Source organism: Gordonia sp. McavH-238-E (assembly GCF_022348225.1).
In the GTDB taxonomy this organism is placed as follows: Bacteria; Actinomycetota; Actinomycetes; order Mycobacteriales; family Mycobacteriaceae; genus Gordonia; species Gordonia terrae.
In genome coordinates this window covers 1-56321 of sequence record NZ_JAKRFE010000004.1, presented here as the reverse complement: position 1 = coordinate 56321, position 56321 = coordinate 1, and the positions used below count along the sequence as shown (strand labels likewise).

Here is a 56321-nt window from a genome sequence, read left to right as displayed (position 1 = left end):
TGCGTCGGAACGTTTCGGACGATCCGGAATGCGGTGGCGCGCGCCCTTTCCGAAGGCGTCGAAGACAGTGTGAGGGGGTGGCCGGTCGGCCGGTCTCGGTGAGTAGGATCACGACGTGAACTGCCCGTGGAAAACGGGTCGGCGTCGTCGGGGGCACCTGCGTCGAACCGTGTCCGTCGGGGGGTTTGTTCGCGCGATCTCCACCGCGATTGTGCGAGTCGCTGAGCACGCGCCGGACCGGCGCAGGCGTGAGAGAAAGAGAACACCACGATGTTCGACAAGGTTCTGGTCGCCAACCGCGGCGAGATCGCCATCCGCGCATTCCGCGCCGCCTACGAACTGGGGGCGCGCACAGTCGCGATCTTCCCGTACGAGGATCGCAACTCCGTGCACCGGTTGAAGGCCGACGAGTCCTATCAGATCGGGGTGCCGGGACATCCGGTGCGGGCCTACCTGTCGGTCGACGAGGTCGTCAGCGCAGCGGTTCGCTGTGGTGCCGACGCGATCTACCCCGGTTACGGATTCCTGTCGGAGAACCAGGGTCTGGCCGCGGCGTGCGCGGAGGCGGGCATCACCTTCGTGGGCCCGAGCGCCGACATCCTGGAGATGACGGGCAACAAGGCGACCGCGGTGGCCGCGGCGAAGGCGGCGGGCATCCCCGTTCTCGCGAGCTCGGAGCCGTCGTCGGATCTCGACGAACTGCTCGCCGCGGCGCAGGACATGCAGTTCCCGGTGTTCGTGAAGGCGGTCGCGGGTGGCGGCGGGCGCGGGATGCGCCGCGTCGACGAGCGTGCCGATCTCGCCGAGGCCATCGCCGCCGCGTCGCGCGAGGCCGAGGCCGCGTTCGGCGATGCGACGGTGTTCCTCGAGCAGGCGGTGGTCAACCCGCGCCACATCGAGGTCCAGATCCTCGCCGACACCCACGGCAACGTCATCCATCTCTACGAGCGCGACTGCAGCCTCCAGCGCCGGCACCAGAAGGTGATCGAGCTGGCTCCCGCCCCGAATCTCTCCGACGAGTTGCGCGAGAGGATCTGCGCCGATGCCGTCGCCTTCGCGCGCCACATCGGTTACTCCTGTGCGGGCACCGTCGAGTTCCTCCTCGACGAGCAGGGTCGGCACGTGTTCATCGAGATGAACCCGCGCATCCAGGTCGAACACACCGTCACCGAGGAGATCACCGACGTCGACCTCGTGAGTTCGCAGCTGCGGATCGCCGCGGGCGAGTCGCTCGCGGACCTCGGCCTGAGTCAGGACGTGATCCGCATCCGCGGAGCCGCCCTGCAGTGCCGCATCACCACCGAGGACCCGGCGAACGGGTTCCGGCCCGACGTCGGGCGCATCACCGCGTACCGCAGCCCGGGCGGCGCGGGGGTGCGGCTGGACGGCGGCGCCACCCTGGGTGCCGAGGTCAGTGGTCACTTCGACTCGATGCTGGTCAAACTCACCTGTCGCGGTAGGGATTTCCCGACCGCGATGCGTCGGGCGCGGCGCGCGGTCGCCGAGTTCCGCATCCGCGGCGTCGCGACGAACATCCCGTTCCTGCAGGCGGTCCTCGACGACCCGGACTTCCGCGCGGGACGCGTCACCACCTCGTTCATCGACGAGCGTCCCGAGCTGCTGACGTCGCGCTCGTCGGCCGACCGCGGTACCAAGATCCTCTCGTACCTGGCCGACGTCACGGTGAACAAGCCGCACGGCGAGCGGCCCACCACGGTGTACCCGCGCGACAAGCTGCCCACCGTCGAGCGCTCGGTGCTGGCTTCGCCCGCGAACGGCTCGCGGCAGCGACTGCTGGAACTCGGCCCCGAGGGCTTCGCGCGCGACCTGCGGGAGAACCCGCGCCTGGGCATCACCGACACGACGTTCCGCGACGCACACCAATCGCTGCTCGCGACGCGCGTGCGCACCAACGGGCTGCTCAACGTCGCACCGTACGTGGCGGCACTGACCCCCGAACTGCTCTCGGTCGAATGCTGGGGCGGTGCGACCTACGATGTGGCACTTCGCTTCCTGAAGGAAGACCCCTGGGATCGGCTGGCCCAGTTGCGGGAAGCCATCCCCAACATCTGCCTGCAGATGCTGCTCCGCGGGGCCAACACCGTCGGATACACCCCATACCCCACCAAGGTGACGACCGCGTTCGTCTCCGAGGCGACCGACGTCGGCATCGACATCTTCCGCATCTTCGACGCGCTCAACAACATCGACGCCATGCGACCCGCGATCGATGCGGTCCGCGAGACCGGTACGGCGGTCGCCGAAGTCGCGATGAGCTACACCGGCGACCTGTCCGACCCGGCCGAGGACCTGTACACGCTCGACTACTACCTGCGCCTGGCCGAGCAGATCGTGGCGGCGGGCGCCCACGTCCTGGCGATCAAGGACATGGCTGGTCTGCTCCGTGCTCCCGCCGCGACCACCCTGGTGACCGCGTTGCGACGCGAGTTCGACCTGCCGATCCACGTGCACACCCACGACACCCCCGGTGGGCAGCTCGCGACCTACATGGCCGCGTGGCAGGCGGGTGCCGACGCCGTCGACGGTGCGAGTGCCGCGCTGGCCGGGACCACGAGCCAGCCGCCGCTGTCGGCGATCGTCGCCGCGACCGCCCACACCGAGCGGGACAGCGGTCTCGACCTCGCGCGGGTGTGCGATCTCGAGCCGTACTGGGAGGCACTGCGAAAGGTGTACTCGCCGTTCGAGTCCGGCCTCCCGGCGCCGACCGGCCGCGTCTACTCGCACGAGATCCCCGGCGGGCAGCTGTCGAACCTGCGCCAGCAGGCCATCTCACTCGGCCTGGGCAACCGCTTCGAGGCGGTCGAGCAGGCCTATGCCGCAGCCGATTCGATGCTGGGCCGGCTGGTCAAGGTGACCCCGTCGTCGAAGGTCGTCGGCGATCTCGCGCTCGCCCTGGTCGGTCGCGGTATCACCGCCTCGGACTTCGCGGCCGACCCGGCGTCGTACGACATCCCGGATTCGGTCATCGGCTTCCTGCGCGGCGAACTGGGTGATCCGCCCGGTGGCTGGCCCGAGCCGCTGCGCACCCTGGCGCTGCAGGGCCGGGCGCCGGCGCCCGAGGTCACCGAACTCTCCGCGGACGACGAGGCCATCCTCGACAAGCCGGGACGCGACCGTCAGGTCCGGCTCAACCACTTGCTGTTCCCCGGCCCCGCACGCGAATTCGAGGAGCACTACGAGGCATACGGCAACACCTCGACGCTGTCGGCCAACCAGTTCTTCTACGGCCTGCGTTACGGCGAGGAACACCGCGTCGAACTCGAACCCGGCGTCGAACTGCTCATCGGACTCGAAGCGATCAGTGAGCCGGACGAGCAGGGCATGCGGACCGTCATGTGCGTCCTGAACGGCCAGTTGCGCCCGATCGCGGTGCGCGACCACGCCATCGACTCGGCGGTTGCGTCGGCGGAGAAGGCGGACCGGTCCGATCCGCACCACGTGGGTGCACCGTTCGCCGGTGTGGTGTCGCTGTCGGTGGACGTCGGCGACGAGGTGGCGGTCGGTGCGACGATCGGCACCATCGAGGCGATGAAGATGGAGGCGGCGATCACCGCACCGGTCGCGGGCAAGGTCGCCCGCCTGGCGATCGGGCAGGTCACCCAGGTCGCGCCGGGGGATCTGCTGATCGAGATCCGCTGAGGCTGCGGCGGCGGGGCGGGTGCCCCGCCGCCGGTCAGCTTCCCCGATAGGTCGAATAGGCGAAGGGGCTCAACAGGATCGGCACGTGATGGTGGCGCCCGGGGTCGTCGATCTCGAAACAGATGTCGATCTCGGGATAGAAACCCTTGATGTCGTTGTCGGCGAACCAGTTGCCGGTGTCGAAGACGAGGTGGTAGATCCCCGGGACGAGGGGTTCGGTGTTCACCGTCGTGATGCGACCGTCCGAATCGGTCGTACCCGTGGACAATTGGGTTCCCGACGCGTCCTGGAGCGACACCTCGATGCCGACCGCTGGTGCCCCGGACACCGCGTCGAGGACATGTGTGGACAGACCGGTCATCTCGGGATCCCTTCGTCGGCGGTGCGCTCGGTCGACAGCATACGGAGCAGGCGGGCGCGATTGATCTTCGCCAACTCCTCGCGCAGGACACGCCGTTCGGTGGCGGCGTCGTTGGTCATCCGCTGGTGGAGGAGGGCGAGCAGCTCGTCGGCGGGACGACCGTTCGCGAAGACCAGGTACACGTGCCCGAACCGCTCCTCGTAGGCCGCGTTGCCCTTCCTCAGGTCGGCGAGCACCGACGCCGCCGAACTCGCGACGCCGGCCTGCTCTCGCGCCGACGAGGCGTTGTCCGGCCGGTCCCCGATCCGGGGGTGCCCCGCGAGCGCCTCGTCGACGTCGTCTTCGGAGAGCTCCGCCAACGTGCGGTCGGCGGAGTCGAGCAGTGCGGGTACATCGTGAAACGGCCGCGCGCGCATCATGCGCTCGATCCAGGCCGTCGAGGCGCAGCACGACCGCAACGCCGCCCGGACCTCGGCATCGTCCATCTCGTCGAGAATCATGCTGCCCAGCCTAGGAGGAGCGCGCGTGGCCGTCGCGTGGAAGATGGAGCGATGACCGACGCCGCCGCGCCCCGACGAGCTCAGCGATCGCCGGGTCGGGTGCTCGGTGTGGTGCTCGCCGCCGGCGCGGGCACCCGGTACGGGATGCCGAAGATCCTGGCGGACGACGGTCGGTGGCTCGGACACGCGGTCGCGACGCTGCGCGACGGCGGATGCGCGGAGGTGGCGGTCGCCATGGGAGCGGCGGTCGTCGAACCGCCCCCGGGCGCCGGTGCGCTGGTCGTCGAGGACTGGGCCGACGGTGTCGGCGCCTCGGTGGCGGCGGCCCTGCGGTGGGCGATGGCACGACCGGATGCGGCGGGACTGGTGGTGCACGTGGTCGACACCCCGGACAGCGGCCCGGAGATCACCGCCCGGCTGCTCGATGCGGTCGGGGCTGATCGAGCCGCGTTGGCGCGAGCGGTCTTCGAGGGCCGGCCGGGACACCCGGTGTACATCGGTGCCGACCATTTCGGGCCCGCGTTGCGCGACATCGGTGGTGACGTCGGGGCGCAGGTCTACCTCCGCTCCCGGGCGGTCACACCCGTCGAATGTGGGGATCTGTCGACGGGCGAGGACATCGACGAGAGACGCTGACCTGCGGTGAGCGTGCCCATTTCGAGACCTTCTCGTCGCCGTTCCGGTGCACGGGGATCCCGCGTGGGACATGCGTCCATGTCTAGGGTGCAGACATAGCCGGGTAACGGACCGCACTCTCTCGAAGCGGGTGATCGCCGTGGCGCACGATCGTCGTCGACGCCTCACCGCGATCATCGCCGCGCTGGTCCTGGGAACGGGGCTCGCGGCGTGCGCGGCCGGTCCCGACGTCGCCGGCCCGGCGCCCCGGCCCGTCGAGGACGCGCATCTGCCGCCCGGTGTCGACACCACCTTCCGCTGGTCCGCCTCCGGCGTCCTCGACCCGCAATCAGCCGAAGGCACCTTCGTCCGAGCCTTCACCGAGTCCTTCGAACTCGCGAATGCCGGCGGGTCCGTGCGGTGGGGTTATCCCGGGTTCGTCGAGGCCGCCCCGTCGAACATCGATCAGATGGTCACGGCCTATCCCACCGATTCGTCGACGGGTCGCGAGGTCGGCACCGCCTTCTACAGCGCGCTGCGCCGGGTCGATGACAACGGATGGGTGCGAATCGTGCTGTGCCGCCACGGATACCGATCCGTGCAGCGCGCCGGTGGGTGGACCGTCGGCTTCGACACCCCGCGGCCGGTCGAGATCGACATCCGGCGGGTCGGGGACGATCCCGCGGCCGCGACACGCGGTGGTGAACGGACCCCGGGCGCCGATGTGTTCGGCGGGTGGTTCACCTCCCGCTACGACTTCGCGGCGCTGTATCCGACCCCGACAGCGGATCAGAAGTCCTGCGCGGCACTGACTCCGGCGGGGATGCCGCACTGGCTGCCGGCGGCCGCCACCGAACCGTGGCCGTCGCTGTCGCCGTCGCCGGGATGGTCGAGCTACCCCGGCGCAGCCTGATCCCGCACGGACTACTGGTCGGGCAACCCGTCGAGCAGGTCGTCGCAGTGCACCGGGAGATCGCGGACCCGCACCCCGGTGGCGTTGTGGATCGCGTTGACCACGGCCGCGGCGCTGCCCACGATGCCGATCTCGCCCGCACCGCGTGAACCCATCGGGGTGGCGTGCTCGTCGCGGTCGTCGAGACAGATCGCGTCGACGTCGGCGATGTCGGCGTGCACCGGGATGTGGTACTCGGCGAGGTCCTGGGTGACCACGTGCCCGAAGCGGTGATCGCGAACGCTCTCCTCGTGCAACGCCATCGAGATGCCGAAGGTCATCCCGCCGATGAGCTGCGAGCGGACGGTGCGGGGATTGATGGCACGCCCGATGGAGAACACCCCGAGCATGCGCGGGATCCGGATCTCGCCGGTGTCCGCGTCGACGCGGACCTCGACGAAGTGCGCTCCGAACGAGGCCACCGTGAACTTCTCGAGATCGGGGTTGTCGGCTGCCTCCGCGCTGAGCTCGGCGCCCTCGGGCGGATCGTCGCCGAATCGCGCGCGGAACTGATGCGCGGCGGTGACGATCGCCGATCCCCAGGACGAGGTGCCCGACGAGCCGCCGGCGACGGTCGCGCTCGGGAGAGCGCTGTCGCCGATCTCGATGTCGACGACGTCGGTGGGCACCCCGAGCGCGTCGGCGGCGATGAGCAGCAGCGTCGTCCACGCGCCGGTGCCGATGTCGGTGGCGGCGATCCGCACGGAGTAGCGGCCGGACCGGTGGGTTATCGACGCCTCGTTCCCGGGCTGCACCATGTGGGGATAGGTCGATGATGCGACACCCAGTCCGATGAGGTGCCGGCCGTCGCGTCGGGACCCGGGTTCGGTGGAACGCCGGTCCCAGCCGAATCGGTCGGCGCCCTCGCGGAGACAGTCCAGGAGCCGCCTCGACGACCACGGGTTGCCCGTCTCGGGGTCCTCGGGCGGTTCGTTGCGCACGCGCAGCTCGATGGGGTCGATCCCGATCGCGTGTGCGAGTTCGTCCATCGCCACCTCGCCGGCGAACATCCCCGGCGCCTCGCCGGGCGCGCGCATCCAGAAGGGGACCGGAACGTCGAGCGGGACGACGTGGTGGTCGGTCCGGCGGTTCTCGACGGCATACATCGACCGGGAGGTGACCGCGGCCTGCTCGGCGAATTCCTTGACGTGCGCGCTGTGCGTGTGTGCTTCGTGAACCAGGGCGGTGAGGTGGCCGTCGCGGTCGGCGGCGAGTCGCAGCCGCGATCGTGTGGGCGCGCGGTGTCCGACATAGGCGAACATGTGCTGCCGGGTCACGGCGAATTTCACCGCTCGCCCGGGCAGGCTCATCGCTGCGAATGCGGCCAGCACGTCGTGGGAATGCGGGGACCCCTTGGAGCCGAATCCGCCGCCCACGTGCGGCGCGACGACTCTCATCTGATCGGGTTCGAGTCCGAGCACCGGAGCCAGCGCGGACACCACGCCCTGCGTCGACTGGGTCGAGTCGTACAGCGTCAGCGTCGACTCGGCGGGCTGCCACGTCGCCACGACGGTGTGGGGCTCCATCGGGTTGTTGTGCTCTTCCGGCGTCGAGTACCACTCGTCGATCGTGACGACGCCGGACTCGCCACGTCCCCCGGTAGCCTCGTCGAGAACACGATCCGGGTCCCCGTCCAGCGAGGTCGGCTCGAACCCGCCGTTGACCTGCTCGGGCCGGTAGCTGTCGGGGTGGTCCACGCGGAACTCGGTGTCGTGTTCGTCGTCGTCGTCGTAGGTCACGATCACGGCCGCCGCGGCCTCCCGGGCAGTCTCGGGACTCTCCGCGACGACGGCGCCGATGAGCTGGCCGCGGTAGGCGATCTCCGGTGACTGCAGGATCGTCAGGTCACCGTTCGAGGTGTCTGCCAGCCGGGGTGCGTTCTCATGGGTGAGGATCAGGAGGACGCCGGACGTCGACTCGGCTGCGGCGGTGTCGAATCCGGTCACGCGGCCACGCGCGACGGCGGCGGTGATCGGCCACAGGTACACCGCGTCGGTGAGATGTTCGTACGCGTACGGCGCTGTGCCGCGGACCTTGTCGGCGCCGTCGATCCGGGCGTGTGAGGTGCCGATGGCGGTCATCGGGTGCTCAGTTCCCGCAGGGTGGCGACCAGGGTGCGTCGTGCGAGCGGCACCTTGAATTCGTTTCCGTGCAGACCGCGCGCGTCGCCGAGTTCGGCATCGGCTGCCGCGGCGAAGAGTTCGGTCGACGGACGCTGTCCGCGCACCACGGATTCGGCGCGTTCGGCGCGCCAGGGCTTGTGGGCGACACCGCCGAGTGCGATGCGTGCCTCACCGATCACGTCACCGTCCATGCGCAGCTCGGCGGCGACGGACACGAGCGCGAAGGCGTAGGAGGCGCGGTCACGGACCTTGCGATAGGTCGACGCCGAGTCGGGCGGCGGTGGCGGCACGTCGATGGCCACGATGACGTCGCGCGGTTCGAGGACCGTGTCCCGCTCCGGATGCTCCCCCGGAAGCCGGTACAGATCGAGGATGTCCACGACGCGCTCGCCGTCGGGACCCTGCACCACCACGCGGGCGTCGAGTGCGGTCAGGGCGACGGCCATGTCCGACGGGTGGGTCGCCACGCAGGCGTCGGACGCGCCCAGGATGGCGTGGTACCGGGTGTAGCCGCCGATGGCCGAGCAACCCGAGCCCGGCGTCCGCTTGTTGCACGGCGTCGTGACGTCCTGGAAGTACACGCACCGCGTGCGTTGCAGCAGGTTGCCCGCGTTGGTCGCGAGGTTGCGCAACTGTGGTGACGCCCCCGAGAGGAGCGCGCGCGCCAACACCGGGTAGCGGCGTCGGACCAGGGGGTGGGCGGCGGTGTCGGCGTTGCGCGCGGTGCCGCCCAGACGCAGCGAACCGTCCGGCCGCTCGGTGATGCCGTCGAGCGGGAGGCGCGAGATGTCGAGCAGGGCAGGCGGATCGGCGACACCGAGCTTCATGTGGTCGACGAGGTTGGTGCCGCCGGCGATCAGCTTCGCACCGTCGTGGTCGCGCAGGAATGCGACAGCGCCGGCCACATCGGTCGCGCGGTCGTAGGTGAACGGGATCATCGATCGGCCACCTGTCGGATCGCGGCGAGAATGTTGGGGTAGGCCGCGCAGCGGCAGAGGTTGCCGCTCATCCGTTCCCGGATCTCGTCGTCGGCCAGGCCGTTCGCGTCATCGGTGGCCGCGGGGTCGAGGTCCTCGGTGACGTGGCTCGGGTGGCCCTGTTTCGCCTCGTCGAGCATGCCGACCGCCGAGCACAGCTGGCCGGGGGTGCAGTAGCCGCACTGGAAGGCGTCCTCGTCGATGAACGCCTCCTGCATCTCGTGCAGGTCGTCGCCGTCACCGAGCCCCTCGGCGGTCACGATCTCGGTGCCCTCATAGGCCACCGCGAACGACAGGCAGCTGACGATCCGGCGACCGTCGACCAGCACGGTGCACGAGCCGCACTGCCCGTGGTCGCATCCCTTCTTGGGGGAGAAGATGCCCAGGCGGTCGCGGAGGCCGTCGAGCAGGGTCGTGCGCGTGTCCACTACGACGTCGCGGAGGGCACCGTTCACGGACAGCGAGATTTTGGCTTCCACATCGCGGGGCGTACCCGACGTCCCGGGCGGTAAACACCCGCCGCAGGCGCGGGAATGTCTGGAACAATCGGCCGGGTGGCCACCCCAAGACCCAGAGTTGTCGTCATCGGCGCCGGATTCGCGGGCATGCACTGTGTCCGCCGGCTCAAGAACGAGCCGGTCGACGTCACCGTCGTCGACCGCGGAACCAGTCACTTGTTCCAACCGCTGCTGTATCAGTGCGCCACCGGGCTGCTGTCGGAAGGCGCGATCTCCAGCCCGGTCCGTCATCTGACGCGCCGGCACAAGAACCTCGACGTGGTGCTCGGCGAGGCATCGGACATCGACGTCGACGCCCGCGAGCTGACGGTCGACCGCATCGACGGATCGTCCTTCCGCCTGTCGTACGACCATCTGGTGGTCGCGGCCGGGATGCGCACCGCCTACCGCGGCAACGAGGACTTCGCCGCCCATGCACCGGGAATGAAGACCCTCGACGACGCGCTGTCCATCCGGCGCAAGATCATGGCCGCGTTCGAGATGGCCGAGACGGTCACCGACCCGGAGGAGCAGCGATCCTGGCTCACCTTCGCGGTGGCCGGCGGCGGGCCGACCGGAGTCGAGCTCGCGGGGCAGATCCGGGAGGTCGCGACGCTCGCGCTCGAGCGCGAGTTCGATGCGATCGATCCGGCGCAAGCGCGGGTGCTGCTCCTGCACGGCGGTGATCGGGTGTTGCCGTCGTTCTCCACCAAGCTGTCGGCCAGGGCCCAGCGCACACTCGACGAACTCGGGGTCGAGACCCACCTCGGCGTACACGTGACCGGTGTGGGGGAGGACCACGTCGAGACGACCCGCAAGGCCGACGGCGACAAGCAGACGTACCCCGCGCGGACGACGCTGTGGACGACCGGTGTCGAGGCCGTCCCGTTCGCGACCACGCTCGCTCGGGCGCTGGGGGCCGACCAGGACCGCGGCGGCCGGATACCGGTGGAAGCCGACCTGTCGGTCCCGGGTCACCCCGACGTCTTCGTGTGCGGTGACATGAGCGCTTACCGCGACCTCCCAGGGGTCGCCGAGGTGGCCATGCAGGGCGGCCGGCACGTCGGCGCGGTGATCGCCGAAACCGTTGCGGGACAAGCGGACCGGTCCCCGTTCAAGTACCGCGACCTCGGCACGGCGGCCTACATCGCGCGCCGGCACGCGATCGTGCAGTCGGGACCCCTGCAACTGTCGGGCTTCCTGGGCTGGGTCGCGTGGGGTGTCATCCACATCGCGTTCCTGGCGGGTGTGCGCAATCGGATGGGCACCGTGATGACCTGGGGCGCAACGCTGCTCACCGACAGTCGGCGAGAGCGCGCGATCACCTACGGCGACCCGGAGACGGCGCGGCAACCCTACGGAAGGTGACGGGATCGATTCGGCCCGCTCGCTTCGCTCCCGGCGCCGGGTTGATTCGGCCCGCTCTCGCTTCGCTCCCGGCGCCGGGTTCATCCGGCCCGCTCGCTTCGCTCCCGGCGCCGGGGGTTGATGCGGCCCGGGTTCCCGTCGAACGCTTGTCCGTGACCCCCTGGCCTGGTATTCAGAGTAGAACACGTTCTAATTCTGACCGGCGAGGAGTCCTGCATGCACACCCCGATCTGTGATGAGCTCGGTATCGAGTTCCCGATCTTCGCGTTCACCCACTGCCGCGACGTGGTGGTCGCGGTGAGCAAGGCGGGCGGATTCGGGGTGCTCGGCGCGGTCGGGTTCACCCCGGAGGAACTCGAGATCGAGCTGAACTGGATCGACGAGCACATCGGCGACCGTCCCTACGGCGTCGACATCGTCATCCCGAACAAGTACGAGGGCATGGACTCGAACATGTCGGGTGACGAGCTCACCAAGATGCTGCAGTCGATGGTCCCGGCGGAGACCCTCGACTTCGGACGCAAGCTCCTGCGTGACCACGGTGTGCCGCTCAACGAGGACAGCGACAACTCCCTGCAGCTCCTGGGCTGGACCGAGGCGACGGCCACCCCGCAGGTCGAGATCGCGCTGCAGCATCCCAAGGTCACCCTGATCGCGAACGCGCTCGGGACGCCGCCCGCCGACATGATCGAGAAGATCCAGGCCGCGGGCCGCAAGGTGGCCGCGCTCTGCGGATCGCCGAAGCAGGCGCGCAAGCACGCCGACGCAGGCGTCGACATCATCATCGCCCAGGGTGGCGAAGGCGGCGGTCACTGCGGCGAGGTGGGTTCCATCGTGCTCTGGCCGCAGGTGGTCAAAGAGGTTGCGCCGGTGCCGGTTCTGGCTGCCGGGGGCATCGGCAGCGGTGAGCAGATCGCGGCGGCCCTCGCGCTCGGTGCGCAGGGCGCGTGGAGCGGTTCGCAGTGGCTGATGGTCGAAGAGGCGGAGAACACCCCGGTCCAGCAGCAGACCTACATCGACGCCTCCAGTCGCGACACGGTGCGCAGCCGGTCGTTCACCGGCAAGCCGTGCCGGATGCTGCGCAACGACTGGACCGAGGCCTGGGAGGACCCGAAAAATCCCGATCCGTTGGGAATGCCGTTGCAGTACATGGTCTCCGGCATGGCGGTCGCGGCGACCCACAAGCACCCCGACGAGAGCATCGACGTCGCCTTCAACCCCGTCGGGCAGGTCGTCGGGCAGTTCCGCAAGGTCGAGAAGACCTCCGCGGTGATCGAACGGTGGGTCACCGAGTACATCGACGCGACGAGCAGTCTCGAGTCGTTCGCCAACGCGAACGCCTGAGCCGTCGACGGTGGCGATCTCACTCGGTGAGGTCGCCGCCGGCCGCTCGCCAGCCGATGAGGCCGCCACTCATGTTGACGGCCTCGAATCCGTTCTCCACGAGGAGGTTTGCCGCACCGGCGGATCGGATTCCGCCGGTGCAGAACGCAATGAGCAGGGTGTCCTCGGGCAGTTCGAGGCACCGCGTCGGCAGCACCTCCAGGGGCATGTGGACCGCATCCGGGATGTGGACGCGGTTCCATTCGAACTCGCGGCGGACATCGACGACGACGGCGCCCTCGGCGACCAGGCGCAGCGCCTCGGCGGCGGGCACGGTCGGGGGTCGACGGAAATAGTGACGGACTTTCACGACCTTCAGTCTAACTGAAGGTGGCTCCGTACGGCACCGCGGCGGATCAGGACTCCGAGATGGCGCGTCTCATCACGTCGCGCAGTGCCTGGGCGAGTTCGGGATCACGCGAGGTGAACTCGGCGTCGAGCCGGGTGACCGCCTCGGTGGCGCGGGTGAGCGCCTCCTCGCCCGCCGGGGTGATCCGCAACGTCGACGCGGCCCCGGCGTGGGCGGTGGCGTCGTCGACGAGGCCGGCGTCGACGAAGCCCGAGACCGCGGCGTGTGCGCTCTGCACCGTGATGCGCGACCGGCGGGCCAGTTCGCTGAAGGAGATGTCCGGTGTGCCGCGGATGTGGCCGAGCAGACCGAACTTCCGCGTCGTCAGTCCGAGGGGCTTGAGCGCGGAGCCGAGCTCGGCCTCCCACACCCGGCTGAGGGTGAGCAGGGTGACGACCGGGCTGAACGGCGGCGGCTCCGACATGGGGGCAGGCTAACAGCCACCCGGACGGCGGCTCCGGCGTCCGCGCGCTCACCGCAGTTCGGCGATCACCTTGCGTGCGGTGGTGATCCCGGATTCGATGGCGCCGTCGACCACCACGCCGTTCCAGCCCTTCGCGAAGTCGGCCCCCGCGAAGTGCAGGCGGGTGGTGGAGTCGTGGAACAGGCTCCAGCCGTTGAAGAACTGACCGGACTTGAGTGTCGCCCAGGTCTGGCCGGACCAGGGGTCGGCCACCCAGTCGTGACCGCCGCACTCGAGCACCGTCAGATCGGTGCGCCACACATCGACGGCCTTCTGTGCCGAGGCGACGTCGTCGAGGTCGATGGCGGTGTGGTCGGAGCCGAAGCCGACGAGGATGGTGGCGTCCTCGTCCTCGAGGAAGTACTCGCTGCGCAGCAGGGAGATCGGGTGCTGTCCGGGCGCTCCGGCGATCACGGAGTGGTGACCGGCGACCTTGATCCAGATCTTGAACCCCACCGAGTTGGTCCCGTCGGCGATGAGGGCGGTCTGCTCGGCCGACAGCGCGGGGCTGAAGTCGATGGTGCGCAGCGCGCCGATGGGTGCGGTGACGATCACCGCGTCCGCCGCGACGACCTCACCGGTCGCCAGTGTCACCCGGGCGCCGTGGGAATCGTGGGCCACCGAACGAACCGGTGTGCCCAGCGTGATCTCGCCACGCAGGTCGCCGGCGATCGCGTCGTAGAGGCCCCGCATCCCGTTGGTGAGCTTGAACCGCAGGGTCTGCTCGTCCATGAGAGAGCTGCGGTGATCACTCAGCGAGGCCCAGTGTTTGGCCATCAGCGGGGACGCCGTGGCCGTCGCGCCCTGATAACCGGCCGACCAGTACGAGTCGGCGAGATCGATCTCCTCGCGGGTGAAGTCACCGTTGTGCAGGCAGTCGAGGACGCTGCCCTTGTCGGCGGCCAGGAATCGTTCCCGCAGTTCGGGATCCGTGTCGGGGTCGCGGAGGATGGCGAGCGGGTCGTGCGGGTACGGGAAGAACTCGCGCGAGCCGTCGACGATGGTCTCCTGCAGCCGGGAGAGCTTGGTGTCGAGGTCGTGTTCGGTGCCGGAGTGCACGACGCCGTCGCTCACCCAGTACGCCGACTCGATGTCGGGGCTGGGGTAGATCGTCTGCGCGTAGCGGGTGATCTCGGTCCAGACGAACGGTTGCATCCAGTGCACCCACGTCGCGCCCATCTCCAGGGCATGGCCGCCCAGGCGTTCGTCGGTCCAGGCACGGCCGCCGATGCGTTCGCGTGCCTCGACGACGCGGACCTCGATGCCGGCGGCCTCGAGCTCGCGGGCCGCGGTGAGTCCGGCGAAGCCGGCGCCGATGACGAGGACAGATGGACGTGGGGATCGCCCGGAACCTGCTGCGTGCGGCGCGGATTCGTCGGCGCCGGGTAGGGGATGAGAGGACATGGCTGCTCCTGAGAACGGTGTGGGGAGGATGGGATGTCAGAGCACGACGGTGACGGTCTTGGACTCGGTGTAGGCGAGGACGCCCTCGTACCCGAGCTCGCGACCGATACCGCTCGCCTTGACCCCACCCCACGGGAGTTGCGGTGCCAGCGGTGACCATCCGTTGATGCCGATGGCCCCCGCATCGATGCGCGCGGCGGCGGTGTGGGCGCGGGTGAGGTCCGTGGTCCAGAGGGTCGCCGACAGTCCGTACTGGTTGTCGTTGGCCGATGCCAGCGCCTCGTCGTCGGTGTCGAACGGGATGACCAGGCCGACGGGTCCGAAGATCTCCTCGCGGGCGACGGTCATGTCGTTGTGCCCGGCCAGGACGGTGGGTGTCACGTAGAACCCGGCGGAGTCCGGCGCCGCACCGCCGATGACGACCTCGGCGCCCTCGTCGACGCCGGTCTCCAGCAGGGCGAGGACGCGGTCCCGCTGACGGGCGTTGACCAGCGGGCCCATCGTCGTCGACGGGTCGAACGGGTCGCCGAGAACCTGGGCCTGGGCGGCGCCGGTGAGTCCGTCGAGGATCGCGTCGTAGACCTTGCGGTGCGCGATCACCCGGGTGCCCGCCGCACAGACCTCGCCCTGGTTGAAGAACATGCCCATCGCGCACCCCTGGATGGCGGCGTCGAGGTCGGCGTCGTCGAAGACGATCTGCGGTGCCTTGCCGCCCAATTCGAGTGCGGTGCGCCGGAACGTGTCCGCGGAGTCGCGCAGGATGGTCCGACCGGTCTCGGTGGAGCCGGTGAAGGAGATCTTCTTGACCCCGGGGTGGCGGGACAGGGCGGCGCCGGCCACGCGGCCGAGGCCGGTGACCACGTTGACCGTTCCGGCCGGGAAACCGGCCTCGTCGACGAGTTCGGCCAGGCGGAGCACCGACAGCGAGGCGTCCTCGGCGGGCTTGATGACCACCGTGTTGCCGGCTGCCAGGGCGGGAGCCAGCTTCCACCCGAGGATCATCAACGGCGCGTTCCAGGGGATGATGGCCCCGACCACGCCGATCGGTTCGCGCCGGGTGTACGCGTGCGTGGGAACCGGTCCACCCAGGTAGCCGTCGTTCGCGATGAGTTCACCGTTGATCTTGTCCGCCCATCCCGCGTAGTAGCGCAGGGTCGCGATCAGGTTAGGGATCATCATCGCCGAACTCATGCCGAGCGGACGCCCCATGTCGAGCGACTCGAGCGCGGCGAGTTGTTCGATGTCGCGCTCGACGAGATCGGCGAGCCGGTTCAGCAGCAGGCCCTTGCGCGACGGTGCGAGGGCGCCCCACTCGCCGCGGAAGGCCGAATGCGCGGCGGTGACCGCGGCGTCGACGTCGGCGTCATCGGCCGATGCGAGCTCGGCAAGTGGTTGTGCCGTCGACGGATTGAGGGTCGTGACGGTGGCGTCTGCGCTGCGCCAGGTGCCACCGATGTAGAGGCCGGTGTGCAGGTTCGAGATGTCGATCATGAGAACACGCTTTCTGGGTTGGCTGGGTTGGCTGGTCAGGATGCGGACGTGGCCGGGGTGTCTCGGCGCGCCGGGTGACGCCAGCGGCCGATGCATGCGCCCACGATGAACACGGCGGCGATGACGAGCAGGAACACGATGGCGAGGACCTGTGATCCGCTGATGAGGGTGGTGAAGTTGGCGACCACGAGCGCGGTGATGCCGAGCAACCCGACGGTTCCCAAGGCCGGCGCGATCCTGGTGTGCCACAGGCGGTTGTCGGCGGTGTCCCGCCGGAACCAGACGATGATCGCGACGCTGGTGAGCACCATCAGCACCAGGATGCTGACGATCGCGACACCGGCCATCCAGGTGAACAACTGCAGCACGGGATCGGCGCCGGCCACCGCGAAGGCGCCGACCAGGATGAACGCGGTCGCCGTCTGCACCACCGAGCCGATGTGCGGCGAGCCGTGGCGATTATGCACATCCATGAGCCGACGCGGTGCGTACCCGGTCCGCGACAGCGCGAAGGTGTACCGCGCGATGGCGTTGTGGAAGGCGAGCAGTGCGGCGAACAGGCTCGTCACCAGCATCACCATCATGACGTCGGCGGCGACGCTCCCGAGGAAGGTGGTGGTGGCGATGAAGGTCAGGTTCGCCGGATCGGACTGCGCGGCGGCCTGTACTTGATCCGAGCCGAAGGCGAGCACCACCGCCCAGCTCGCCGCGGCGTAGAGGACACCGATGGTGCCCACGGCGACGTAGGTCGCGATCGGCACGGTCCGCCTCGGATTGCGGGCCTCCTCGCCGTAGATGGCCGTCGCCTCGAAGCCGACGAACGAACCGATGGCGAACATCAGCGCGATGCCGGGCGAACCCGAGAGGAAGGCCGACGGCGTGAAGGACACGACGTCGACGCCGTGCGCGCCGCCCTGCGCCAGCACCGCGACCGTCAACGCGACGATCAACGCGATCTCGGCGACGAGGAGGACACCGAGCACCTTGGCTCCGAGGTCGATGCTGCGATAGCCGAGGACGGCGACCATGGCCATCAGTACGAATGCCCACAGCCACCACGGCAGGTCGGGACCACCGAATCGGATGACGACGTCGCGCACGGTGGACGCTGCCAGGCCGTAGATCGCCGCCTGGATGGTCGTGTAGGCGAGCAAGGCAAGCGCGGCCGAGCCGACGCCGGCGCTGCGGCCGAGCCCCTTGGTGACGTAGGCGTAGAAGGCGCCGGTGTCGGTCACCGAACTGCTCATCGCCGCGTAGCCGACGCTGAACACCAGCAGGACGGCCGCGGCGATGAGGTAGGCCATCGGCGCTCCCGCGCCGTTGCCGATGGCGATCATCACGGGCAGCGAACCCGCCACCGCGGTGAGCGGCGCGGCCGCCGCGATGACCAGGAAGACGATGCCGGCAACACCGATCGAACCCCGGAGGGCCGATCGTGCGGGAGCCGACGTCGGATGGGTGGTGTCGACCATGTCGAGCTCTCCTGTCGGTTATGGTTCAACGAACGTAGAACCAAGAACTGTGATGGAGGCTACATCCGGGGTGCGCCCGCCGGAAGCCGAACGAGGGTCGGTAAAACCTTTACCCGGGGCCGAACCGACCCAGGGAGATGTGATGCCACGACTGGTCGACCACGATGAGCGTCGCCGCGCCATCGTCGCCGCGGCGTGGCGACTGCTCGCCACGCGGGGAGTCGACGGGATCAGCATGCGGGATCTCGCCACGGAGGCCGGGTACACGAACGGGGCGCTCAGTCACTACTTTGCGGGTAAGGACGAGATCCTGCGCACCGCATACGAATACGTCATCGAGGCGACGAACGCCCGGATCGCGTCGGCGACCCGACGCCGCAGTGGCAGAGCGGCGCTGCGGGCCCTGTGTCGAGAACTGATGCCGATGACTGACGAGGCCACCCTCGAGGCTCGTATCGCCATGTCGCTGTGGCAGCGAGCGATGACCGACTCCGTGATGGCGGAGGTCAACAACGCGGCGGTCGCGGAGTGGAAGGCGCAGATGACGCATCTGTGGAACGAAGCGGTGGATGCGGGTGAGCTACCGGCCCGCGACATCGGCGTCGGGGTCGAACTGCTGATGACGACCATCTTCGGACTCCAGGTGACGGCCGTGCTGGACCCGGTGACCACGGCGCCCGCCGACCAGATCCGTCTGATGGACGCGATCCTCGACGGCTCGTCCTGACTCCTATCCGGACGAGCCGGTGGCGAGCGGCAGGGTCACGCGGACCGTGGTACCCGACGGTTCGTTGGGCAGGTAGCTGATGGTGCCGCCATGGCGTTCCACGATGTGCTCGGAGATGATCAGCCCGATGCCCGAGCCGTCCTGTTTGGCCGAGAAGGCGCCGGACGCAAGCCGATCGGTGGGTGCGCCCGTCATGCCGCGGCCCTGGTCCCGGATCCACACCGACGCCAGTCCGTCGGCCTCGCCGGTCTGGATCGACAGCTCCTTGACCTCGGTCGTCGGCCGGACGATCTCGTCGAGTGCGTTCACGCAGAGATTGATGATGACCTGACCGATGAGCACGTTCTCGCCCTGGATCGGCAGGTCGCGGTCGGGGATCTCGGCGTAGACGCGCACCCCCTGCTCGGCTGCGCGCAGTCGCACGAAGTACAGGCTCTCCTCGACGGTCTCGTTGAGGTCCATGAGCGTCGTCGTGCTCTCGATGCGTCGGACGTAGCGGCGGACCGACGCCACGATGTCGGCCGCGCGGTGGAGTTGCTTCTCGATCTGGTCGATCCCGTAGGCGAGGCTGCGGGCATCGACCGTCTCGGCGGAGACACGGGCCTTCAGTCCGCTGAGGTAATTGGTCGACGCCGCGAGCGGTTGGCCGAGTTCGTGGGCCAGGATCATCGCCATGTCGCCCATCGCGTGATAGCGGCTCAGGTACTGGAGATTGGCTTCCTGGTAGGCGTTGCGTCGTTCCCATTCGACCCGGTCGGTCACGTCGCGGACGGTCAGGACCCGCGACCGGATGCCGTCGTGGGCGACGATCTCGAGTTCACCTGCCAGCCACACGGTGCTGCCGTCGTCTTTGATGATCTCCTGCTGGATCTCCACCGAACCCGCACCGTCCGCCAGTCGTTCGACGACGGGATCACTGGTGAGTCGGGGTTCGCACCGCCCCAGGTCTTCCAGGTGGACGCCCGACAGTTCCGCGGGGGTGCGGCCGAACAGCTTCGCGGCCAGCGGTGAGATGTCGTCGATGCAGTTGTCGTCGTCGAGGACGACGATGCCGGCCGACGTATGGGTCATGATGCGCTGCAACGACTCCGACACCCAGGTGAGTTCCTCCTGCAACTCGACCTCCTCGGAGATGTTGCGGAACTCGACCATCACGACCGGCCCGTCCTCGCAGCGCACGAGGGTCGCGCGGGCGTCGGTGAGGAACTCGGTGCCGTCCTTCGCGCGATACTTCCACTGTTTGCGGCTCGACCCGTGGACCACCGCCGACTGCAGCCAGGCCACACCGACCTCCCGGCGGTACTGCCGTTCCTGGGCGCTCATGTGGTGCGCCTTGAGGGGCTTCAGCTCCTCGAGGGTGAATCCGAAGATGCGGCAGGCGGCCGGGTTCGCCCACAGGATGTTCTTCGAACTCGCCTCGTGGATGAGGATGCCGGTGCCGGTGTGGAGGATCATCTGCTCGAAGTCCCGGCGAGCGGGGAACATCGCCATCACCTCACCTTCGTCGAGTCCGGCATTCGCCCTCGCCACGATGCCATGCAGGTGACGACACGCAAGTAAGGAATTGCTTACCCGCGGCGCGGGAAATCCCGATACCGCGCCCGGCGCCGCGTCCATAGTGTCGATCTCGAGATCGAGAGTCGATTCCGAACGGAGACAATGATGACCGCGGAGAGCCTGACCGAACGGGTGTGTGCGGAACCGGTGGGGGCGGCGCGCGACGCAGCCTTCGATCATGCGCTCGACGTGCTCCGGGATCGTCGCGACGAGTTCAACTCGCAGCGGTACGTCCCCGCCGACTTCATCGCGCTGCTGAAACGCGCCGGCATGTACCGGGCGTCGACGCCCGCGGTGTTCGGGGGTGAGCCGATGGCCCCGTCGGACTTCATGGCGCTGGTCGAGCGCATCTCCGCCGTCGACCCGGCCACCGGGTGGGTGTCCAGCTTCGGATCGTCGCTGGTGTACTTCGCCGCACTGCCGGCCGAGACGCAACGGAAGATCTACGCGCACGGACCCGACATCGCCTATGCAGGCGGTCTGTTCCCGATGCAGGAAGCCCAGAAGGTCGACGGCGGCTATCTGTGCACCGGCGTCTGGCAGTTCGCGAGCGGGTGCCGCGGCGCCGACCTCATCGGCATCGGCCTGGCCGGCGGACCCGAGACCGGTGGCAAACCGCTGACGGCACTGCTCGATCCGGCCGACGTGGAGATCGTCGACAACTGGGATGTGGCCGGGATGAAGGCCACGGGTTCACATGCCGTGCGCGCCGATCGGGTGTTCGTGCCGGAGGAGATGACCTTCGTGCGCGGCGGCGCGCCGCAGATCGACGAACCGCTGACGCGCTACCCGGCGCTGGCGTACGCCGCGCAGGTGCTCGCCGTGGTGACCCTCGGCGCCGCCCGGGGCGCACTCGACTACGCGATCGAGGTCGGCGCCGCGCGGACCTCGATCACCGGGGGTGCCAGCAAGGGCAACCGGCCGGCGTACAAGAGCGGACTCGCGGTGGCCGAGGCCGAATTGCGCTCGGCGCGGGCGTTCTTCTACGAGAGCACCGATCGGGTGTGGGCCAAAGCCGTCGCGGGACAGCATATCTCGACCGACGACCAGGCGCTGCTGCGGTTGAGTGCCACGCACGCCGCGCATGTCGGGCGCAGCGTCGTGCTGCAGGTCTTCGATCTCGCGGGGACCGGCGCCATCTACGAGACCCACCCGCTCCAGCGGTTCCTGCAGGATGCCCTGGTGCCCGCCCAGCACGCCATGTTGCAGACCAACACCTACGAGGCCGCCGGAGCCCTTCTCCTCGGCCTCGACGCCGGGATCCCGAGCTTCCCCTGACCCCCACACATCAGCCCCGACATCACGACCCGAGGAGTGCATCGCCCATGACCGACGAACCGTTGCGCACGCTGTTCTGCGTGGGGAACAACCAGAACTTCTTCGACCTGCCCAAAGCCGACATCGGTCCGGTGTGGGAGGCGACGATGGAGTTCCTCACCGGGCTGAAGAACCTCGACGGCGTCGACATCATCGGCACCTTCGACGACGACGCCCACATGGTCGGGCCGTCGGACGGGTGGCCGTGGACGTTCTATGTCCTCGCCGATGTGCGCGACCAGCCGACGGTCAAGGCGGCCTGCAATCTGTTGCGCACCACCATGGTCGGCGAGTACGCGCTGTGGAAGTACTTCAAGGTGGAGGCGCGGATGGGCCGAGCCCTCACCATCCGCGACGACGTCGCCTCCTGACCGCCGCGCACCGACAGCCCCTCATCGTGCCCCCGCAGGGCGCAACCGACACACGAAGGAACATCGATGACCACCATCGAGAGGCCGACCCGCGGCTTCGCGGACCTCGCCGAGAAGGACCGCGTCGCCGGTCAGCTCTACACCGATCCCGAGATCTTCGCCGAGGAGATGCGCAAGATCTTCTACCGCACCTGGGTGTGGGTCGCCCACGAGAGCGAGGTCCCCGAGGCCGGATCGTTCAAGACCACCCAGGTCGGTGACCAGCCCGTCATCGTGACCCGGGATCGCAAGGGCAACTTCAACACCCTGCTGAACCGGTGCCGGCACCGCGGGGCGACCGTGTGCGATCAGCGCAGCGGCAAGGCGAACGGGTTCACCTGCCCGTACCACAACTGGTCGTACACCCTGGATGGTCGACTCCGCGGCATCCCGTACCCGGACGGGTACGAGGGCGTCGTCGAGAAGAACGATTTCCCGCTGCAGAAGCTGCGCACCGAGAGCTACCTCGGCATGATCTTCGCGACGTTCAACACCGAGATCGAGCCGCTCGAGGACCACCTCGGCGACGCCAAGATCTGGATGGACCGATTCCTCAAGCAGTCCAACGGATTTCCGACCAAGGTCCTCGGCAGCCACAAGTTCCGGTTCAAGGGCAACTGGAAGATCCAGTTGGAGAACACGACCGACGGCTACCACTTCCCGATGGTGCACAAGTCGTGGATGGCCTCGGTCGACGCCGAGACCGCCAACATGATGTCGTTCATGGACGACCCGGCCGCCGAGACGCACGCACTCGGGAACGGGCACAGTGTCGCCATCATGGCGGCGGCGCATGCCGATCTCGACGTCGACAACGGCAACGAGGAGATCCAGCCGCGATTCCAGCATCTCGTCGACGAACTCACCGAGGCCGGCGAGAGTCCCGAACGCATCCGCCGGTACATGCGCTCCATGCACGGGTGCGGGTTCAACCTCAACATGTTCCCGAACATCGCGATGTCGTCGTCGTTCTTCCGTGTCCTGATCCCGATCAGCGTCGACGTCACCGAGGTCTGGCACATGGCCATCGGCATGGACGGCGGACCGGAGAGCATCAACCGGGAACGCCTGCGTATCCACGAACACTTCCAGGGCCCCTTCGGTTTCGGTAGCCCGGATGACGCGGAGGGGTGGGACCGGGTGCAGATCGGGGCCGGCGGCAATCCGAACATGCCGATCCTGGTCAATCGCGGGGAGAACCGCGAATACACGACCGAGGAAGGCTGGCCCACTTCGCATGTCACCGACGAGACCGGGATGCGGGAATCCTACGGCATGTGGAAGAGGATGATGAGCGATGACTGAACTGCACACCTTCGACGACCCGCGCGTCCTGCGTGCGATCGCGCTCGTGTGGAAGGAGGCCGAACTCCTCGACGCCAAGGACTATCCGGCGTGGGAGGCCCTCTACACCGACGACGCGCACTACGTCATCCCGATCGACCCCGACACCGAGGACTTCGACTCGTCGCTGAACATGGTCTACGACGACAAGCGGATGCGCCGGTTGCGCGTCGAGCGGATGATGCAGGGATATGCGCCGTCGGCTGTCGCGGCGGCCCGGACGGTCCGGATCGTCTCCCGCTTCACGGTGTCCGATGTCAGCGACGACACCGTCATCCTGCGCTCGGCGCAGATCCTCAACGCGTTCAAGCGCGACACCTTCTCGACGATCGGCGCCGAGCTCACCCACACCATCGAGCTCGGACCCGACGGGACCGACCGGATCAGCCTGAAGGTGGCCCGCCTCATCGACAGCGAGGACGCGGTCAGCGCCTCGGGATACCTGGTGTGAGGGCGGTAGTGGACATGAGCTCGACCACCAAGGGGATAGCGGTCGTCACCGGAGCCGCCGGCGGAATGGGTTCGTTCATCGCCCGGCGGTTGCACCGGGACGGTCATCGCGTGCTGCTCACCGACATCGCACTCGACGCGGCGCAGCGGATCGCCGAGGAACTCTCGCCCGACGGGTCGACCGCGCAGGCGGCAGTCCTCGACGTCGCGCACCGCCAGAACTTCGTCGACGCCCTCGCGCACGTGCAGTCGGTGTGGGGCACACCGACGATCGTGGTCAACAACGCCGCACTCACCCAGGCCGCCGATCTGATGACGTTGGACGAGCCGGATTTCAACCGGGTGCTGAACACGAACGTCAACAGTATCTTCTTCGGCTGCCAGGTCTTCGGTGCCGCGATGGCCGAGGAGGGCTACGGCCGCATCGTCAACATGGCCTCGCTGGCCGGTCAGAACGGCGGCACCGCCACCGGCGCCCACTACGCGACGTCGAAGGGTGCGATCCTCACGGTCACCAAGATCTTCGCGAAAGAACTTGCGGCGCGCGGTGTCACGGTCAACGCCATCGCGCCGGGACCCCACGACCTGCCCGTCGTGAAGGCGACCGTGCCGCCGGAGAAACTCGACGCCGTGATCGCCGGGATACCCGTCGGCAAGCTGGGCAGCCCCGACTTCATCGGGGACATGGTCGGCCTGCTGACCGCCGAGAACGCCTTCTTCGTCACCGGCGCGTGCTGGGACGTCAACGGCGGGCTCTTCGTCCGCTGACCGCACCGCCGAACCCACTGTCACCACCAGGAGCACTCCCATGGCCCTCACCGACGTCGTCGTCTCCGCGATCGTCCAGGAGACCCCGAGCATCAAGACCTTCTACCTGTCGAAGCCGGATGGTTCGACGATGGGGGAGTACACGCCGGGTGCGCACATCGACGTCGTCGGGCCGACCGCCATCACCCGGCAGTACTCGCTGTGTAGTCGTCCCGACGGCCGGGAGTCGTTCGCCGTGGCGGTCAAGCGCGAGGACCAGTCCCGCGGTGGGTCGGCGGCTCTGCACGAATTGCGTGTCGGTGACCGGTTGCAGATCAGCGAACCACGCAATCTGCTCGGGATCGACACCACGGCAACGCATCACGTCTTGGTGGCCGCCGGAATCGGGATCACCCCGATGTTGAGCATGGCGCGGTACATGGACGTACACGGCATCAGCTTCGAGCTGCACTACTTCGCCCGTACGGCGGAGGAGGCGGCATTCCTGCCGCTGCTGCGCGAACGCTGCCCGGAGAAGCTGCACGCGCACGTCGGCGTGGGTCGTGAGGCCCACGGACCGATCCTGGCCACCGCACTGGAATCGGCGCCGCAGCACTCGCACGTCTACGTCTGCGGACCGGACGGTTTCATGACCAAGGTCCGGGAACTGGCCGAGCGTTTCGTCCCGGCGGATGCGGTCCACTTCGAGAACTTCCACGCCACCGATCAGCCGGATGCGTCGGCGAACTCCGCGTTCGACGTCGAGCTCGACGGCGAGACCTATCACGTCCCGGCCGACCGGAGCATCGTCGAGGTCCTCGAGGACAACGGTTGCGATGTCGACACCTCGTGTCAGGAGGGCATCTGCGGCACCTGCATCATGCAGGTCCTGTCCGGTGAGCCCGAGCACCGCGACAACGTCCTGACCAAGGCCGAGCGGGAGTCCGGAGAGGTCATCGCGGTGTGCGTCTCACGGACCACCGGCGACAAGCTCGTGCTCGACTACTACTGAGCCGCAGGTCTACGGGCCGGTCGGCACCGCGACGTCGAATCGCAGGATGTCCCGGACGAGCGTGCTGATGCTGTCGGCATCGGTTTTGCTCTTGATGCGAGCCCGATGGACGTCCACCGTCTTGACACTCATGTCGAGCCGGCGGGCGATGTTCTGGCTGGGCAGCCCCTCGACCACCAGCGCAAGGATCTCCCGCTCACGTGGGGTGAGCAGTGCGACCTTCGATTCGACCCATCGCTTCTGCTCGTGGGTGCGGAAACGCTCGACGGCCTTCTCCATGCCCGCCTGGACCGCGTCGAGCAATCGTTGGGGGTCGTAGGGCTTCTCCAGGAAGTCCATCGCGCCGGCCTGCAGCGTGGACACCGACATCCGGATGTCGCCGTGGGCGGAGACGAAGATGATGGCGACATGGGGCGCGAACTCGTTCAGCTTCTCCTGCAGCCGCGGCCCGCTCATGGTCGGCATGCGGACGTCGAGGACGATGCATGCGGGGCTGTCCCCGGAGTATTGGGCGAGGAAATCGTCGGCACTGTGGCAGATGCGCGGCGAGATCCCGATGCTGCCGAGAAGCCAGTCGACCGATTCACACAGTTCGGGGTCGTCGTCGACGACGTACACCGTTGCGGTCACATCTGCTGCCGTCATACCCACGCCGCGTCTGCCGTCCAGTAGTTCATGCCGACGGCACTGACCTGGTGCCGCCACTCCGAGGTCCGGTTCAGCCAGGGCTCCTCGCGCCGGACCGACTCGTCGGCGGCCTCCGGACCGTCGGCTTCGACGGTCCAGTGCACCCAGTTGACCTCCCGGCCGTGCTCGTCGTGCACGAACAGGTCGACGTGATGCCAGCCGTAGTTGAAGGTGTCCTCGTAGCAGGTGAGGAACATCCGGTGATGTGTCTCGGGACGGGGTTTGATCGTCATGGCAGATCTTCTCTCTTCCAACCGGACTCAGGCCGGAACGACCGGATGCGACCGGAGCTCGGTCTCGAGCACCGCGGCGACCTCGAACAGCGCCGCCTCTCGGCCGGGCAGCCCGATCACCTGGAGGCCCAGGGGCATCCCGGCGTCGGTGGTGGCACCGGGCACGACGACGACCGGGCATCCGAGGAGCTGCCACGGACGGCTCAGCACGGGCGAACCGGTGGCTGCGAGACCGTGCGGCGCCGGGCCGGGCGCGGCGGGGCCGACGATCACGGTGTGATCGCCGAGCGCCTCGGCGAGGAGATCACGGGAACGGTCACGGCGGATGAGGGCGGCCGCGTGCTCGTCGACGCCGACCGCGCGCCCGGCGTCGACGAGTTCGCGCAGTTGCGGGCTGAGTGCGGTCCCGTGTTCCCGGACGACGCCGTCCAGCGTGCCGGCCGCCTCATGGGACATGACCGTGACGTGGTCGTCGGCCAGGGTGCGTACATGATCGTCGTACTCGAGCGCCCGGGTCTCGACGCCGGCACCGCCGAGCAGCCCCGGCAACCGATTGATCAACTCCGACATCGCGGGGTGGATCGGGTGCAGATCGCTGCCGCCCCACACCACCACGGTCCGGACGGTGGAACGTCCCGGGACCATCGGCGAGCGACCCGAGAAGGCGGAGTACACGTACTGCAGGTCGGCGATGTCCCGTGTCAGGATGCCCAGCGAATCCAGCGACTCGCTGAGGCCGGTGACCCCGGACAGGTCTGTCGAGCCGTGGGCGAGGACCAGGCCCGCCGCGCCGCAGTATGCGGCCGGACGCGTGAGTGAACCAGCGGTCTGTGTGCCGAGCGCCATCGGGATGACGCCTGCTCCGACGGCGGCCGCCGATCCGCTCGACGACCCGCCCGGGGTGTGCTCGTGCTGGTGCGGGTTCCGTGTCGGCCCGGGCGAGAAGTAGCCGAACTCGGTCGTGACCGTCTTGCCCTGGACCACTGCCCCCAGATCGCGAAACCTGCTGACACAGGGCGCATCCGACGATACGGGAGACGACGAGGTGATGGTCGAACCGGCGCGGGTCGGCAGACCGGAGACGTCGATGAGGTCCTTGACTCCGAGGGAGACACCCCGCAGGGGTCGACGACCCGGCATCGAATCCTGGCGGCGGGCGTCGTCGACGACGGCCGGGGACAGCCCGACCCACGCGCGCAGGTCGGCGTCGGTGCGAACGATCTCCTCACGAACCTGTTGCGCGAGGACCTCCGCCGACACCACCTTCTCGTGGACCGCGGTCGCCTGCTCACTGATGGGCTGTTTCCAGTAGGCCGAGCTCACCGTTCCTCCTTCTTTCTGGCACCAGTCTGCCCTGTCCCGCAGCACGGCGACAGTAAAGATTTCCCTCGTATCGCCGTAGGCGCGCGTGCCCATAACGTCGATGTCAGCCCTCGAAATCCAGGCGTCATCTCAGCCCGACAGCCCAAGGAAACGCAATGACCATCAGAGAATCCGAGGTGACGACGTCGTCGTCATCACCCACCCCCGATCGACGAATCGACTTCAGCCGCATGTCGAGACGGGCGTGGATCGTCACCGGCATGCTGGTGCTGTTCCAGATCATCGCCTTCGCCGACAAAGCGGTCCTCGGTCTGGTCTCGGCCGACGCGATGCCCGAACTCGGCCTGACACCAACCGAATTCGGATTCATCGGTAGTGCGTTCTTCTTCCTGTACGCGATCGTCTCGGTCATCACCGGGTTCCTGGCATCGAAGATCTCGGTGAAATGGATCCTGTTCGCGATGGGCGTCACGTGGGCGGTCCTCCAGTTCCCGATGCTGCTCGGCGGCGGTGCCGCCGTCCTCCTCGTGACCCGCATCGTGCTCGGTGGTGCGGAGGGCCCGGCCACCGCCATGTCGCTCACCTCCGCGCACACCTGGTTCTCGCCGACACGACGTGCGCTGCCGTCGAACCTCATCGCCGCCGGGTCAACCCTGGGACCGGTCTTCGCCGCACCGTTGCTCGCCTGGGTCATCGCCGTGTGGGGTTGGCGGTGGGCGTTCGGTGTTCTCGGGATCATCGGTCTGGTGTGGGTGATCGCGTGGTGGGCGATCGGCGCGGACGGTCCCTACCGGCCCAAGAAGACCACATCGCCCGATGAGCCGGCACTCGACGCCGGCGAGACCGGCACGAAGGAGGTCGCGACCTCCGCGGTCGACGAGCAGAAGCCGGTCGTGATCTGGCGGGCGTTGCTCAGCGTGGCCTTCCTGTCCGCCGTGATCGGCGGGGCGTCGAACTTCTGGGTCCAGGGTTTCCTGACGACCTGGCTGCCCCAGTATCTCGGTACCGTCGTCGGGCTCTCGCTCGGTGAGGTGGGCGCGATGACGACCGTGCCGTGGGTGGTCGGAGCGCTCGTGTTGCTCGGCCTGGGTGCGCTCGGGCATCGGATGATGCGGCGCGGGAGTTCGGCCCATCTGGCGATCGCCGTACCGTTCGGCTGCGCCGCGGTGTTGGCGGGCCTGTCCTTCATCGCGATCCAGGCGACGTCGGGGATCACCGCGGTGGCACTGCTGTGCCTCGCCGGCGGATGCAGTCTGGCGTTCCCGATGACCGCCACCGCGATCGGCTACGCGGTCGGCGCCCGGCAGCGGCCCATCCTGATGGCGACCCTCGGCGGTGTGGCGTCGTTCGGCGCGGTGATCTCACCGATCCTCGTCGGATGGCTGATGACCGACGCCGGGTACGTCTCACCGCCGAAGGGTGAGAAGCCCAGCGTGGAGATGGCCGGGAACATGGCCGACGGCGTGCATCAGGCCTTCACCATCACCGGGATCGTCCTGCTCGTCGGTGGCGCACTCTGCATCGCCTTCCTGCGGCCGGAGCGACTCGGTGCCACTTTGCAGAAGCGTTACGTCAAGGAATCGGCCGACTCCCCGGCCGCCTGACTGCCGCGACGAACCGATCTGAGGAGAAGCGATGTCCGACAATGTGATCAGCGCCATCGACCCGAGCATCTTCCGAAATGTGATGGGGCATTATCCCACCGGCGTGGTGGTGGTGACCGGACGCGGCGACGACGGGTCGGTGCTGGCCATGGTCGTCGGGACCTTCAGCTCGGTCTCGATGGACCCGCCGCTGGTCTCCTTCATGCCGATGAAGACCTCGCGCACCTTCGAGAAGATGCGGCGCTGCGAGTCGTTGTGCATCAACATCCTCGGTGGTGAGCAGGAGGACGTCGTGCTCACGGTCGCGCAGCGGTGGGAGAACAAGCTCGAGGGCATCGAGTGGTTCCCGTCGCCGTCCGGGGACCCGGTGCTGGCCGACTCCGTGGCCTGGATCGACACCCGCATCCGCAACGTGGTCGAGGCGGGCGATCACTGGATCGCGCTCTGCGAGGTCCTGGACCTGGCCGTGACGAACCCCGTGTCACCGCTCATCTTCTTCCAGGGCGGCTACGGCAGCTTCGTGTCCACGTCGCTGATGGCCCGGATGGACCACGAGATCCTGCCGACGATCCACGCCGCCCACGCGGCCCGCCCGCAGGTCGAGGCCCTGGCCACGTCCGTTCGATGCGAGGTGTCGGTCCTCACGGCCGTGAGCCGCGATGAGATGGCTGTGGTCCTCTCGGCCACCGCGCCGGGCGTCGACCGGGGAGAGGGTCTGGCATACCGCATTCCGATGGTGCCGCCGATCGGTGACACCTATGTCTTCGATCAGGACGACGAGACCCGCGAGCGGTGGCTGGCGAAACTCCGCGACGCCGACGACGATGTGCGACAACTGCATCGCGACCGGCTCGACTTCGTCCGGCAACATGGTTATCTGGTGTCCTTCCTGCCCGAGGAGGGCTCGACCGCCTACGAGGAGATGCGGGCGGCGACGAAGTCCTATGAACGGGGCCGGTTGACGCCGTCGCAGGAACGTGAGATCTGCGCGTCCATCGGGAAATCGCCTGTCGACTACCGCATTCGGGACATGCGGTCCGATCAGACGTACGACGTCGGCTCCCTCGTGCTGCCGATCCGGGATGCCCGCGGCGGCTATTCGATGACGCTCCGGCTGTCGCAGCTGCCGCCCGGTGTGAACGGAGCACAGCTCCAGACGTGGATCGAGCAGGCCCGCGCCGTGGCGGAGGTGCTCGGGCGATGACCGATGTGGACACCGACGCCCGGATCGCGGCACTTGTGGCGCGGGTCGAGACGCTCGAGGCCGAAGCCGACATCCGCCGGATTCAGGCGCGATACATGTTCCTGTGTGACACTCCGTGTCCCGAACCCGGTCTCGCGGACAACGCGGAGCGCATCGAACGCATCGTCGACCTCTACACCGACGACGCGGTGTGGGAGGGGGTCGGGGAGTACTACGACGGACAGTTCGGCCGTGCCGAGGGCAAGCAGGCGATCCGCGAGCACTTCCGTCGCTTCTGGGGTGAGAAACGGGACCCCGCGCTGTTGCTCAATGCGCACTACCTCACGTCGGAGCAGATCCGGGTCGACGGTGATGACGCGGAGGGGCAGTGGATTCACATGCAGCCGTGGCTGTTCGCCGACGGAACCGCGCTCCTTCGGTCGAGTCGGTTGAACAACGCCTTCCGCAAGGACGACGGTCGCTGGCGGATCACCCGAACCCGCACCGAGAACGTCTTCATCGCACCGCTGCCCACCGGATTCGCCGAGAGCTACCCGTCGTCGTCGGTGTTGATGGGCTGAGTCGTTCGAGGGTGCGGCGTTCGTGTCGGTCGCGTCGCATGCGCTGCGACTGGGTGCGCAGATCGGTCGCGACCTCGCGCAGTGTCGCCCGCCGAGTTGCGTTGTAGACGAGCCCCGGTAGCGCAGACATGGGCAGCATCGCCGACGGTGGTGTCGTCCGGTTGTAGATGTCCCCGAGTGTCGCGGCGTACCCGGGTCGATCCCGGGCCCGACGGTTGACCTCGTACTCGAGCGGCGACGGTGGGGTGCCGGCCGCCAAGAAGTTCGTCCACTGATAGATCTCGACACACTCTTGCTCGCGACGTCTCGCCCAGGCCGCGGTGGCCATGTCGACGGCGTCGGGGTCGGGGTCACGGTTTCGCAGGACGGGCGCGAGGTCTTCACCGAGCAGGCGGCCGTACCGGTAGGCATCTCGGATGCCCTGTGCGGTGACGGGATCCTTGAAGTGTCCGGCGTCGCCGGGCAGCGCCCAGCCCGGCCCGCTCGATCGGCGGAAGTAGGACTCGATGCCGGTGCACGAACGGACGCGGGAGGTCATCTCCGCCCCTTCGAGGCGGCGGGCGAGTCCGGGTAGCGCGGCGACACCCGCCAGGTAGGCGTCGGTCGCCTTCCGGCCGCGGAACTCGCTGTCCATTCCGATCGGCGGCTGAAGGAGGCAGAGCGTCTGGCCGCCGTCGCAGGGGAAGGCGGTGCCGAGGAGGGCGCCGACGCGCCACTGGGAGGCGATGTGGCGCAGCTCGATTCGGGGGTCCGTCCAGTACGCGAAGTAGCAGGACCGACCGCTCGGTGAAGAGATCAGCGGGATCTCGGCCTTCACTTCGCGGGCAACCATGCTCTTGCGACCGTCCGCGCCGATCACGATCGGGGCGACGGCACGGTGTTCGCGATCGTCGTCATCGGTGTAGACGACGCCGGCGGCGCGGCCATCCTGCCAGATCAACGACGTTGCGCGACATGGATGCCGGAAGTCGGCGCCGGCGGTGACCGCGGTTCGTTGGAGGGCGGCGTCGAGGTGCGCGCGACGCAGGCACATCGCGTAGTCGATGCCCGAGACCGGTGAATAAGTGGTGCGCCAGCCGATCTCGTCGAGGACGGCCTCGGCGATCGGGAGACGCGGTGCGCCCGCGTCCTCGACGGCGGGCAGGGCGCCGAGCGCGTGGATCTCGGCCATGGTCGACGGCCAGAGCAGGTGCGTCGAGAGGGTGTCGGACGGAAAGCGGGCCGAATCGATGAGCAGGACACGTGATCCCCTGGTGGCCAGTGCGATTGCCGTTGCCGCGCCGGCGCATCGCGCACCGACGATGACGGCGTCGAAGTGCTCGGTTCGCTCGGTCATCGCGAACTCCATCCCTCAGCTCGTCATATGGACACATGAGACGATATCCGTGTGACGTCTCGCCGCGTGGCGGTTTGATCAGCTCCGTCCCGGATAGTGCTTTTACCCGCAGACAGCGTGAACGTCGTGATCGATGCCTTCCTCGGCGCGGCGAGTGGAGGTGACCTCGACGCGATGATCGCGCGGTTGACCGATGACTGCGTCCGTGTCGCCGATCCGTCATTGGTCCCGCCGGGAACATCGGCCGTGGTCGCCGGTGCTCGCGCTGTCGCCGAGGAGACCCGGTTATTCGTCGACCGAATGCGTGCGAGTACCCCGATGTGGCTAGGTGGCAGGCGGTTTCACGTGATCGCACCCGGTGGTCGTGGCTTGGCTGTCATCGAGGTCGAGACCATCGGTGGGAGGGTGGCGAGAATCGAGATGGGCGCACAACTTCGAGCACCGTGGCGGAGTTGTTCTGACCGGCGGTGCTCGGAAGCCTGGTGTCTAGAAGGGTGGTGGGTTGGCGTCGTTCCAGCGCTGTTCGGCGCGTTGCTGGCGCCGGAAGTCGCTGTTGCGCAGGTCGTTCAGCCGTGCTCGGGCGGGGTGGTCGGGTGGCCGTCTCGGGGTGAGTTTGTTGAACAGGTCGCGTCCGCTGAAGGCGTTGCCGACGAACATGTGGCCGGTGGGTGTGGTGAACCACGCGGTGAGGAATTCGTCCTGGTGGTCCTGCCAGCTGGTGAAGGTCTTGATGCGGTGGTGGAACCGGCACAGCGGTTTCAGATTGCGCGCATCGGTCGGTCCACCACGACGTGGGTCGGTGTGGTCGAACGGATCGGTGTGGTCGAGATCGATCTGCCACACCGGCGCATTGCAGCCCGGGAATGTGCAGCACAGTTCTCCTGCACGCACCAACGCCTGCAGCTTCTTCGATGGGGTGTACCGCGTCGAAGACCTGTCGGCGTCGGGTGCGACCGGTGCTGGTGCGGTTTCCGGTTCGGCAGGTGTGGGTTGGATGTAGGTGCGGCGGGCTTCGGCGAGCAGCGTTCGGGCGGTGTCGGAGTCGATGATCCCGTGTCTGTCGAGGAAGGCGGGGTCGTCGTCGAGTCCGATCAGGGTCGACAGGTTCACCACGATGTGGAAGGTCGCACGCGGGGCCTGCGACGGCGCCGGCGGAACGGTCGGCTCCTGCGGGTCGGCGACAACCGCGTCGATGGCCGGGACGTCGGCGGGGGTGTCGAGGTCGCCGCTGGTCTCATCAAGGTCCTGCACCACCGTGGTGGTGCCGGCTTCGTTTGCGGCGGCATCGCAGTCGGCGCACTGGCAGGCGATTGCGGATTCGCTGCGGGCGAGTGCTTTGAGCGCGTCGGCACGTCGCTCGGGCAGGCTGCGCGGGTCTCCGGGATGTACCGCTGCGGCCATCGAGGAGAGGCGGGCGTTGAATTCGGCGGCGTCGGCGTCGGGGAGCGTGCCGTTGATCCGGGACTGTCCGGGCGTGAACCGATCGGGGGTGACGGTCACCTTGCGGTCTTTGGTCACCCGTTCCTTGCGTCGCCGGATCGCCTCGGGGGCCCATGCCGCGACGATCGCGTCGACCATGGCGGTGAACCGAGCCGTGGACATCGGTGCTCGGGCGAAGATCGCCTCGGCAAGGTGGGCGTCGACGGTCTGCATTTCTTCGTCATCGGTGATCAGTTCGGTGCGCTTGAGGGCGATCAGGAAGCGGCGCTTGTCGATTCGACCGCAGGCGAGTGCGTGTCCGGTGAACGCGAGCCGGTAGCGCAGTGCGTCACCGGCGAAGATGAGTTCTTTCGCTTCGGCCGGGGTGACCGTGAGGGTGGCGCCGACTTCGGCGATGGCCTGTTCGAGGCCGGTCGGGCCGAACTGCTCGTACGGGTTCTCCCCGGCGGCCACGCGTGCCGACAGGGCGTCGAAGGCTTCGATGGAGTCGAGTTCGCCGGTGTGCACCTCGGCGCGCCGCTGGGTGTAGTCCATTTCGCGTTCGTCGTGAATGAGACTGGCAACGGTCATCATTCGATGCGCAGACGCGGCCGCCAGGCCGGCGCAATGATTCAAGACCTCGACGAGTTCGGCGGCGGAGAGTTCATTGTCGGGACGAAGGCGCGGTTCGACGGAATGCTGTGATGGGTCCACCGATGTGGTGGATCCGGCCCCCGCCCCCGATGACATGACTCCACTTTACTCGAATATATGTTCGAGTCAAGGGGTCTGCGGATCTCGGCTCGGTCTGTGCACGTATGTAACCATGACGCACCGACAGGTCCTTGTCGCGAGTGCTATCCGACTCCTAGTGCAACGGTTCGTCGTCGAACGGCCAGCCCGAGGCCTCGAGATGCCTTCGGACGCGGGCGATGTCGTCCTCGTGGGGGAGGTCTTGGGTGATCGCGGTGATCTTGACCCCGGCGTCGATCTTCGAGATCGGTTCGGGCGGCGGCGGTGCGTCCCCTCGGTCGCGGATGAGGTCGGCGGATACGCTCTCCGCCTCATCCTCGCTCAGCTGACGACGCAGGAGCGCGAACAACGGGACGTAGTCCTCGCGGGGCACCCCGTCGGGGTAGCCGACCCGCAGCCAATCCACGATCCGCTTCAAAAACTGGCCTCGGTCCGCCACGGTGCCTCTACTTGTAACCGAACGGGAAGATCTTCACGTCGAAGTAGTAGTAGATGGTCTGGCGGGTGATCCACAGCAGCGCGGTGACGATGACGAGTGCGACAACCGCGAAGATCACGTAACCGAGCAGTCGCAGGGGGGCACTGCCGTTCGAGATGGTGCCGTCCGCGCCGACGCCGGGCGCACCTTGGGCATGACAACGCAGGCCCACGGCGAACAGCGCGGGGAGTCCGGCGCCGAAAACCAGGCCCACCAGCAAGACCTTGATGATCGATTCGACGATGTCCATCGGTGTTCGAGTCCTTTCGGGATGCGTCGGTGACCGTCAGGCGATCGTGGTGGGCTTGGCCTGATCAGCCGGAATGATCGAGTCGGTCGTGTCGTCCCATTCGGCGTTGACGTTGTGCGAGTCGATCTTGTTCTGCTGCGCGCGCCAGTACAGGTACCCGGACGCGGCGAGCAGGAGGACGAAGATGGCGATGCCGCCCGCGACGTCGCCCAACAGATTGGCGATGAAGTAACAGAAGGCACCGACGAGTCCCGCGGCCGGCAGCGTCGTCATCCACGCGACGGCCATACGCCCCGCGACCGACCATCGGACCTGCGCACCCTTCTTGCCTACACCCGAACCCAGGATCGAACCCGTCGCCACCTGCGTGGTCGACAGGGCCATCCCGGCCGCACTCGAGGTGAGGATGATCGCGGCCGACGAAGCCTCGGCCGCCATGCCCTGGGGTGAGCTGATCTCGACGAGACCCTTGCCCAACGTCCGGATGATGCGCCACCCGCCGAGGTAGGTCCCGATCGCAATGGCTGCGGCACAGGAGAAGACGACCCAGAAGGGCAGGCCGTGGCTCACCGTCGAGGCGTCGAGGTGGCCGGTGACGATGAGTGCCATCGCGATGACCCCCATCGTCTTCTGTGCGTCACCGGTTCCGTGAGCAAGCGACACCAGGGACGCGCTCGCGATCTGGCCGTACCGGAACCCGGCCTCTTTGCGGTTCGCGTCGATACGACGGGTGATCGCGAAGACGAGCCACGTGCCGCAGGCCGCCACGATGCACGCGATGACGGGCGCGAACAGCGCGGGCACGATGATCTTCGAGAGCACACCGTGCCAGTTGATGCCGGAGAGGCCGATCGCCGCGATACCGGAACCGATGAGCCCGCCGAACAGTGCATGGGACGACGAGGACGGTAGGCCGAACAGCCAGGTGAACAGATTCCAGAGAATGCCGCCGATGAGTCCGGCGAAGATGATCAGCAGGGCGGTGGTCGGAGTGAGTCCGGTGACGACGTCGCCCGACGTCTGCTGGATGTTGAGGACGTCCTTGGTGATGGTGGCGGCCACCTCCACAGACAAGAACGCGCCGACGAGGTTGAGGACGGCGGATATCCCCACGGCAACCTTGGGTTTGAGAGCTCCGGTGGCGATCGAGGTGGCCATCGCGTTGCCGGTGTCGTGGAATCCGTTGGTGAAGTCGAAGCCGAGTGCCGTGATCACCAACAGCACGAGGAGGAGCATCTCACCGGTCATTGCCCAATCATGCTGCCGGACCGCCGGTTTCACCTAGAAAGCGAATGCCGGAATTGCCGGTTTCGTCCTGGGGCTTTGCCGGTGCAGCGTCAGGTGTTCACCAAGAATTCACCAAACGGCGTCGACGGGTGGCGGTCGGTGGCCCCGAGGCTCATCCGATCTCGCGCTCGATCGGGGTCTCGACAGCCAGTTGTAGCGCACCCTCGGCGAACCGGGAGACCGGTCCGATCGCGGCATCCAGCGCCTCGTCGTAGCCGTCGCGCGCCTCGCCCCAGAGCCGGCCCGATGAACCGTCTCGCGTCACCCCGATCACGGCGATGAGCTCACCGGTGGTCGGGATGCAGACCGCCCAGACGAACCTCGTCTCCGACTCCCAGCCGTGATGTGCCGCAGTGACATACGCGGTGGGGTCGTCGACCTGGAGACGAGACAACGCCGGGACGTCGGTGATCCGCTCGTCCGCACGAAGCGCACGCAGATACCACGTCCCGGCGTTGATCTCGACTGGTTGCACAGTCGCGAAGCTCCAGTGAGTCTTACTTCAGCTCGAGCAGCACCGTGCCCTGGGTGACGGCGGCGCCGGCCTCGATGGTGAGGCCGGTGACGACGCCGTCCTTGTGGGCGGTGACCGGGTTCTCCATCTTCATGGCCTCGAGCACGACGACCAGATCGCCGGCAGCGACTTCCTGGCCCTCTTCGACGGCGACCTTGACGACGGTGCCCTGCATCGGAGCGGCCACGGCGTCACCGGAAACGGCTGCGCCGCCGCCCTTCTTGCGCGAGCGTGCCTTCGGCTTCTTGCGGACGACGCCGTTGGCCGAGCCGCCGCCGCCACCGAGCGCGAGATCGCCGGGCAGCGACACCTCGACGCGACGGCCGCCGACCTCGACGACGACGTTCTGCCGCGGTGCGGCCTCGTCCTCGTCGATCGGCTCGCCGCCGGTGTACGGCTCGATCGGGTTGTCCCAGTCGGTCTCGATCCACTTGGTGTAGATGTCGAACTTCTCGCCGTCGCCGATGAAGGCAGGGTTGGAGACGATGTGCCGGTGGAACGGGATGACCGTCGCCAGGCCTTCGACCTGGAACTCGGCGAGCGCGCGACGCGACCGCTCGAGAGCCTGCTCGCGGGTCTCGCCGGTGACGATCAGCTTCGCCAGCATCGAGTCGAACTGTCCGCCGATGACGTCACCCTCGACGACACCGGAGTCGACGCGCACGCCGGGGCCGGTCGGCTCCTTGTAGACCGAGATCGGCCCGGGGGCGGGCAGGAAGTTGCGACCCGCGTCCTCGCCGTTGATCCGGAACTCGAACGAGTGGCCGCGCGGGGTCGGGTCCTCGGTGAACTCCAGCTTCTCGCCGTTGGCGATCCGGAACTGCTGACGCACGAGGTCGATGCCCGCGGTCTCCTCCGTGACCGGGTGCTCGACCTGCAGGCGCGTGTTGACCTCGAGGAACGAGACCAGGCCGTCGCTGCCGACCAGGAACTCGACGGTGCCGGCACCGTAGTAACCGGCCTCGCGGCAGATGGCCTTCGCGGACTCGTGGATCTTGGACCGCTGCTCGGTGGTGAGGAACGGCGCGGGGGCCTCCTCGACCAGCTTCTGGAAACGACGCTGCAGCGAGCAGTCGCGGGTGCCTGCGACGATGACGTTGCCGTGCTGGTCGGCGATGACCTGGGCCTCGACGTGGCGGGCCTTGTCGAGGTAGCGCTCGACGAAGCACTCGCCGCGACCGAACGCGGCGACGGCCTCGCGGGTGGCCGACTCGAACAGGTGCGGGATCTCCTCGATGGTGTACGCCACCTTCATCCCGCGTCCACCGCCGCCGAACGCCGCCTTGATGGCGACCGGCACGCCGTGCTCCTGGGCGAAGGCCACGACCTCGTCGGCGTCCTTGACCGGGTCCTTGGTGCCAGGGGCCATCGGGGCGTCGGCCTTCAGCGCGATGTGGCGCGCGGTGACCTTGTCGCCGAGGTCGCGGATCGACTGCGGTGACGGACCGATCCAGATGAGTCCGGCGTCGATGACGGCCTGGGCGAAGTCGCCGTTCTCCGACAGGAAGCCGTACCCGGGGTGGATCGCGTCCGCGCCGGACTTCTTCGCCGCGTCGAGGATCTTGTCGAAGACCAGGTATGACTCCGCCGAGGTCTGCCCGCCCAGTGCGAAGGCCTCGTCGGCGAGCTTGACGAACTGCGCGTTCGCGTCGGGCTCGGCGTAGACGGCAACGCTCGCGATGCCTGCATCCCGGGCGGCGCGGATCACGCGGACAGCGATCTCGCCGCGATTGGCGATGAGGACCTTGCTGATTGCGGACGGGGTGTTCGCAGAGGTACTGGGCACTTGTTCTCCTGGGCCTTACTCGTACTCGGGTGCTCACGACGCGGTAGCGCACGCGACACGGTTGTCGGACGTCGGTCAAGTCTGGTGGTACGCCGTCACCGGCCGGGATGAGGACGGCGAGGGCGATGCGACACCTTCGAGGTGCAGGTGTCGCGACCTTCCGGGCAATACCCTAGCCCACCGAGCAATCGTTCGGTGGAGCCCTGGGTCACAACGCCGGAGAGAATGTGCTCGCCTCACCGAGGTCGCGGATCAGTTCGGCGAAACCGTGCAGGTAGGCGTGGACGGGACCGGCGGAGGCATCGATGTCGCGAGCGGAAGCACCCGGACCTCCGGGCTCGGAAAATGTGACGATTCCCTCACGTTGTGCCTCCAGGAGCGTCCCCGACGACGGGCGGGCGGCAGCCCGGCCTGACGGGACGCTTGGTGTCGGGACGTCGGTCGCCGAGGCGGCGACGCCCAGATCGCGCGGCCGGGACTCCCGCGGGAAGCGGGCGGAGTACCGCAGGCCCGACGGCGTGCGATTGATCCAGATGTACACCTCGTCGGGGGAGTAGCTGTGACTCCGGATGACTTTCGCGCGCCCGGCGTCGGCCGCACCGGCGCCCGGGGCGTAGCGGGTGTCGATGAACGAGATCACGAACCTGGGTCCGCCCTTGTGACCGATCAGGTCGGCCACGCGCAGGAACGGCAACGACGCCCCCTGACGACCGCGTTTGAGCGCGGCGGTCGACCGGGCGACGGTCTGGTCGAACGTGGGGGAGTCGGACATGTCCACACAGAAGGGGGCGACCCCCACGAACCAGCCGAGCGACGTCAGCCAGCGGGCATCGTTGCGGGTGTGCCGAGGCAGCACGCAGCGGAACTCCCGGTCGCCGGTCAGTTCGTGATGAACCACTGCGAAGGCCGCGAGCACCCCCGCGGTCAGGGTGCCACCCGCCTCCGAGCAGATCGCGGTGAACCGGTTGGCCGTCTCGTCATCGGCGATGACACCCCACAGTGACTCCTGGGGTTGTGCGGGGTCCGCGGCGCTCTCGTCCGGGGTGGGCTCTGCTGGTCGGGCGGGCTCGGTCGTGAGCAGGCCGGGCATGTCACCGGCCCCGGCGGCCAGGAACTCCGACCACAGGCCGACGGCCGGGTGGTCGCGGCCGGTCTGGTCGGCGATCCGGCGTTCCTCGGCGCTGAAGTCGACATAGCTGCCCACCTCCGGCAGATTCGCGCCACGATGCTCTCGCGCCGCGCGGTACAGCGAGACCAGTTCCTGCTGCGCCATGATCAGGGAGTATCCGTCCACCAGCGAATGGTCGGCGGCGAAGAGCAGGGTGAACGACCGCTCGCGACCGACGGTCGCGAACCGGTACGCCGGCCAATGCAGCGGCGCGGTGGCGCGATCGAACGAACCGGCCAGCTGCTCGACGAGCGGGCCGGACTCGGCATACCAGCCGATCCGGCCCATCTTCAGTTTCACACTGCCCGGTGCGGTGGTGAGTCGCTGCAGTCCGGATCCCTTGATCACGACGTGACTCCGTAGGACCTCGTGCCGATCGATCCACTGGGTCAGCACCGAGCGGATGGCCGGGATCGACAGCGGCTCGTCGAACTCGATGCTCAGCCCGAGCCACGCCTCGCGTCCACCCTCACGACGGTTGCGGATCCGGAACTCGAACGCGTCGCGGAGATGCTGCTCGTGGTTGTGCGAGGTCAACCGGGGGTCGTAATCCCAGGTGCCCAGCCCGCCCGGCACATACGGGGTCCATTCGACGAGGCCGCCGGGCTCGATGGGTTCGTCGCGGATCTGGATGAATTTCATGCCCCGGAGAGGTCGGGCACCTGGTGACGCACCTGGGCCTTGATCCGGCCCAGCATTCCCGCCATCCCCCGCAGACGGAGCGGGCTCACCGCGCTCCCGAGTCCGAGGTCGTAGTAGAAATCCGATGGCACGTCGAGGATTTCGCGCGCCGACGCAGTGTCGAGTCCCTGGTGCAGGATCGCGGCGAACCCGCGGGTCGTCGGCGCCTCGCGCGGCGCACTGAAATGCAACCGCACCGACGCCGGGTCGGCGGCGTCCACCGACAGGAACACCGGCGACTGGCACTCGGGTACCGGTTCCATCGCATCCTGCTCGAGATGCGCAGGCAGATCGGGCAATTCGCCGGCGAACTCGAGCAGGAGCGTGATCTTGTCGGAGTCGCCGAGCGCACCGAAGTCGTCGACGATCTCGGCCAGGGCTGGGGGCAGGCTCATCGTGCGGTCGGGCTCACTCGCTGCCGGGTACGGCGCCCGGCTCGTCGCCGACGGCGATCGGAACCCGCACGGCATTGCCCCACTCGGTCCACGAGCCGTCGTAGTTGCGGACCGCGGAGTGACCGAGCAGGTGCGTGAGCACGAACCACGTGTGGCTCGACCGCTCGCCGATACGGCAATAGGCGATGGTGGGTGTCTGCGGATCGAGATCGGCGTAGATCTCGTCGAGCTCGGCGCGGCTGCGGAAACGGCCGTCGGGCGCCGCGGACTTCGCCCAGGGGATGGAGATGGCGGTGGGGATGTGCCCGCCGCGCAGCGCGCCCTCCTCCGGGTAATCCGGCATGTGGGTGCGCTCGCCCGTGTACTCCTGCGGCGAACGGACGTCGACCAGCGGCTCGGTGCCCAGGGCCTCCAGGACCTGCGGTGCGAACGCCCGGATCGCGGTGTCGTCGCGCTCGACGACCGGGTAGTCCGACCGGGGATAGTCGGGAACGTCGAAGGAGGTGTCGCGGTCCTCGGCCATCCAGGCGTCGCGTCCGCCGTCGAGCAACCGGACGTCCTCGTGACCGAACAGGGTGAACACCCACAGCGCGTAGGCAGCCCACCAGTTGCTCTTGTCGCCGTAGATCACGACGGTGTCGTCGCGCTCGATTCCCTTGCTGCGCATCAACTCCGCGAACTGCTCGCCGTTGATGTAATCGCGCGTGACCGGATCGTTGAGATGCAGGTGCCAGTCGATCTTCTGGGCCGTCGGGATGTGGCCGATGTCGTAGAGCAACACATCCTCGTCGGACTCGATGATCTTGAGTCCCTTGGCGCCGAGATGCGCCGAGAGCCACTGGGTCGTCACCAGCCGTTCGGGGTGGGCGTATTCGGCGAAGGCCGGATTCGGGTCGGTGTCAACGCTCACGGTGCTCTCCAGCTCGCTGTTCGGACGTTCCTCGTGGATCACGCGGACCATCTGCGGTCCCGCTGATAAAGGGTAGGGCATCGGCCGGAGCGTGCTTCGATCAGACGACAAACCGCAGGTGAAGCGGGGCATCGCCTGCTAGGTTCGCCGAATGATCGATCGACGTGGCCCCCTCGCGGTGCGGTGGGCGGTCTCCCTGGCCGCGGTGGCGGCGCTGACCGTCGGAAGCGGATGTTCGCTGATCCCGTCCGACGATTCGGGGCGGGTTCCGGGGTCGTCCGCGTCGACGAGCGCCACCCCGAGTCCGACGCCGTCACGCCCGCCGGGTTCCGCGGGTTCGGATTCCTCTCGGCCGTCCGACGCCGACCCGGCCCAGTGCCGCCCCGACGACTGTCCGAAGCTGCCGACGCCGACCGCGGAACTCATGACGAGCGGGGTGACCCCGGCCAACGTCGACACCGCGGTCCCCGAGTACCTCACGACGCTCCTCGACGACCTCGACCAGACGTGGGGCGGATGGTTCGACGAGCTCGGCTGGGGGGATCCCGCGCCAGGCCGGGTGCTCATCGGGTCGGGCACCTCGTTCACCACCGAATGCATTGTCGGTGACGAGGATTCGCGCCCCGTGCCGATTCCCTCCGACGAGGCGAACGCGTACTTCTGCGGCGCGGACACCGAGCCGAACGGGCAGGGCACCCCCACCGAGGGCAGCGTCGTACTGCCGGTCGAGACCTTCGCGGCCATCTGGGACGGCAACGTCTTCGGGGTCCCGTCGCCGATCGTCGGCGACTTCACCGCCGCGATCGTCGTCGCGCACGAATACGGCCACAACGTGGTGTTCCGGATGGCCGAGGCCTTCGACATCCCGGACCGCCGACTCCCGGCCGGCAAGAACAGCGAGCTCATCGCCGATTGCCTGGCCGCGAACTGGGGTGCCACCGCCTACCAGCGGGATGCGCTCGGCGCCAAGGAGATCCTGCAGGTCGCGAGCCTGCTGCCGATCATCGGCGACACCGGGGGCGCCTCCGGACACGGGTCGGCGCGCGAGCGCGCGGTGGCCCTGACGGTCGGCCTCACCGGCCCGCAGTTCAACCGCCAGGGACAGCCCGCGGACTGCATCAAGCGGTACTGGCCGGAGTTCTTCGAGGCGGAGTGATTTCGACAAGCTCAATCAGCGGTGGGGCGTGCTCAATCAGCGGTGGGGTGCGCTCGATCAGCGGTGGGGTGCGCTCGATCAGCGGTGGGGTGTGCTCGATCAGCGACGGGGTGCGCTCGCTCAGCGGTGCCAGAAGTCGGTCACCGACAGGCCGACGTCGCGCAGGAGGGTGCGGACCAACGGCAGCCCGATGCCGATGACCGACGACGGATCACCCTCGATGCGCTCGACCAGCCAGCCGCCGAGGCCGTCGAGGGTGAAGGCGCCCGCGACCTGCAACGGTTCGCCGCTGGCGACGTACCGGTGGATGACGTCGTCGTCGGCGTCGGCGAAGTGGATCGTGGTGGAACTCGTGCCGCCGGCGGTGGCGCGCCGGTCCAGCCGGATCAGGTGGTGTCCGGTCAGCAGGTCGGCGCTGCGACCGCGCATGTCCGACCACTGCGCGACAGCGCGCTCGGGCGTGTGCGGTTTACCGAGGAGCTGATCGCCCAGGTGGAGCATCGAGTCACAGCCGATGACGACGACAGGATCGCCGGAGCCGGCCAGTTCGGCGATCTCCGGGAGCGCCGCGACCGCCTCTGCCTTGGCGCGGGCCAGTTCGGCGACGACCACACCGGCCGGCGTGGAGCCGGGAAGCCGCGCGAGGAGCGCATGCTCGTCGACGTCCGACACGCGAACGACAGGTTCGACGCCGGCCGCCCGCAGGATGCGGAGCCGGGCCGGCGAGGCCGAGCCGAGCACGAAGATCGGGCCGGTGGGACCCGGCCCGATCTCGGATGAGCGTGTCACCTCAGTAGCGGAGGTTGGTGAAGCTCCCGGGACCGCCCCACTGCGGGCGCAACCGGTCGATGGGCCGGCCCCAGTCGTTGCGCGTCGCGGGCTCGGAGTCGCCGCCGCCCGACCCGGCCCCGGCGAGGACGGTCACCAGCACGGCGAGGTCCTCGTCGGTCGGCTGGCCGCCGACGACGGTCAGGAACGGACGCTCGGACTTCGTCGACTCTTCGCTCACGGAATTCTCGCTCTCGGGACGACCGGCTGATGTCACAGGGGGATGTTGCCGTGCTTCTTCGGCGGCAGATTGACCATCTTGCGCTCGAGCAGCTTGAGCGCGGTGGCGATCTGTCCTCGGGTGTGGCTCGGCGGGATGACCGCGTCGACGTATCCGCGTGCAGCCGCCACGTACGGGTTGACGAGGGTGTCCTCGTACTCCTCCTGCAGCTGCAGGCGCAGGGCGTCGACGTCCTCGCCCTTGGCGGCGGCGTCCTTGAGCTGACTGCGGTAGACGAACCCGACCGCGCCCGAGGCGCCCATGACCGCGATCTGGGCGGTCGGCCACGCCAGGTTCACGTCGGCACCCATGTGCTTGGAACCCATGACGTCGTAGGCGCCGCCGTAAGCCTTGCGGGTGATGACGGTGATCTTGCCGACCGTGGCCTCGCCGTAGGCGTAGAGCAGCTTGGCGCCGCGGCGGATGATGCCGCGATACTCCTGGTCGGTGCCGGGCAGGAAGCCGGGGACGTCGACCAGGGTGACGATCGGGATGTTGAAAGCGTCGCAGGTGCGGACGAAGCGCGCGGCCTTCTCCGAGGCGTCGATGTCGAGGCAACCCGCGAACTGGGTGGGCTGATTGGCGACGATGCCGACGCTACGGCCGTCGACGCGTCCGTAGCCGATGATGATGTTGGTCGCGTATTCGGCCTGGACCTCGAGGAACTCGTCGTCGTCGAGGATGCGGCGGATCACCTCGTGCATGTCGTACGGCTGATTCGGCGAATCCGGGATCAGCGTGTCGAGTTCGAGGTCCTCCTCGGTGAGGGTGTCCTCGATCGAACCGGCGGCCGGCTGCGCGACCGGCAGGCGCGGTGCGTCCGCCCGGTTGTTGCTCGGCAGGTAGCCGAGCAGCTCCTTGACGTACTCGAGGGCGTCCTCCTCGTCGGAGGCGACATAGTGGGCGGTGCCCGACTTCGACATGTGCGTGTGCGCACCGCCGAGCTCCTCCATCGTCACCTCTTCGCCGGTGACCGTCTTGATGACGTCGGGGCCGGTGATGAACATCTGGCTGGTCTGGTCGACCATCACCACGAAGTCGGTGAGCGCGGGGGAGTAGACGTGACCGCCGGCCGCGGCGCCCATGATCAGCGAGATCTGCGGGATGACGCCGGAGGCGCGCACGTTGCGGTGGAAGATCTCCCCATACAGACCGAGCGAGACCACGCCCTCCTGGATACGGGCGCCGGCGCCGTCGTTGATGCCGATCAGCGGACGGCCGGTCTTGATCGCGAGATCCATGACCTTGACGATCTTCTCGCCGTAGACCTCGCCGAGGCTGCCGCCGAAGACGGTGGAGTCCTGCGAGAAGACGCAGACCTCACGGCCGTCGATGGTGCCGTAACCCGAGACGACGCCGTCGCCGAGCGGACGGCGCTCGGCGAGTCCGAAGTTGGTGCTGCGGTGCCGGGCGAGGGCGTCGAGTTCGACGAACGACCCCTCGTCGAGCAGGTGCGTGATGCGCTCCCGCGCGGTCAGCTTGCCCTTGGCGTGGGTCTTCTCGACGGCGGCCTCACCCACCGGGTGCTTCGTCTCGTCGAGACGATTACGCAGATCGGCGAGCTTTCCCGCCGTGGTGTGGATGTCGGGAGCGGCGGCGTCGTCGCGAGAAGCAGTGGTCATGACTGACGATGCTAACTACCCGGGTGTGAGCCACGTCAACCGGATCAACGTGAGATATCCCTCAGGTTTCCGAGCGATCGGTCGGTGGGATGGGCGCACCTCGTCGAAACAGGCGGTACCCGACCGTCCCACCGCGGCGGACAGTAGGTTCGTTGTCCATGAGCCTCGACGCCGATCTGCTCCGTACCCGACTCGCCGACACCCGGTGGCACCGGATCGAGGTGGTCGAGGCGACCGGCTCCACCAACGCCGACCTCGTGTCCCGTGCCGCCGCCGAAGCCGTCGCGGGAACCGTCCGCATCACCACCGACCAGACCGCGGGACGCGGTCGCCACGCCCGCACGTGGACGGCGCCCGCCGGCACACAGCTGGCCATGTCGGCCGCGATCGACGTCGCCGACCACACCGAGGACCTGGGCTGGCTCTCGCTGCTGGCCGGCCTCGCCGCGGTCCAGGGCGTCGACGACGCGATGGGTGTGCGCCCGACGCTCAAATGGCCGAACGATGTGCTGATCGACGGCAAGAAGGTCGCGGGGATCCTCTCGGAGTACACCCGCTCCGAGCACGGCCCGACCGGGCCGGGAGGAGTGGCGGTGATCGGCACCGGACTCAACACCACGATGGCGGCGGACCAGCTGCCGGTCCCGACCGCGACCTCGCTCGGTCTCGCGACCGGCCGCGACGTGCCGCTGACCGACCTGGCCGCGTCGTACCTACGGGCGCTCTCGGACCTGCTCGACCTCTGGCCGCACGACCTGGACGGGCTGGCGGCGCGATACCGCGACAGCAGCGACACCATCGGCCGCCGCGTTCGTCTGGTCCTACCCGGCGATCGCGAGGTCGTCGGCACCGCGACCGGGGTCGACCATTCCGGCCGGATCGTCGTCGACGCCGATGGTCAGCAGGTGGTGGCCGCGGCGGGCGACGTGACCCATCTGCGGCCGGAGTGACTTCGACTCGGCTCGGCCAGCGGGGGCGGCCGGAATGACTAGCGCTGCAGGCTCTTGCCGGCCATGGCCGGGATGATCGTCAGGGAGGGCAGGCCGATCACGAGGTGCACGATCGCGGTCTCGATGCCCACCGAGATCTGGTTGTAGGTCAGGATCGGGATGAGCACGGCCGCCACGAGCAGCAGGCCGACGATCCAGCGGTAGAACTGGTCGGGCGATGGGGTGACCATGTGCAGGACGTACCAGAGGGCGCCGGCGGCGAGGGCGCACAGGAAACCGACGACCCCGAACCAGAGCTCGCTGGCGGCGACCGGGTTCCACACGCCGAGCTTGCCCGATTCGTTCACCTTCTCGACGAACGCGGAGATGATCCAGGCCACCAGCCAGGCGGCCAGGCCGGTGACCACACCGGTCATCACCACACCGCCGGCGAACGTGACGGGATTGATGTCCGGGCCGCGACGTGGTTTCGGCGGCCGGCCCTGCTCAAAGCCGCCCTGGGGATAACCGCCCTGGCCGGCGTACGGATCTGCCGCGTAGGGATCTCGCGCATACGGGTCGTTCTGGCTGCTGTACGCGCGTGACTCAGGGGTGTAGCCGGACTCGTAGCGCGCGGTCCGCGGGTCACGGGGATCCTGGTAGCTCATGGCGTTCTCCTCGCCGACCGGTCGCGAAGCCGATGGTCGGATCTGGTGTCGGGGCCCTGACATGCTCACTGCTCTCCGACAGCGGTGGCCTGTGGTTGGCAGTCTACTCAGGCCGTCCCGCGATCCGGCGGTGTCCGAGCGGCGCGTTCACGCGGGTTGGCCCCGGTCGGGCCGGTGCCGTTTATGCTGGGCCGCATGGCCTATCCGCGGGAGAACCTGGCACCGGGAGAGCGTGTCGTCCTCCATCGACATCCGCACTGGAAGTGCCTGCTGGGTCCGTTCCTGCTGTTCGCGATCGTGACGGCGGCCGCGGGCGTGTTGGTCGGGGTCATCACCGCATCGTCGCTGCGGTCCACACCGCAGACCGTTCTGCTCCTCGTGGTCGCGGTGGTATGGGCTGCGAGCTTCTGCTGGTACTTCATTCGCCCGCTCTTGGCATGGAAGACAACACATTTCGTGCTCACCGATCGGCGGGTGATGTTCCGCAACGGGATCATCACCCGGTCGGGCATCGACATCCCGATCCGCCGGATCAACACGGTCGAGTTCCGGCACGGCCTCGTCGACCGCATGCTGCGCACCGGCACGCTGGTCATCGAATCGGCGTCGGACGAGCCGCTGTCCTTCGACGACATCCCGCAGGTGGAGCGGGTACATGCGCTGCTGTACCACGAGGTACTCGACGTCCACGACGACGAGGATCATCCGTTGGAAGGGCGCCGGCGCGACTCCTATGACCAGCCTGCCGCGGGTATCGGTCACCACGGGGACCACTCCGACCGCGCGGCCCGAGACCGATGACCACCGTGCTGCTCGCCGAGGACGACGCCGCGATCGCCGAACCGCTCGCGCGGGCGCTGTCGCGCGAGGGGTACGGCTGTGAGGTCGTCTCGACCGGCGCCGACGCCCTGGAGAAGGCACTCGACACCCGCTATGAGTTGCTCATCCTCGATCTCGGGTTGCCGGTGCTGGACGGCTTGGAGGTGTGCCGGCGCGTGCGGGCCCAGCGGCCGGCGCTCGCGGTGCTGATGCTGACCGCGCGCACCGACGAGGTCGACTTCGTGGTCGGACTCGACGCCGGCGCCGACGACTACGTCGGCAAACCGTTCCGCCTGGCCGAACTGCTGGCCCGGGTACGTGCGCTGCTGCGGCGGCGCCAGCCCGGCGACGTCGTGCTCGAGGGCGGTGCCCTGCGCCTCGACGCCCGTGCGCGCCGGGTCCTGGTCAACGGCCACGACCTCACCCTGGCGAACCGTGAGTTCGACCTCCTGCGTTTCCTCATGGAACGCGCCGGTGAGGTGGTGACCCGCGAGGAGATCCTCACCGAGGTGTGGGGTTCGGCCGACCTGCGGTCGTCGAAGACCCTCGACATGCACATCTCCTGGCTGCGCCGGAAGATCGGCGACGATCGCCACGACCGTCCCCGCCACATCGTGACCGTGCGCGGGGTCGGTTTCCGGTTCGACCCGTAGACGCGCATGCGACGTCGCCTGCTCACGACCATGATCGCCGTCCTGCTGGCGGTCGGTGGGCTGCTGGGCATCCCGCTGAGCGTCGTCGCGTGGTGGTGGGTGGCCGACAACGCGCATCAGGACCTCGACAACCGGCTCAAGGTCATCGCCGATCAACTGATCCGGCAGGAGGGGGCCGACGGCCGGATCCCGCCGGAGTCCCTCGATCGCGAGGCCTTCCAGCTGCTCTTGCCGCCGAACGGCCGCCTGACCGTCACCTTCCCCGATATGTCGGGGACCCCGCAGCGCACGGTCGTGGGTGCCGAGATCGGCGGTTCCCGACTCTCGGAATCGATCGCGCTGGGTGCGGCGGGAACGCTGACCCTGTCGATCCCGCTGGACGAGGTGCGCAACGACCAGTTCACCGCGGCCTCGATCGTCGCCGTCATCGTCGTCGCGTCCGTGATCGGCGGCACGCTGGTCGCGGCGGTCACCGCGGGGCGGATCGTCGATCCGCTCACCGATCTCGCGAACCGCGCGGCGACCATGGGCCGGGGAGATTTCCGAACCCAGTGGAAGATGTACGGGATCACCGAACTCGACCGGGTGTCGCGCGCGCTGGCCGACGCGAACACCGAGCTCGCCCTGCGCCTCGAGCGCGAGCGGGAGGTCGCCGGGGACGCGTCGCACCAGCTGCGCAGCCGGCTCACCGCCATCCAGCTGCGTCTGGAGGAACTGACCCTCCACGACGACCCCGCGGTGATCACCGAGGCCGAAGCCGCGCTCGACCAGGTGGAACGGCTGTCCACCGAACTCGACGAGCTGGTCGAGGCGTCACGCGCCGACGAGCCCGCCCCGGAGTTCGTCGACATGTCCGAGATGCTGACGACCCTGGTCGGGGACTTCCGGCACGCCTTCGAGGCACGGGGCCGGGAGCTGGTCGTGACCTTCGACGGGGTGCCGCATGCACTGACCTCGAATCCGGGCCGGCTGCGCGAGGCGGTCAGCGTGCTCGTCGACAATGCGCTGCAGCACGGCCGCGGGACATGCCGGATCCATGTGGGGACCCTGCCCGCGGGCGATCTGGTGCGCATCACCGTCGCGGATGAGGGCGACGGGGTGGCCGACGAGATCGCCGTCCACATCTTCCGACGGGGATTCTCGGCCGGACACCGACCCGGTGCCGGCCGGAGCGGGGTCGGGCTGTCCCTGGCCCGGGCCCTCATCGAATCCGACGGGGGACGGCTCGAACTCACCGTCCGTCGGCCACCGGTGTTCGCGATCGTCGTGCCCGCCCGGCTGGTCACCGGACGCGAGCACGTCGGGACCGACCGCGGTGATTCCGAACTCGCCGAGGACATCGACGAGAAGACCGGCCGGGCCGCGGAACCACGCGTCAGGCGTGACCGAGTTCCTCATCGTTGAGCTCGGCGAGGGAGGGATGCAGATCGGTCGATCCGGCGTCGCCACCCCGCAGCTGCTCCTCGGGGAAGGCGAACTTCCGCAGCGCCCAGAACCGGAACGCCATCTGCAGGAGGTTGCCGATGATGAAGCCGAGCACGAAGTCGACGACCACGACCTCCGACACGGTGAGGTTCGAGCGCATGTCGAAGACGTTGTTGGCGACGAACAGCGGGGCGGCCTGCAGGATCACGCCGACGCCGCTGATGGCGAAGAACAGCATGGCCTCGTGGTGACGCTCGCGTCCGCCACGGTTCTTGAAGGCCCACTCGCGGTTGAGGATGTAACTGAGGATCGTGGCCAGGACCCCGGAGATGACCTTGGCGATGACCGGTTTCTGTTCGAGCACGGTGAGGCTCAGGCTGTAGAAGATCGCCATGTCGAAGACGAACGTGGTACCGCCGACCATCGCGAACTTGATCAGTTCGTGGTGCCGCATGACGAGCCGACGGACCGGCGCGGGAAGGCGGGCGATCATCTCGTCGATCAATGGCACAAGATCCGAGTGTACGAAACGACAACCGCCGGGCGCTTCCTGGGCGGGGGCGTGCGAATGACGCCGCGCCCATGCCACGATGGTTCGCGTGAATTCACGCGAGCAGGCCGACGGCGCCGTGTCCCCGTCGTCCCAGGTGCCGCCGGTGCCGGACGCCGAACGTACGAACGGCCGGTCGTCGGGGATGCCGACAGTCACCATGATCGGCGGTGGCCAGCTCGCACGGATGACCCACCAGGCGGCCATCGCCCTGGGCCAGTGCCTCCGGGTGCTCGCCGCCTCGGAGTCGGATCCGGCGGCCCAGGTCAGCGCCGACATCGTTCTGGGGTCGCACGACGAACTCGATGATCTGCGCCGGGCCGCGGCCGGGTCCGTCGCCCTGACCTTCGACCACGAGGGCGTCCCCCTGGCGCATCTACGCGCGCTCGAGGCCGAGGGCGTGGCCGTGCTCCCGCCGTCGAAGGCACTGCACTTCGCGCAGGACAAGCTGGCGATGCGTGTCCGGCTGGCCGAACTCGGCCTGCCCGTGCCCGACTTCGCCGACCTGTCCGGCGATCGCGCCGCCGCCCGCGCGCGTCTGGTCGAGTTCGGCGAGGCCAACGACTGGGCCATCGTCGTGAAGGCAGTGCGCGGCGGTTACGACGGCCGCGGCGTCTGGCTCGTCGACGGCGCGCAGGACGCACTCGCCGTCTTCGACGACTACCCGGACGACGCGCCGGCGCTGCTCGCCGAACAGAAGGTGCCGATGCGGCGCGAGCTGTCGGCGATGATCGCGCGGTCCCCGTTCGGGCAGGGCGGGGCGTGGCCGGTGGTCGAGACCATCCAGCGCAACGGCCAGTGCGCCGTCGTCCTGGCGCCGGCGCCCGGGCTCGACGGCGAGGTGGCCGCGCGCGCCCAGCAGATGGCGCTGCGACTGGCCGACGAGCTCGGCGTGGTCGGTGTGATGGCGATGGAGCTCTTCGAGACCGTCGACGGCGAACTGGTCGTCAACGAGCTGGCGATGCGGCCGCACAACAGCGGGCACTGGACGATGGACGGGGCGGTGACCTCGCAGTTCGAGCAGCATCTCCGCGCCGTCCTCGACTATCCGCTCGGCAGCACCGCACCGAGCGCTCCGCTGACGGTGATGGCCAACATCCTCGGTGCCCAGGAGGCGCCGGCGATGTCGATGGACGAGCGGATGCACCATCTGATGGCCCGGATGCCCGAGGCCAAGGTGCACCTCTACGGCAAGGGTGAGCGACCCGACCGGAAGATCGGGCACGTGAACATCGTGGGGCGCGAAGGGGATTCGCCCGAGTCGGTACGCGAGCGTGCCGAACGGGCGGCCCAATGGATGTCGCAGGCGACGTGGACCGACGGATGGGATGAACATTCATGAGTGAGACACACGGCCCGCGGGTCGGCCTGATCATGGGCAGCGACTCGGACTGGCCGACGATGAAGGCCGCGGCCGAGGCGCTCGCCGAGTTCGACGTGCCGTTCCAGGTCGGGGTCGTCTCGGCGCACCGCACCCCGCAGCGCATGCTCGACTATGCGGCCGGTGCCGCCGGTCACGGCATCGAGGTGATCATCGCGGGAGCCGGTGGCGCCGCACACCTTCCGGGCATGGTCGCCTCCGCGACCCCGTTGCCCGTGATCGGCGTGCCCGTCCCGCTCCGACACCTCGACGGACTCGATTCGCTGCTGTCGATCGTGCAGATGCCCGCCGGTGTCCCGGTGGCGACCGTCTCGGTCGGCGGGGCCCGCAATGCCGGTCTGCTCGCGGTGCGGATACTGGCGTCGTCGGACGCCGGCCTCCGGGAACGCATGGTCGAATTCCAGAAGGGTCTCGAGCAGATGGTGCTCGACAAGGACGCCGCGTTGCAGCAGGAGCTGTTGGGCGAGTAAGTCTCTCGTCTCGGTCAGGCCGGTGGTCTTGTCGCAGCCTGTAGTCCGAGCTTCTCCGTGAAGAAGTCGATGACCCGGTCGTAGGCCTCGCGGGTGGGCTGTCCCGGTTCGTCGATCAGGTCCTCGGTCAGCACCGAATGTGGCTGTGGCAGCATCGAATCCGGGTTCGCGGACTCGTCGGGTAGTTCGACGCCGATGAAGGCGTCGCCGAGAAGCTCACGAAGGTGGGCGAATCGGGCCTCCGGCACGAGCCGGTCCCCGCGGAACCGCAGACCCATGACCTCCAGGCCCCGCGCGCACCGGGCTTGCACCAGAGCCAGATCCGACTCACTCACGTCGATGGCACGGGCCCGTCCCGGCAACACCGCGAACGGCAGCGAGGGTTGGGACAGGACCGGGGCGAGCATGCGATCGTCGGTGGCCATCGCCAGAGCGAACCCGCCGGTGAAACACATCCCGACCGCGCCGACGCCGGGGCCGCCGCACCGGTCGTGCTCACGGGCGGCCAGCGCGCGCAACCAGGACGCGACCGGGGAGGTCTTCCCGGTCGCCAGGATCGTGAACTCACGGGTGATGCAGGCCCGGGCGATGGTGCCGAGCATGTTCGTCGCCGAACCGACGGCACCGAGGTTCTCCGGACGCGGGTCCCGGCCGTCGACACCGAACAGCGATGGGAGGACGGCTGTGGCACCGGCGCCGGCGATCCGGCGCGCCACGTTCGCCACCTTGGGGCTGATCCCCGGCATCTCGGCGATGACGATGACCGCCGGGCCGCTGCCGAGCCGGTGGACTCGGCGGGTGGTCCCGCACAGGGTCACGTCCTCGGTGTCGAAGTCCGTGAGCGCATCGTCGGCCATCCGATCACGCCCGGTGCAGGGTGCCGAGGAGCGCGGACTCGAACAGTCGCGCCGGGATGCGCGCCCCACGCGCGATGTCGGGCGAGTCCGACGGCACCACCCGTGGGCCGGTCACCCGGTAGTGCCGGTTCTTCCGGATGAGTCCGAAGCTGCCCGCGGCCTGCACGTTGCGGACCCAGTCGGTGTGCCGCCCATAGGTGAGGATGATCGTGAGCCGGTCGCCGTCGACCCACGCGAGCACCGGGATGGAGTAGTGCTTGCCGGATTTGCGGCCGCCGTGTTCGACCATCGCGTAGGGGGCCAGCCGGGGCGCCCACTGTCGCTGGATGGGGTTCGTCACTCGCTTGTTGAGGCGGGCCACCGCGCGGGGGATTCGCATGTCCCCACTGTGCCCGATCGGCGGCGTGCCCGCCGGAATTCAGGACAGGACCAGCGTGGCCTTCTCCATCTCGGCGATCGCCGAGACCCGTTCCGGCGAGGCCCCCGTGACGTGAACGAGGCTGCCGCCCACCAGCAATGGTGTCAGGAGATGCGCGATCACCAGATCGCCCGTATGCCACGGCCGGGTGGACACCACGCGCGAGCCCGGTCCGATGCCGTCGCGTTCCGCGACGGCCCGAGCGTCGTCGAGCGCCTCGCCGATCAAGGCGCCCTCGACGGTGGCCGAGGCCGGATGGCGGGACGAGTACTGATCGCCGTGGACGCGGACGACGCTGCCGTAGTCGCCGACACCGGGCGGCAGGTCGCGCAGCGGCAACGCGAACGGATCGAGCGAGGCGACCACGACCTCGTCCGCGTCCGGGTGATCGTCGAGACGGTCACGGCTGGTGAACAGGACCTCCGCGCCGTCGTGGGAGTCGAGACGCACCTCGGCGCCCGCCCAGAGCGCGCCCAGCAGGATCCCCGCTGTCTGCCAGTGTTCCGGGAGGTCGACGGCGACGACACCGCCCGCCATGATCCCGATCTCGTCGACCAGGTAGTTCGCCGTCTTCGCCGCCCAGTTGCCCAGCGTGGCGCCGGACAGTTCGGTGCGCTCCCCGGTCGAGTCGTCGTAGTAGGTCAGCAGTGGCCGCGAATGGTCGGCGACCGCGGCGAAGACGGCGTCGGTGATGGTGTTCGGGTTGTTCAGTTGACGCACATCGGCCCCTCGTTGCCCGCGGTGATGGGCGGGCGCTTGTTGCCGACGCGCTCGCTCGCCGGTGTGTTGTCGGTCTGGTCGCCGGTGTCGCTGATGGAGCCGGGACCGGCGTAGGTGTTGGTCAGCACGACCTTGAGCTGGTCGTCGCCCAGGGCGGGATCCGCCACGACCCGGGCGCCGCCCAGATCTTTCGCGAGGAGGCGTGCGGCGTCGCTCTCGTCTTTGGCGTACACGATCGAGTCCTTCGTGTCGGCCTTGCCGCTCGAGGTCGCCCCGACCCGGAAACCCTTGTTGGTCAGGATGTTCGCCACATTCGACGCGAGGCCGTCGATGGTGCCTGCGTTGACCACGTCGACCGTGTAGTCGCCGCGCTGGATGCCCTGCGACTCCTTCGGTGCCAGCAGGTCGCCGGTGAAGGCCTGCACCTCCCGCGGGTCCACCTCGACCACGCTCTGCTGTCCGTCCTCACTCCAGCCCTGCTCGGTCACGATCGGGATGGTCGCGAACTTCACCCGGCCGCCGCTGAGATCCTTGAGCTGCTCGGCGAATCGGATGATGTCCCAGTCGTCGTCGATGACCACCGAGCGCGAGACCGCGTTCTGCAGCTCCGACAACTTGCCCGGGTCGGTCAGTGTGTTCGCGGAGATGATCTTCTGCGTGAGCGACGCCATGAACGCCTGCTGTCGCGTGATGCGGTCCAGATCGCCTCGGGGGAGCCCGTGACGCTGGCGTACGAAGCTCAGGGCCTTCGGGCCGTCGAGGGTTTGACGACCGGCGCGGAACCGCGCGCCGGTGAAGGGATCGCGGACCGCCTGGTTCAGGCAGACGTCGATGCCGCCGGCGGCGTTCGTCAGCAGCACGAAGCCCAGCAGGCCGACCTCCGCATAATGGTCCACCTGCACGCCGGTCAGATTGGCGACCGTGTCCACCAACGCTTTCCGGCCCGCGAGCGTGCCCTCGGACTCGGCCTCACCCTCGGACTTGCCCTCGCCGACCGCCCGCGCCCGGACGCTCTCGCGAGTCGTGCCGTAGGCGGCGTTGATCTTGCTCATGCCGATTCCGGGTACGTCGACGTAGGAGTCGCGGGGGATCGAGATCGCTGTCGCCGACGAGCCGTCGTCGGGGATGCGGATGAGCAGGATGGTGTCGGTGTTGGTCGCGACCTCGTCCCCGGAGCGCAGGAGCTTGAGCTCCTCCGGGGAGAGTGGGTTGCCCTTGGCGTCGGTTCGCGAGTCGGTGCCCACCAGGAGGATGTCGACGGCCCCGTCGGCGGCGCCGCCGAGGTCGAGTCCGCCGAGTTGAGTGATCCGGGTCTGCAGGTCCGACATGGTGTTCCAGGCGTAGCCGGTGCACAACAGGACCGCGACCGATGCGACGGCGATGAGCGCGCGACCCCACCCGGCGCCGGCAGCCCAGCCGCCGGTTCGGGGTCGGCGGCCCGGCGGGGTGGTCGGCGGGGTGGTCGCTGCTGCCGACTTGGCCGAGGTCGCTGCCTTCGCCGGCGTCGTCTTTGTGGCGGATGTCGCTGCCTTGGGCGATGTCGCCGGCTTGTCCCGCGTGCGGCGGCGGCCGGCCCTCGGTTCGGCCGCCTCCGTACGGGGTGTCTGTTCACGCTTCTTCTTCGCACCCGGAGCCGGGCGCGTGTGGATCTCGCCGGAGGTCCGTCGGACGGGCCGCGGCTCACCGGGACGACGCGGTCGGTTCGGTCCGGGTTCCACCGACTCGGGTGCCGCCCGGCGGTCGCCGGACGTCCGGCGACCGGTGGTTCGCGGATCGGCGGCAGCCCGGCGCCGCGGGTCGCGGGGGTCGGCGGCGCGACGCCGCGGGTCCGGCGGTGG

55 protein-coding genes are annotated in these 56321 nt (G+C 68.5%); 22 read left to right on the top strand and 33 right to left on the bottom strand.

Going from position 1 to position 56321, the window contains the following annotated elements; all coding sequences use genetic code 11:
- Positions 1-270: 270 nt before the first annotated feature.
- A complete protein-coding gene (locus tag MHN80_RS06615) occupies positions 271-3660 on the top strand; it encodes a pyruvate carboxylase (protein ID WP_239400429.1) in 3390 nt (1129 codons plus the stop codon).
- A gap of 34 nt (positions 3661-3694) precedes the next feature.
- On the opposite strand, the gene uraH is transcribed toward MHN80_RS06615, so the two are convergent.
- Positions 3695-4021: a hydroxyisourate hydrolase gene (gene uraH, locus MHN80_RS06610; protein ID WP_004021644.1), complete on the bottom strand. Its 327-nt coding sequence runs from the start codon at positions 4019-4021 to the stop codon at positions 3695-3697.
- Entirely contained in the window at positions 4018-4521 is a 504-nt protein-coding gene (gene uraD / locus MHN80_RS06605) for a 2-oxo-4-hydroxy-4-carboxy-5-ureidoimidazoline decarboxylase (RefSeq protein ID WP_004021643.1), read from the bottom strand. The genes uraH and uraD overlap by 4 nt, the downstream gene beginning before the upstream one ends.
- A gap of 51 nt (positions 4522-4572) precedes the next feature.
- Here uraD and MHN80_RS06600 point away from each other — a divergent pair, with 51 nt between their 5' ends.
- Positions 4573-5157: an NTP transferase domain-containing protein gene (locus MHN80_RS06600; protein WP_239400427.1), complete on the top strand. Its 585-nt coding sequence runs from the start codon at positions 4573-4575 to the stop codon at positions 5155-5157.
- Between the two features lie 130 nt (positions 5158-5287).
- Positions 5288-6049, top strand: a complete 762-nt coding sequence (locus MHN80_RS06595) for a hypothetical protein (protein WP_239400425.1) — start codon at positions 5288-5290, stop codon at positions 6047-6049.
- Between the two features lie 11 nt (positions 6050-6060).
- Here MHN80_RS06595 and MHN80_RS06590 read toward each other — a convergent pair whose 3' ends face one another.
- Genes MHN80_RS06590 through MHN80_RS06580 form a run of 3 tightly spaced genes read right to left on the bottom strand, consistent with a single transcriptional unit; the run spans position 6061 to position 9667 of the window.
- Complete coding sequence (locus tag MHN80_RS06590; protein WP_239400423.1) at positions 6061-8169, bottom strand: xanthine dehydrogenase family protein molybdopterin-binding subunit; 2109 nt, start codon at positions 8167-8169, stop codon at positions 6061-6063.
- Positions 8166-9149, bottom strand: a complete 984-nt coding sequence (locus tag MHN80_RS06585; protein WP_239400421.1) for a xanthine dehydrogenase family protein subunit M — start codon at positions 9147-9149, stop codon at positions 8166-8168. The genes MHN80_RS06590 and MHN80_RS06585 overlap by 4 nt, the downstream gene beginning before the upstream one ends.
- Entirely contained in the window at positions 9146-9667 is a 522-nt protein-coding gene (locus MHN80_RS06580) for a 2Fe-2S iron-sulfur cluster-binding protein (RefSeq protein WP_239400419.1), read from the bottom strand. The genes MHN80_RS06585 and MHN80_RS06580 overlap by 4 nt, the downstream gene beginning before the upstream one ends.
- A gap of 75 nt (positions 9668-9742) precedes the next feature.
- Between MHN80_RS06580 and MHN80_RS06575 the strand changes: the two genes are divergently transcribed.
- Entirely contained in the window at positions 9743-11053 is a 1311-nt protein-coding gene (locus tag MHN80_RS06575) for an NAD(P)/FAD-dependent oxidoreductase (RefSeq protein ID WP_239400417.1), read from the top strand.
- 216 nt (positions 11054-11269) lie between these two features.
- Positions 11270-12397: a nitronate monooxygenase gene (locus MHN80_RS06570; RefSeq protein WP_239400415.1), complete on the top strand. Its 1128-nt coding sequence runs from the start codon at positions 11270-11272 to the stop codon at positions 12395-12397.
- A 19-nt stretch (positions 12398-12416) separates the two neighbouring features.
- On the opposite strand, the gene MHN80_RS06565 is transcribed toward MHN80_RS06570, so the two are convergent.
- The 5 genes from MHN80_RS06565 to MHN80_RS06545 are packed head-to-tail and all read right to left on the bottom strand — an operon-like array spanning position 12417 to position 17615.
- Positions 12417-12746, bottom strand: coding sequence for a rhodanese-like domain-containing protein (locus MHN80_RS06565; RefSeq protein WP_239400413.1), 330 nt, complete (start codon positions 12744-12746; stop codon positions 12417-12419).
- A gap of 46 nt (positions 12747-12792) precedes the next feature.
- On the bottom strand, positions 12793-13209 hold the full coding sequence (locus tag MHN80_RS06560) for a MarR family winged helix-turn-helix transcriptional regulator (protein WP_064571578.1): 417 nt from the start codon (positions 13207-13209) through the stop codon (positions 12793-12795).
- A 48-nt stretch (positions 13210-13257) separates the two neighbouring features.
- Complete coding sequence (locus MHN80_RS06555; RefSeq protein WP_239400411.1) at positions 13258-14652, bottom strand: NAD(P)/FAD-dependent oxidoreductase; 1395 nt, start codon at positions 14650-14652, stop codon at positions 13258-13260.
- 36 nt (positions 14653-14688) lie between these two features.
- Positions 14689-16143, bottom strand: a complete 1455-nt coding sequence (locus MHN80_RS06550; protein WP_239400409.1) for an aldehyde dehydrogenase family protein — start codon at positions 16141-16143, stop codon at positions 14689-14691.
- A 35-nt stretch (positions 16144-16178) separates the two neighbouring features.
- Positions 16179-17615, bottom strand: coding sequence for an APC family permease (locus MHN80_RS06545; RefSeq protein ID WP_239400407.1), 1437 nt, complete (start codon positions 17613-17615; stop codon positions 16179-16181).
- 142 nt (positions 17616-17757) lie between these two features.
- On the opposite strand from MHN80_RS06545, the gene MHN80_RS06540 reads away from it, so the two are divergent.
- Positions 17758-18342 carry a TetR/AcrR family transcriptional regulator gene (locus tag MHN80_RS06540; RefSeq protein ID WP_239400405.1) on the top strand — a complete coding sequence of 195 codons (585 nt, stop codon included), beginning with the start codon at positions 17758-17760 and terminating at the stop codon, positions 18340-18342.
- Between the two features lie 3 nt (positions 18343-18345).
- Here MHN80_RS06540 and MHN80_RS06535 read toward each other — a convergent pair whose 3' ends face one another.
- Positions 18346-19827 (bottom strand): PAS domain S-box protein, encoded by a 1482-nt coding sequence (locus tag MHN80_RS06535; RefSeq protein ID WP_239400793.1) that lies wholly within the window; start codon positions 19825-19827, stop codon positions 18346-18348.
- A 174-nt stretch (positions 19828-20001) separates the two neighbouring features.
- Between MHN80_RS06535 and MHN80_RS06530 the strand changes: the two genes are divergently transcribed.
- From MHN80_RS06530 to MHN80_RS06505, 6 genes are all read left to right on the top strand, one after another.
- Positions 20002-21177, top strand: coding sequence for an acyl-CoA dehydrogenase family protein (locus MHN80_RS06530; RefSeq protein ID WP_239400403.1), 1176 nt, complete (start codon positions 20002-20004; stop codon positions 21175-21177).
- Positions 21178-21224: 47 nt separating this feature from the next.
- Positions 21225-21587, top strand: a complete 363-nt coding sequence (locus MHN80_RS06525; RefSeq protein WP_004572199.1) for a hypothetical protein — start codon at positions 21225-21227, stop codon at positions 21585-21587.
- Positions 21588-21653: 66 nt separating this feature from the next.
- The gene (locus MHN80_RS06520) at positions 21654-22931 is read left to right on the top strand and encodes a Rieske 2Fe-2S domain-containing protein (RefSeq protein ID WP_239400401.1); all 1278 of its coding nucleotides are present in this window, start codon (positions 21654-21656) and stop codon (positions 22929-22931) included.
- Entirely contained in the window at positions 22924-23421 is a 498-nt protein-coding gene (locus MHN80_RS06515; protein WP_239400399.1) for an aromatic-ring-hydroxylating dioxygenase subunit beta, read from the top strand. The genes MHN80_RS06520 and MHN80_RS06515 overlap by 8 nt, the downstream gene beginning before the upstream one ends.
- 14 nt (positions 23422-23435) lie before the next feature.
- Entirely contained in the window at positions 23436-24188 is a 753-nt protein-coding gene (locus MHN80_RS06510) for an SDR family NAD(P)-dependent oxidoreductase (RefSeq protein ID WP_239400397.1), read from the top strand.
- A 40-nt stretch (positions 24189-24228) separates the two neighbouring features.
- The gene (locus MHN80_RS06505) at positions 24229-25179 is read left to right on the top strand and encodes a PDR/VanB family oxidoreductase (protein ID WP_101819048.1); all 951 of its coding nucleotides are present in this window, start codon (positions 24229-24231) and stop codon (positions 25177-25179) included.
- A 9-nt stretch (positions 25180-25188) separates the two neighbouring features.
- Here the strand turns inward: MHN80_RS06505 and MHN80_RS06500 are convergent, their stop codons facing one another.
- Genes MHN80_RS06500 through MHN80_RS06490 form a run of 3 tightly spaced genes read right to left on the bottom strand, consistent with a single transcriptional unit; the run spans position 25189 to position 27422 of the window.
- A complete protein-coding gene (locus MHN80_RS06500; RefSeq protein ID WP_101819047.1) occupies positions 25189-25824 on the bottom strand; it encodes a response regulator transcription factor in 636 nt (211 codons plus the stop codon).
- Entirely contained in the window at positions 25821-26099 is a 279-nt protein-coding gene (locus MHN80_RS06495; protein WP_004572205.1) for a hypothetical protein, read from the bottom strand. Before MHN80_RS06495 ends, MHN80_RS06500 begins: the two co-directional genes overlap by 4 nt.
- 27 nt (positions 26100-26126) lie before the next feature.
- On the bottom strand, positions 26127-27422 hold the full coding sequence (locus tag MHN80_RS06490) for an amidase (protein ID WP_239400395.1): 1296 nt from the start codon (positions 27420-27422) through the stop codon (positions 26127-26129).
- A gap of 155 nt (positions 27423-27577) precedes the next feature.
- On the opposite strand from MHN80_RS06490, the gene MHN80_RS06485 reads away from it, so the two are divergent.
- The 3 genes from MHN80_RS06485 to MHN80_RS06475 are packed head-to-tail and all read left to right on the top strand — an operon-like array spanning position 27578 to position 30790.
- Entirely contained in the window at positions 27578-29026 is a 1449-nt protein-coding gene (locus MHN80_RS06485; RefSeq protein ID WP_239400393.1) for an MFS transporter, read from the top strand.
- A gap of 31 nt (positions 29027-29057) precedes the next feature.
- The gene (locus MHN80_RS06480; RefSeq protein WP_239400391.1) at positions 29058-30230 is read left to right on the top strand and encodes a flavin reductase family protein; all 1173 of its coding nucleotides are present in this window, start codon (positions 29058-29060) and stop codon (positions 30228-30230) included.
- Entirely contained in the window at positions 30227-30790 is a 564-nt protein-coding gene (locus MHN80_RS06475) for a nuclear transport factor 2 family protein (protein WP_239400389.1), read from the top strand. The genes MHN80_RS06480 and MHN80_RS06475 overlap by 4 nt, the downstream gene beginning before the upstream one ends.
- Here the strand turns inward: MHN80_RS06475 and MHN80_RS06470 are convergent.
- The 10 genes from MHN80_RS06470 to MHN80_RS06425 all read right to left on the bottom strand — a co-directional run bounded on the left by MHN80_RS06470 (position 30726) and on the right by MHN80_RS06425 (position 41767).
- Complete coding sequence (locus MHN80_RS06470; RefSeq protein ID WP_239400387.1) at positions 30726-32126, bottom strand: NAD(P)/FAD-dependent oxidoreductase; 1401 nt, start codon at positions 32124-32126, stop codon at positions 30726-30728. The two genes, MHN80_RS06475 and MHN80_RS06470, sit on opposite strands and share 65 nt — an antisense overlap.
- A gap of 486 nt (positions 32127-32612) precedes the next feature.
- Positions 32613-34295: an HNH endonuclease signature motif containing protein gene (locus MHN80_RS06465; RefSeq protein WP_239400385.1), complete on the bottom strand. Its 1683-nt coding sequence runs from the start codon at positions 34293-34295 to the stop codon at positions 32613-32615.
- A gap of 118 nt (positions 34296-34413) precedes the next feature.
- A complete protein-coding gene (locus tag MHN80_RS06460; protein ID WP_239400383.1) occupies positions 34414-34737 on the bottom strand; it encodes a DUF3349 domain-containing protein in 324 nt (107 codons plus the stop codon).
- Positions 34738-34744: 7 nt separating this feature from the next.
- Positions 34745-35026, bottom strand: coding sequence for a hypothetical protein (locus tag MHN80_RS06455; protein ID WP_239400381.1), 282 nt, complete (start codon positions 35024-35026; stop codon positions 34745-34747).
- A 36-nt stretch (positions 35027-35062) separates the two neighbouring features.
- Positions 35063-36274 carry an inorganic phosphate transporter gene (locus MHN80_RS06450; RefSeq protein ID WP_180819291.1) on the bottom strand — a complete coding sequence of 404 codons (1212 nt, stop codon included), beginning with the start codon at positions 36272-36274 and terminating at the stop codon, positions 35063-35065.
- Between the two features lie 151 nt (positions 36275-36425).
- On the bottom strand, positions 36426-36788 hold the full coding sequence (locus MHN80_RS06445) for a hypothetical protein (RefSeq protein ID WP_101819037.1): 363 nt from the start codon (positions 36786-36788) through the stop codon (positions 36426-36428).
- A 22-nt stretch (positions 36789-36810) separates the two neighbouring features.
- Positions 36811-38613: an acetyl/propionyl/methylcrotonyl-CoA carboxylase subunit alpha gene (locus tag MHN80_RS06440; protein WP_239400379.1), complete on the bottom strand. Its 1803-nt coding sequence runs from the start codon at positions 38611-38613 to the stop codon at positions 36811-36813.
- 208 nt (positions 38614-38821) lie between these two features.
- On the bottom strand, positions 38822-40423 hold the full coding sequence (locus MHN80_RS06435) for a condensation domain-containing protein (protein WP_239400377.1): 1602 nt from the start codon (positions 40421-40423) through the stop codon (positions 38822-38824).
- Positions 40420-40857, bottom strand: coding sequence for a SufE family protein (locus MHN80_RS06430; RefSeq protein ID WP_064571638.1), 438 nt, complete (start codon positions 40855-40857; stop codon positions 40420-40422). The genes MHN80_RS06435 and MHN80_RS06430 overlap by 4 nt, the downstream gene beginning before the upstream one ends.
- Positions 40858-40870: 13 nt before the next feature.
- Positions 40871-41767: a sulfurtransferase gene (locus MHN80_RS06425; protein WP_239400375.1), complete on the bottom strand. Its 897-nt coding sequence runs from the start codon at positions 41765-41767 to the stop codon at positions 40871-40873.
- 151 nt (positions 41768-41918) lie between these two features.
- Between MHN80_RS06425 and MHN80_RS06420 the strand changes: the two genes are divergently transcribed.
- Positions 41919-42923, top strand: a complete 1005-nt coding sequence (locus tag MHN80_RS06420) for a metalloprotease (protein ID WP_239400373.1) — start codon at positions 41919-41921, stop codon at positions 42921-42923.
- Positions 42924-43043: 120 nt separating this feature from the next.
- Here MHN80_RS06420 and MHN80_RS06415 read toward each other — a convergent pair whose 3' ends face one another.
- The 3 genes from MHN80_RS06415 to MHN80_RS06405 are packed head-to-tail and all read right to left on the bottom strand — an operon-like array spanning position 43044 to position 45593.
- Positions 43044-43712, bottom strand: a complete 669-nt coding sequence (locus MHN80_RS06415) for a nucleoside triphosphate pyrophosphatase (protein WP_004572224.1) — start codon at positions 43710-43712, stop codon at positions 43044-43046.
- Between the two features lies 1 nt (position 43713).
- Complete coding sequence (locus MHN80_RS06410) at positions 43714-43932, bottom strand: acyl-CoA carboxylase subunit epsilon (RefSeq protein ID WP_004572225.1); 219 nt, start codon at positions 43930-43932, stop codon at positions 43714-43716.
- A 32-nt stretch (positions 43933-43964) separates the two neighbouring features.
- Positions 43965-45593 carry an acyl-CoA carboxylase subunit beta gene (locus MHN80_RS06405; protein ID WP_004572226.1) on the bottom strand — a complete coding sequence of 543 codons (1629 nt, stop codon included), beginning with the start codon at positions 45591-45593 and terminating at the stop codon, positions 43965-43967.
- A 158-nt stretch (positions 45594-45751) separates the two neighbouring features.
- Here MHN80_RS06405 and MHN80_RS06400 point away from each other — a divergent pair, with 158 nt between their 5' ends.
- Positions 45752-46543 carry a biotin--[acetyl-CoA-carboxylase] ligase gene (locus MHN80_RS06400; RefSeq protein ID WP_239400371.1) on the top strand — a complete coding sequence of 264 codons (792 nt, stop codon included), beginning with the start codon at positions 45752-45754 and terminating at the stop codon, positions 46541-46543.
- Positions 46544-46581: 38 nt separating this feature from the next.
- Here the strand turns inward: MHN80_RS06400 and MHN80_RS06395 are convergent, their stop codons facing one another.
- Positions 46582-47190, bottom strand: coding sequence for a hypothetical protein (locus MHN80_RS06395; protein WP_239400369.1), 609 nt, complete (start codon positions 47188-47190; stop codon positions 46582-46584).
- 195 nt (positions 47191-47385) lie between these two features.
- Here MHN80_RS06395 and MHN80_RS06390 point away from each other — a divergent pair, with 195 nt between their 5' ends.
- The 3 genes from MHN80_RS06390 to MHN80_RS06380 are packed head-to-tail and all read left to right on the top strand — an operon-like array spanning position 47386 to position 50066.
- Positions 47386-47991 carry a PH domain-containing protein gene (locus MHN80_RS06390; RefSeq protein WP_239400367.1) on the top strand — a complete coding sequence of 202 codons (606 nt, stop codon included), beginning with the start codon at positions 47386-47388 and terminating at the stop codon, positions 47989-47991.
- Positions 47988-48662 (top strand): response regulator transcription factor, encoded by a 675-nt coding sequence (locus MHN80_RS06385; protein WP_004572230.1) that lies wholly within the window; start codon positions 47988-47990, stop codon positions 48660-48662. Before MHN80_RS06390 ends, MHN80_RS06385 begins: the two co-directional genes overlap by 4 nt.
- Before the next feature lie 6 nt (positions 48663-48668).
- Complete coding sequence (locus MHN80_RS06380; RefSeq protein ID WP_239400365.1) at positions 48669-50066, top strand: HAMP domain-containing sensor histidine kinase; 1398 nt, start codon at positions 48669-48671, stop codon at positions 50064-50066.
- On the opposite strand, the gene MHN80_RS06375 is transcribed toward MHN80_RS06380, so the two are convergent.
- A complete protein-coding gene (locus MHN80_RS06375) occupies positions 50038-50598 on the bottom strand; it encodes a GtrA family protein (protein ID WP_033205461.1) in 561 nt (186 codons plus the stop codon). The two genes, MHN80_RS06380 and MHN80_RS06375, sit on opposite strands and share 29 nt — an antisense overlap.
- Before the next feature lie 79 nt (positions 50599-50677).
- Between MHN80_RS06375 and MHN80_RS06370 the strand changes: the two genes are divergently transcribed.
- Together MHN80_RS06370 and purE are read left to right on the top strand one after the other, a co-directional pair.
- Positions 50678-51979 (top strand): 5-(carboxyamino)imidazole ribonucleotide synthase, encoded by a 1302-nt coding sequence (locus MHN80_RS06370; protein ID WP_239400363.1) that lies wholly within the window; start codon positions 50678-50680, stop codon positions 51977-51979.
- Entirely contained in the window at positions 51976-52488 is a 513-nt protein-coding gene (gene purE, locus MHN80_RS06365) for a 5-(carboxyamino)imidazole ribonucleotide mutase (RefSeq protein WP_004572234.1), read from the top strand. The genes MHN80_RS06370 and purE overlap by 4 nt, the downstream gene beginning before the upstream one ends.
- A gap of 14 nt (positions 52489-52502) precedes the next feature.
- Here purE and MHN80_RS06360 read toward each other — a convergent pair whose 3' ends face one another.
- From MHN80_RS06360 to MHN80_RS06345, 4 genes are all read right to left on the bottom strand, one after another.
- Positions 52503-53345, bottom strand: a complete 843-nt coding sequence (locus MHN80_RS06360) for a dienelactone hydrolase family protein (RefSeq protein WP_239400361.1) — start codon at positions 53343-53345, stop codon at positions 52503-52505.
- Between the two features lie 4 nt (positions 53346-53349).
- Positions 53350-53724 carry a nitroreductase family deazaflavin-dependent oxidoreductase gene (locus MHN80_RS06355; protein WP_239400359.1) on the bottom strand — a complete coding sequence of 125 codons (375 nt, stop codon included), beginning with the start codon at positions 53722-53724 and terminating at the stop codon, positions 53350-53352.
- A 39-nt stretch (positions 53725-53763) separates the two neighbouring features.
- Complete coding sequence (locus MHN80_RS06350) at positions 53764-54483, bottom strand: TIGR03089 family protein (RefSeq protein ID WP_239400357.1); 720 nt, start codon at positions 54481-54483, stop codon at positions 53764-53766.
- On the bottom strand, positions 54471-56321 hold a 1851-nt coding region (locus MHN80_RS06345; protein WP_239400355.1), incomplete at its 5' end, for an LCP family protein. The genes MHN80_RS06345 and MHN80_RS06350, both read right to left, overlap by 13 nt.

Bases quoted from the DNA above. Each gene is read 5' to 3' on its own strand.
- MHN80_RS06380 (WP_239400365.1), top strand. From the start codon at position 48,669: ATGCGACGTCGCCTGCTCACGACCATGATCGCCGTCCTGCTGGCGGTC.
- MHN80_RS06465 (WP_239400385.1), bottom strand. From the start codon at position 34,295: ATGTCATCGGGGGCGGGGGCCGGATCCACCACATCGGTGGACCCATCA.
- MHN80_RS06385 (WP_004572230.1), top strand. From the start codon at position 47,988: ATGACCACCGTGCTGCTCGCCGAGGACGACGCCGCGATCGCCGAACCG.
- MHN80_RS06435 (WP_239400377.1), bottom strand. From the start codon at position 40,423: ATGAAATTCATCCAGATCCGCGACGAACCCATCGAGCCCGGCGGCCTC.
- MHN80_RS06540 (WP_239400405.1), top strand. From the start codon at position 17,758: ATGCCACGACTGGTCGACCACGATGAGCGTCGCCGCGCCATCGTCGCC.
- purE (WP_004572234.1), top strand. From the start codon at position 51,976: ATGAGTGAGACACACGGCCCGCGGGTCGGCCTGATCATGGGCAGCGAC.
- MHN80_RS06420 (WP_239400373.1), top strand. From the start codon at position 41,919: ATGATCGATCGACGTGGCCCCCTCGCGGTGCGGTGGGCGGTCTCCCTG.
- MHN80_RS06590 (WP_239400423.1), bottom strand. From the start codon at position 8,169: ATGACCGCCATCGGCACCTCACACGCCCGGATCGACGGCGCCGACAAG.
- MHN80_RS06400 (WP_239400371.1), top strand. From the start codon at position 45,752: ATGAGCCTCGACGCCGATCTGCTCCGTACCCGACTCGCCGACACCCGG.
- MHN80_RS06500 (WP_101819047.1), bottom strand. From the start codon at position 25,824: ATGACGGCAGCAGATGTGACCGCAACGGTGTACGTCGTCGACGACGAC.
- MHN80_RS06355 (WP_239400359.1), bottom strand. From the start codon at position 53,724: ATGCGAATCCCCCGCGCGGTGGCCCGCCTCAACAAGCGAGTGACGAAC.
- MHN80_RS06390 (WP_239400367.1), top strand. From the start codon at position 47,386: ATGGCCTATCCGCGGGAGAACCTGGCACCGGGAGAGCGTGTCGTCCTC.
- MHN80_RS06585 (WP_239400421.1), bottom strand. From the start codon at position 9,149: ATGATCCCGTTCACCTACGACCGCGCGACCGATGTGGCCGGCGCTGTC.
- MHN80_RS06520 (WP_239400401.1), top strand. From the start codon at position 21,654: ATGACCACCATCGAGAGGCCGACCCGCGGCTTCGCGGACCTCGCCGAG.
- MHN80_RS06370 (WP_239400363.1), top strand. From the start codon at position 50,678: ATGGTTCGCGTGAATTCACGCGAGCAGGCCGACGGCGCCGTGTCCCCG.
- MHN80_RS06615 (WP_239400429.1), top strand. From the start codon at position 271: ATGTTCGACAAGGTTCTGGTCGCCAACCGCGGCGAGATCGCCATCCGC.
- MHN80_RS06545 (WP_239400407.1), bottom strand. From the start codon at position 17,615: ATGGTCGACACCACCCATCCGACGTCGGCTCCCGCACGATCGGCCCTC.
- MHN80_RS06550 (WP_239400409.1), bottom strand. From the start codon at position 16,143: ATGATCGACATCTCGAACCTGCACACCGGCCTCTACATCGGTGGCACC.
- MHN80_RS06530 (WP_239400403.1), top strand. From the start codon at position 20,002: ATGATGACCGCGGAGAGCCTGACCGAACGGGTGTGTGCGGAACCGGTG.
- uraD (WP_004021643.1), bottom strand. From the start codon at position 4,521: ATGATTCTCGACGAGATGGACGATGCCGAGGTCCGGGCGGCGTTGCGG.
- MHN80_RS06555 (WP_239400411.1), bottom strand. From the start codon at position 14,652: ATGTCCTCTCATCCCCTACCCGGCGCCGACGAATCCGCGCCGCACGCA.
- MHN80_RS06525 (WP_004572199.1), top strand. From the start codon at position 21,225: ATGACCGACGAACCGTTGCGCACGCTGTTCTGCGTGGGGAACAACCAG.
- MHN80_RS06395 (WP_239400369.1), bottom strand. From the start codon at position 47,190: ATGAGCTACCAGGATCCCCGTGACCCGCGGACCGCGCGCTACGAGTCC.
- MHN80_RS06515 (WP_239400399.1), top strand. From the start codon at position 22,924: ATGACTGAACTGCACACCTTCGACGACCCGCGCGTCCTGCGTGCGATC.
- MHN80_RS06510 (WP_239400397.1), top strand. From the start codon at position 23,436: ATGAGCTCGACCACCAAGGGGATAGCGGTCGTCACCGGAGCCGCCGGC.
- MHN80_RS06455 (WP_239400381.1), bottom strand. From the start codon at position 35,026: ATGGACATCGTCGAATCGATCATCAAGGTCTTGCTGGTGGGCCTGGTT.
- MHN80_RS06485 (WP_239400393.1), top strand. From the start codon at position 27,578: ATGACCATCAGAGAATCCGAGGTGACGACGTCGTCGTCATCACCCACC.
- MHN80_RS06405 (WP_004572226.1), bottom strand. From the start codon at position 45,593: ATGACCACTGCTTCTCGCGACGACGCCGCCGCTCCCGACATCCACACC.
- MHN80_RS06505 (WP_101819048.1), top strand. From the start codon at position 24,229: ATGGCCCTCACCGACGTCGTCGTCTCCGCGATCGTCCAGGAGACCCCG.
- MHN80_RS06475 (WP_239400389.1), top strand. From the start codon at position 30,227: ATGACCGATGTGGACACCGACGCCCGGATCGCGGCACTTGTGGCGCGG.
- MHN80_RS06535 (WP_239400793.1), bottom strand. From the start codon at position 19,827: ATGTTCCCCGCTCGCCGGGACTTCGAGCAGATGATCCTCCACACCGGC.
- MHN80_RS06430 (WP_064571638.1), bottom strand. From the start codon at position 40,857: ATGAGCCTGCCCCCAGCCCTGGCCGAGATCGTCGACGACTTCGGTGCG.
- MHN80_RS06480 (WP_239400391.1), top strand. From the start codon at position 29,058: ATGTCCGACAATGTGATCAGCGCCATCGACCCGAGCATCTTCCGAAAT.
- MHN80_RS06570 (WP_239400415.1), top strand. From the start codon at position 11,270: ATGCACACCCCGATCTGTGATGAGCTCGGTATCGAGTTCCCGATCTTC.
- uraH (WP_004021644.1), bottom strand. From the start codon at position 4,021: ATGACCGGTCTGTCCACACATGTCCTCGACGCGGTGTCCGGGGCACCA.
- MHN80_RS06600 (WP_239400427.1), top strand. From the start codon at position 4,573: ATGACCGACGCCGCCGCGCCCCGACGAGCTCAGCGATCGCCGGGTCGG.
- MHN80_RS06495 (WP_004572205.1), bottom strand. From the start codon at position 26,099: ATGACGATCAAACCCCGTCCCGAGACACATCACCGGATGTTCCTCACC.
- MHN80_RS06450 (WP_180819291.1), bottom strand. From the start codon at position 36,274: ATGACCGGTGAGATGCTCCTCCTCGTGCTGTTGGTGATCACGGCACTC.
- MHN80_RS06360 (WP_239400361.1), bottom strand. From the start codon at position 53,345: ATGGCCGACGATGCGCTCACGGACTTCGACACCGAGGACGTGACCCTG.
- MHN80_RS06470 (WP_239400387.1), bottom strand. From the start codon at position 32,126: ATGACCGAGCGAACCGAGCACTTCGACGCCGTCATCGTCGGTGCGCGA.
- MHN80_RS06560 (WP_064571578.1), bottom strand. From the start codon at position 13,209: ATGTCGGAGCCGCCGCCGTTCAGCCCGGTCGTCACCCTGCTCACCCTC.